53 protein-coding genes and 1 riboswitch (2 of these 54 cut by a window edge) are annotated in these 57,671 nt (G+C 33.9%); of the genes, 33 read left to right on the plus strand and 20 right to left on the minus strand.

Going from position 1 to position 57,671, the window contains the following annotated elements; all coding sequences use genetic code 11:
- Window positions 1-890 carry the 5' portion of a homoserine dehydrogenase family protein gene (locus KWG70_RS16040; protein WP_230937055.1) on the minus strand. 193 nt of this gene lie to the left of the window's left edge, so the window shows 890 of its 1,083 coding nt (coding positions 1-890); its start codon is at window positions 888-890; its stop codon lies beyond the left edge, outside the window.
- Window positions 877-2,052 carry a trans-sulfuration enzyme family protein gene (locus KWG70_RS16045; protein ID WP_230937056.1) on the minus strand — a complete coding sequence of 392 codons (1,176 nt, stop codon included), beginning with the start codon at window positions 2,050-2,052 and terminating at the stop codon, window positions 877-879. The genes KWG70_RS16040 and KWG70_RS16045 overlap by 14 nt, the downstream gene beginning before the upstream one ends.
- 121 nt (window positions 2,053-2,173) lie before the next feature.
- Window positions 2,174-2,295, minus strand: a riboswitch (SAM riboswitch).
- 256 nt (window positions 2,296-2,551) lie between these two features.
- On the opposite strand from KWG70_RS16045, the gene metK reads away from it, so the two are divergent.
- The 3 genes from metK (at window position 2,552) to KWG70_RS16060 (ending at window position 7,674) form a co-directional block, all read left to right on the plus strand.
- Window positions 2,552-3,805, plus strand: a complete 1,254-nt coding sequence (gene metK, locus KWG70_RS16050; protein WP_230937057.1) for a methionine adenosyltransferase — start codon at window positions 2,552-2,554, stop codon at window positions 3,803-3,805.
- A 182-nt stretch (window positions 3,806-3,987) separates the two neighbouring features.
- A complete protein-coding gene (locus KWG70_RS16055; protein ID WP_230937058.1) occupies window positions 3,988-5,802 on the plus strand; it encodes a carboxypeptidase-like regulatory domain-containing protein in 1,815 nt (604 codons plus the stop codon).
- Window positions 5,803-5,859: 57 nt separating this feature from the next.
- Complete coding sequence (locus KWG70_RS16060; protein WP_230937059.1) at window positions 5,860-7,674, plus strand: Ig-like domain-containing protein; 1,815 nt, start codon at window positions 5,860-5,862, stop codon at window positions 7,672-7,674.
- Window positions 7,675-7,749: 75 nt separating this feature from the next.
- Here KWG70_RS16060 and KWG70_RS16065 read toward each other — a convergent pair whose 3' ends face one another.
- The 5 genes from KWG70_RS16065 to KWG70_RS16085 form a co-directional block, all read right to left on the minus strand.
- Window positions 7,750-8,595: a GLPGLI family protein gene (locus KWG70_RS16065; RefSeq protein WP_230937060.1), complete on the minus strand. Its 846-nt coding sequence runs from the start codon at window positions 8,593-8,595 to the stop codon at window positions 7,750-7,752.
- Window positions 8,596-8,818: 223 nt separating this feature from the next.
- Entirely contained in the window at window positions 8,819-11,569 is a 2,751-nt protein-coding gene (locus KWG70_RS16070; protein WP_230937061.1) for a carboxypeptidase regulatory-like domain-containing protein, read from the minus strand.
- 67 nt (window positions 11,570-11,636) lie between these two features.
- On the minus strand, window positions 11,637-12,539 hold the full coding sequence (locus KWG70_RS16075) for a GLPGLI family protein (RefSeq protein ID WP_230937062.1): 903 nt from the start codon (window positions 12,537-12,539) through the stop codon (window positions 11,637-11,639).
- A gap of 168 nt (window positions 12,540-12,707) precedes the next feature.
- Window positions 12,708-13,559 carry a GLPGLI family protein gene (locus KWG70_RS16080; protein WP_230937063.1) on the minus strand — a complete coding sequence of 284 codons (852 nt, stop codon included), beginning with the start codon at window positions 13,557-13,559 and terminating at the stop codon, window positions 12,708-12,710.
- 9 nt (window positions 13,560-13,568) lie between these two features.
- Window positions 13,569-13,934, minus strand: a complete 366-nt coding sequence (locus KWG70_RS16085) for a hypothetical protein (protein WP_230937064.1) — start codon at window positions 13,932-13,934, stop codon at window positions 13,569-13,571.
- 123 nt (window positions 13,935-14,057) lie between these two features.
- Here KWG70_RS16085 and KWG70_RS16090 point away from each other — a divergent pair, with 123 nt between their 5' ends.
- From KWG70_RS16090 to KWG70_RS16120, 7 genes are all read left to right on the plus strand, one after another.
- Window positions 14,058-15,596 carry a sensor histidine kinase gene (locus KWG70_RS16090; protein WP_230937065.1) on the plus strand — a complete coding sequence of 513 codons (1,539 nt, stop codon included), beginning with the start codon at window positions 14,058-14,060 and terminating at the stop codon, window positions 15,594-15,596.
- Window positions 15,589-16,266 carry a response regulator transcription factor gene (locus KWG70_RS16095; RefSeq protein ID WP_230937066.1) on the plus strand — a complete coding sequence of 226 codons (678 nt, stop codon included), beginning with the start codon at window positions 15,589-15,591 and terminating at the stop codon, window positions 16,264-16,266. Before KWG70_RS16090 ends, KWG70_RS16095 begins: the two co-directional genes overlap by 8 nt.
- A gap of 86 nt (window positions 16,267-16,352) precedes the next feature.
- Entirely contained in the window at window positions 16,353-17,135 is a 783-nt protein-coding gene (locus tag KWG70_RS16100) for a hypothetical protein (protein WP_230937067.1), read from the plus strand.
- Between the two features lie 2 nt (window positions 17,136-17,137).
- Complete coding sequence (locus tag KWG70_RS16105; RefSeq protein ID WP_230937068.1) at window positions 17,138-17,752, plus strand: deoxynucleoside kinase; 615 nt, start codon at window positions 17,138-17,140, stop codon at window positions 17,750-17,752.
- A 160-nt stretch (window positions 17,753-17,912) separates the two neighbouring features.
- Window positions 17,913-19,529 (plus strand): glutamate synthase-related protein, encoded by a 1,617-nt coding sequence (locus KWG70_RS16110; RefSeq protein WP_230937069.1) that lies wholly within the window; start codon window positions 17,913-17,915, stop codon window positions 19,527-19,529.
- A gap of 3 nt (window positions 19,530-19,532) precedes the next feature.
- The gene (locus tag KWG70_RS16115; RefSeq protein WP_230937070.1) at window positions 19,533-20,279 is read left to right on the plus strand and encodes a hypothetical protein; all 747 of its coding nucleotides are present in this window, start codon (window positions 19,533-19,535) and stop codon (window positions 20,277-20,279) included.
- On the plus strand, window positions 20,279-21,517 hold the full coding sequence (locus KWG70_RS16120) for a cation:proton antiporter (RefSeq protein ID WP_230937071.1): 1,239 nt from the start codon (window positions 20,279-20,281) through the stop codon (window positions 21,515-21,517). Before KWG70_RS16115 ends, KWG70_RS16120 begins: the two co-directional genes overlap by 1 nt.
- Window positions 21,518-21,563: 46 nt before the next feature.
- Here the strand turns inward: KWG70_RS16120 and KWG70_RS16125 are convergent, their stop codons facing one another.
- The 4 genes from KWG70_RS16125 to KWG70_RS16140 form a co-directional block, all read right to left on the minus strand.
- Window positions 21,564-22,559, minus strand: coding sequence for an App1 family protein (locus tag KWG70_RS16125; protein WP_230937072.1), 996 nt, complete (start codon window positions 22,557-22,559; stop codon window positions 21,564-21,566).
- Window positions 22,560-22,613: 54 nt separating this feature from the next.
- Window positions 22,614-23,132 carry a hypothetical protein gene (locus KWG70_RS16130; RefSeq protein ID WP_230937073.1) on the minus strand — a complete coding sequence of 173 codons (519 nt, stop codon included), beginning with the start codon at window positions 23,130-23,132 and terminating at the stop codon, window positions 22,614-22,616.
- 122 nt (window positions 23,133-23,254) lie between these two features.
- Window positions 23,255-25,666 (minus strand): sodium-translocating pyrophosphatase, encoded by a 2,412-nt coding sequence (locus KWG70_RS16135; RefSeq protein WP_230937074.1) that lies wholly within the window; start codon window positions 25,664-25,666, stop codon window positions 23,255-23,257.
- Between the two features lie 116 nt (window positions 25,667-25,782).
- On the minus strand, window positions 25,783-26,310 hold the full coding sequence (locus tag KWG70_RS16140) for an inorganic diphosphatase (protein ID WP_230937075.1): 528 nt from the start codon (window positions 26,308-26,310) through the stop codon (window positions 25,783-25,785).
- Between the two features lie 206 nt (window positions 26,311-26,516).
- On the opposite strand from KWG70_RS16140, the gene KWG70_RS17905 reads away from it, so the two are divergent.
- From KWG70_RS17905 to KWG70_RS16185, 10 genes are all read left to right on the plus strand, one after another.
- Window positions 26,517-26,642 (plus strand): hypothetical protein, encoded by a 126-nt coding sequence (locus KWG70_RS17905; protein WP_262910644.1) that lies wholly within the window; start codon window positions 26,517-26,519, stop codon window positions 26,640-26,642.
- Window positions 26,643-26,722: 80 nt separating this feature from the next.
- Window positions 26,723-27,199, plus strand: coding sequence for a hypothetical protein (locus KWG70_RS16145; RefSeq protein WP_230937076.1), 477 nt, complete (start codon window positions 26,723-26,725; stop codon window positions 27,197-27,199).
- Between the two features lie 10 nt (window positions 27,200-27,209).
- Entirely contained in the window at window positions 27,210-27,407 is a 198-nt protein-coding gene (locus KWG70_RS16150) for a hypothetical protein (RefSeq protein WP_230937077.1), read from the plus strand.
- Between the two features lie 78 nt (window positions 27,408-27,485).
- Window positions 27,486-28,334, plus strand: a complete 849-nt coding sequence (locus tag KWG70_RS16155) for an FkbM family methyltransferase (RefSeq protein ID WP_230937078.1) — start codon at window positions 27,486-27,488, stop codon at window positions 28,332-28,334.
- Complete coding sequence (locus tag KWG70_RS16160; RefSeq protein ID WP_230937079.1) at window positions 28,331-28,666, plus strand: hypothetical protein; 336 nt, start codon at window positions 28,331-28,333, stop codon at window positions 28,664-28,666. The genes KWG70_RS16155 and KWG70_RS16160 overlap by 4 nt, the downstream gene beginning before the upstream one ends.
- Before the next feature lie 26 nt (window positions 28,667-28,692).
- Window positions 28,693-29,478 (plus strand): GNAT family N-acetyltransferase, encoded by a 786-nt coding sequence (locus tag KWG70_RS16165; protein ID WP_230937080.1) that lies wholly within the window; start codon window positions 28,693-28,695, stop codon window positions 29,476-29,478.
- The gene (locus KWG70_RS16170) at window positions 29,479-30,051 is read left to right on the plus strand and encodes a Crp/Fnr family transcriptional regulator (RefSeq protein WP_230937081.1); all 573 of its coding nucleotides are present in this window, start codon (window positions 29,479-29,481) and stop codon (window positions 30,049-30,051) included.
- Between the two features lie 76 nt (window positions 30,052-30,127).
- The gene (locus KWG70_RS16175) at window positions 30,128-30,580 is read left to right on the plus strand and encodes a carboxymuconolactone decarboxylase family protein (RefSeq protein ID WP_230937082.1); all 453 of its coding nucleotides are present in this window, start codon (window positions 30,128-30,130) and stop codon (window positions 30,578-30,580) included.
- Between the two features lie 38 nt (window positions 30,581-30,618).
- Window positions 30,619-31,023 (plus strand): DoxX family protein, encoded by a 405-nt coding sequence (locus KWG70_RS16180; RefSeq protein WP_230937083.1) that lies wholly within the window; start codon window positions 30,619-30,621, stop codon window positions 31,021-31,023.
- A gap of 142 nt (window positions 31,024-31,165) precedes the next feature.
- Window positions 31,166-31,981: a cyclase family protein gene (locus tag KWG70_RS16185; protein ID WP_230937084.1), complete on the plus strand. Its 816-nt coding sequence runs from the start codon at window positions 31,166-31,168 to the stop codon at window positions 31,979-31,981.
- A 28-nt stretch (window positions 31,982-32,009) separates the two neighbouring features.
- On the opposite strand, the gene KWG70_RS16190 is transcribed toward KWG70_RS16185, so the two are convergent.
- Both KWG70_RS16190 and KWG70_RS16195 read right to left on the minus strand, forming a co-directional pair.
- Window positions 32,010-34,520, minus strand: coding sequence for a DUF5686 and carboxypeptidase-like regulatory domain-containing protein (locus KWG70_RS16190; protein ID WP_230937085.1), 2,511 nt, complete (start codon window positions 34,518-34,520; stop codon window positions 32,010-32,012).
- A 156-nt stretch (window positions 34,521-34,676) separates the two neighbouring features.
- Window positions 34,677-35,654 (minus strand): pyruvate dehydrogenase complex E1 component subunit beta, encoded by a 978-nt coding sequence (locus KWG70_RS16195; protein ID WP_230937086.1) that lies wholly within the window; start codon window positions 35,652-35,654, stop codon window positions 34,677-34,679.
- A gap of 329 nt (window positions 35,655-35,983) precedes the next feature.
- Here KWG70_RS16195 and KWG70_RS16200 point away from each other — a divergent pair, with 329 nt between their 5' ends.
- The 7 genes from KWG70_RS16200 to KWG70_RS16230 all read left to right on the plus strand — a co-directional run bounded on the left by KWG70_RS16200 (window position 35,984) and on the right by KWG70_RS16230 (window position 42,538).
- Window positions 35,984-36,718 (plus strand): hypothetical protein, encoded by a 735-nt coding sequence (locus KWG70_RS16200; RefSeq protein WP_230937087.1) that lies wholly within the window; start codon window positions 35,984-35,986, stop codon window positions 36,716-36,718.
- Window positions 36,719-36,745: 27 nt separating this feature from the next.
- Window positions 36,746-37,492 (plus strand): electron transfer flavoprotein subunit beta/FixA family protein, encoded by a 747-nt coding sequence (locus KWG70_RS16205; RefSeq protein WP_230937088.1) that lies wholly within the window; start codon window positions 36,746-36,748, stop codon window positions 37,490-37,492.
- Window positions 37,493-37,513: 21 nt separating this feature from the next.
- Window positions 37,514-38,476: an electron transfer flavoprotein subunit alpha/FixB family protein gene (locus tag KWG70_RS16210; RefSeq protein WP_230937089.1), complete on the plus strand. Its 963-nt coding sequence runs from the start codon at window positions 37,514-37,516 to the stop codon at window positions 38,474-38,476.
- Window positions 38,477-38,591: 115 nt separating this feature from the next.
- Window positions 38,592-39,200, plus strand: coding sequence for a bifunctional nuclease family protein (locus KWG70_RS16215; protein WP_230937090.1), 609 nt, complete (start codon window positions 38,592-38,594; stop codon window positions 39,198-39,200).
- A gap of 10 nt (window positions 39,201-39,210) precedes the next feature.
- Window positions 39,211-40,956, plus strand: coding sequence for a NupC/NupG family nucleoside CNT transporter (locus KWG70_RS16220; RefSeq protein WP_230937091.1), 1,746 nt, complete (start codon window positions 39,211-39,213; stop codon window positions 40,954-40,956).
- A 179-nt stretch (window positions 40,957-41,135) separates the two neighbouring features.
- Window positions 41,136-41,960, plus strand: coding sequence for a thymidylate synthase (locus KWG70_RS16225; RefSeq protein ID WP_230937092.1), 825 nt, complete (start codon window positions 41,136-41,138; stop codon window positions 41,958-41,960).
- A gap of 38 nt (window positions 41,961-41,998) precedes the next feature.
- Entirely contained in the window at window positions 41,999-42,538 is a 540-nt protein-coding gene (locus tag KWG70_RS16230; RefSeq protein WP_230937093.1) for an energy transducer TonB, read from the plus strand.
- 52 nt (window positions 42,539-42,590) lie between these two features.
- Here KWG70_RS16230 and KWG70_RS16235 read toward each other — a convergent pair whose 3' ends face one another.
- Window positions 42,591-42,887 carry an isoamylase early set domain-containing protein gene (locus KWG70_RS16235; RefSeq protein ID WP_230937094.1) on the minus strand — a complete coding sequence of 99 codons (297 nt, stop codon included), beginning with the start codon at window positions 42,885-42,887 and terminating at the stop codon, window positions 42,591-42,593.
- 300 nt (window positions 42,888-43,187) lie between these two features.
- Between KWG70_RS16235 and KWG70_RS16240 the strand changes: the two genes are divergently transcribed.
- Window positions 43,188-44,117: a dihydrofolate reductase gene (locus KWG70_RS16240; protein WP_230937095.1), complete on the plus strand. Its 930-nt coding sequence runs from the start codon at window positions 43,188-43,190 to the stop codon at window positions 44,115-44,117.
- Here the strand turns inward: KWG70_RS16240 and KWG70_RS16245 are convergent.
- The 3 genes from KWG70_RS16245 to KWG70_RS16255 all read right to left on the minus strand — a co-directional run bounded on the left by KWG70_RS16245 (window position 44,114) and on the right by KWG70_RS16255 (window position 47,060).
- Window positions 44,114-45,202, minus strand: coding sequence for a sensor histidine kinase (locus tag KWG70_RS16245; protein ID WP_230937096.1), 1,089 nt, complete (start codon window positions 45,200-45,202; stop codon window positions 44,114-44,116). The genes KWG70_RS16240 and KWG70_RS16245 overlap by 4 nt on opposite strands.
- Window positions 45,195-46,073 carry a sensor histidine kinase gene (locus tag KWG70_RS16250; protein ID WP_230937097.1) on the minus strand — a complete coding sequence of 293 codons (879 nt, stop codon included), beginning with the start codon at window positions 46,071-46,073 and terminating at the stop codon, window positions 45,195-45,197. The genes KWG70_RS16245 and KWG70_RS16250 overlap by 8 nt, the downstream gene beginning before the upstream one ends.
- 213 nt (window positions 46,074-46,286) lie before the next feature.
- Window positions 46,287-47,060 carry a LytR/AlgR family response regulator transcription factor gene (locus KWG70_RS16255; RefSeq protein WP_230937098.1) on the minus strand — a complete coding sequence of 258 codons (774 nt, stop codon included), beginning with the start codon at window positions 47,058-47,060 and terminating at the stop codon, window positions 46,287-46,289.
- Window positions 47,061-47,362: 302 nt separating this feature from the next.
- Between KWG70_RS16255 and KWG70_RS16260 the strand changes: the two genes are divergently transcribed.
- The 5 genes from KWG70_RS16260 to KWG70_RS16280 all read left to right on the plus strand — a co-directional run bounded on the left by KWG70_RS16260 (window position 47,363) and on the right by KWG70_RS16280 (window position 54,378).
- Window positions 47,363-50,191, plus strand: a complete 2,829-nt coding sequence (locus tag KWG70_RS16260) for a T9SS type A sorting domain-containing protein (RefSeq protein ID WP_230937099.1) — start codon at window positions 47,363-47,365, stop codon at window positions 50,189-50,191.
- Window positions 50,192-50,199: 8 nt separating this feature from the next.
- Complete coding sequence (locus KWG70_RS16265) at window positions 50,200-51,444, plus strand: T9SS type A sorting domain-containing protein (RefSeq protein ID WP_230937100.1); 1,245 nt, start codon at window positions 50,200-50,202, stop codon at window positions 51,442-51,444.
- Window positions 51,445-51,798: 354 nt separating this feature from the next.
- Window positions 51,799-52,701 carry an alpha/beta fold hydrolase gene (locus tag KWG70_RS16270; RefSeq protein ID WP_230937101.1) on the plus strand — a complete coding sequence of 301 codons (903 nt, stop codon included), beginning with the start codon at window positions 51,799-51,801 and terminating at the stop codon, window positions 52,699-52,701.
- Between the two features lie 6 nt (window positions 52,702-52,707).
- Window positions 52,708-54,129 carry an SUMF1/EgtB/PvdO family nonheme iron enzyme gene (locus tag KWG70_RS16275; protein WP_230937102.1) on the plus strand — a complete coding sequence of 474 codons (1,422 nt, stop codon included), beginning with the start codon at window positions 52,708-52,710 and terminating at the stop codon, window positions 54,127-54,129.
- A 93-nt stretch (window positions 54,130-54,222) separates the two neighbouring features.
- Entirely contained in the window at window positions 54,223-54,378 is a 156-nt protein-coding gene (locus KWG70_RS16280; protein ID WP_230937103.1) for a hypothetical protein, read from the plus strand.
- Between the two features lie 70 nt (window positions 54,379-54,448).
- Here the strand turns inward: KWG70_RS16280 and KWG70_RS16285 are convergent, their stop codons facing one another.
- The 3 genes in view from KWG70_RS16285 to KWG70_RS16295 are tightly spaced (at most 18 nt apart) and all read right to left on the minus strand, a layout consistent with a single transcriptional unit that may run on beyond the window.
- Window positions 54,449-55,423 carry a hypothetical protein gene (locus KWG70_RS16285; protein WP_230937104.1) on the minus strand — a complete coding sequence of 325 codons (975 nt, stop codon included), beginning with the start codon at window positions 55,421-55,423 and terminating at the stop codon, window positions 54,449-54,451.
- Window positions 55,424-55,433: 10 nt separating this feature from the next.
- Window positions 55,434-56,276 carry a hypothetical protein gene (locus tag KWG70_RS16290; protein ID WP_230937105.1) on the minus strand — a complete coding sequence of 281 codons (843 nt, stop codon included), beginning with the start codon at window positions 56,274-56,276 and terminating at the stop codon, window positions 55,434-55,436.
- Window positions 56,277-56,294: 18 nt separating this feature from the next.
- Window positions 56,295-57,671 carry the 3' portion of a RagB/SusD family nutrient uptake outer membrane protein gene (locus KWG70_RS16295; RefSeq protein ID WP_230937106.1) on the minus strand. Its footprint extends 99 nt past the window's final position, so 1,377 of the gene's 1,476 nt are visible here — the last part of the coding sequence; its start codon lies off the right edge, out of view; it ends in the stop codon at window positions 56,295-56,297.

Genomic DNA, 57,671 nt, shown 5'->3' on the forward strand with positions numbered 1-57,671 from the left:
AATCGTTTTTCAGCGACATTCAATTCACCTACGTATCTCAACACTTGGTTTTTGGACAAGGTGTCCTTACGTTCTAAAAAAGGTTGATCTAACTCTTTAATTCTAGTTTTAAATTGATGTAAGCTCGCCTTTCCATTAAGGTTTTTAGGGACTAAAGACTGAATCTTTACATTCTGAAACTCTACATTTAAATCTAATTCTCTAGCTAAAATTAAGAGTTTTCTGGCCACATCATTTCCCGAAAGATCTTCACGAACATCGGGTTCTGTTAATCCTAAATGTGAGGCTCTGGTTAACACCTTTGAGAATGTTTCATTTTCCGAAGAAAACGTATTAAAGACATAACTCAATGAACCCGAAAACACACCTCTTACTTTTTCAACCTCTTCGCCAGAATCATAAAGATTTCTAATCGTCTCTATGACTGGTAGTCCGGCACCAACATTAGTTTCATATAAAAATGACTTATTATGTTTCTTTAGTGCTAAGCGCAATCCATCATAAAATTCATAATGTAGCGTATTTGCTAACTTATTAGCCGATACAATATGACATCCATTTTCGATTAATGAGATATAATTCTTAACCAGATCTGCACTAGCTGTTGCATCAACAGCAATTACGTTTTCATACTGTTGTTCCTTCACGAATGCAATGATATCTGATACATCAAATGGGACAGAAAATTTTTCAAAATTGGTTTCCCAAGTATCTGTGTCTCTCTTATCATTAAAAAAAACAAGCTTAGAATTCGTCACTACTGGAATTTCAATATTTAGATTCAATTGTGATTTCAGGCGTTCTTTAGAAGCGTTGATTTGACTGATGAGTGTACTACCAACATTTCCAATCCCAAAAATCACAAGATGTATGGTTTTACGACTTGACATAATTCTGAGTTTTAGATGTATGTTTCGCCGTAAATGCCTGATTGAGGTCATTAATTAAATCTTGAGCATCTTCAATTCCACAAGACAATCGAATCAAAGAATCTTTTATTCCAGATTGTAATCGTTTTTCTCTAGGTATTGAGGCATGCGTCATTTGAGGTGGATGGCATAGCAAGCTTTTCACACCACCAAGACTTTCTGCTAGTTTAAAGTAACTGGTATTGGTAACAAAACGATTGGCTGCCTCTTGTGTATCCTCTTTTAATGTAAAAGATACAATTCCTCCAAATAATCCGTTTTGTTGACGCTTAGCGATATCATGATTTTTATGTGTGACCAATCCTGGGAAGAACACCTCATCTACGGCATGGTGATTTACCAAAAAAGCAGCTACAGCGAAGGCGTTTTCGCATTGTTTTTGATAACGTAATTCTAAGGTTTCAATACCTCGAATGGTTAAAAAGCAATCCCAAGGTCCTAAAATCCCACCAGAAGCATTTTGAATAAACTTTAATCGTTCAGATAGTGCCTCTGTTTTAGTAACTACCAGACCAGCTACCAAATCGGAATGACCACCAATATACTTTGTCCCACTGTGAATAATAAGATCTGCTCCAAGCGCAATAGGCTGCTGTGCAATAGGACTTGCAAATGTATTGTCTACAACTAATAAAGCACCTACACTTTTTGCAATAATACTTATCGTTTGAATGTCTGAGACTTTTAACGTTGGATTGGTCGGTGACTCTATCCAGACCAGTTTTGTTTTGCTGCTAATCACGTTAGCGACATTAGCTGCATCTGTAGTATCAACGTAATGTACCGTAACACCAAGTTTTTCATAAACATGCGTAAATAAGCGATAGGCTCCACCATAAATATCATCTACCGCAATAATCTCGTCACCTGCAGATAATAATTTTAAAACAGCATCAATAGCGGCTAAACCAGTGGCAAAAGCAAATGCCGAATTGCCGCCTTCAAGTTTGGCAACCACATCTTCTAAAACATGTCGTGTTGGATTGTTACTTCTTGCATAATCATAACCTTTATTTACACCAGGCGCATCCTGAATAAAAGTTGAGGTTTGGTACACAGGTACCGAAATTGCTCCAGTGAGTGGATCACTTGGAATGGAATGAATAATTTTTGTTGCACTCATTTTTCTAATTTTTTTTGAGTTAATAAATAAATTAATTCAAAAGTCAAATGCGCTTTAAAAAAGCGTACCTAATAGAAAAATGTTATAAGAAATAACGTAAGTACAGATGAGTAATTACGCTGAGTTATCTATCTAAATCGTGATAAATGAATCACGCTTCAAGTAGAATTTAGCACCTTCTTAATTGCTTAAGGGTTGCTAAGGCTTCTTCGGGTCTATTCCCTCCGCCTTTCTTGATAACATTTCAGTAAGTTATTGAACTTTGTGAATACAAATATTGCAATAGAAAAATTAAAAAACCAAATATTTCAGAAAAAAAATAAAATAAATATACTTTCCCCTTTATTTTTTTACTTTTGCCAAATAATAATTTAAGAGGAAAAATTTGTTCTGATTGCAACCTCATTAAAAAATGCTAAAGCAGTTAGTTTACAACTTCTCTAGCGACCAAGCAATCTCAATTCATTTTTCAGAAAACAATATAATTTAAAAGAGATTTATGGGATATTTATTTACTTCGGAAAGCGTCTCTGAAGGACATCCAGATAAAGTAGCAGATCAAATTAGTGATGCTTTAATAGATAATTTTTTAGCTTTTGACAAAGAATCAAAGGTAGCGTGCGAAACTTTAGTCACTACTGGGCAAGTTGTGCTTGCAGGTGAAGTGAAGTCGAATACTTACCTCGATGTACAAAAAATAGCTAGAGATACCATCAATAAAATTGGATACACTAAAAGTGAGTATATGTTTGATGGCAATTCTTGTGGTGTGTTTTCTGCAATCCATGAGCAATCTGAAGATATTAATCGTGGTGTAGATAGAGAAAGCAAAGAAGAACAAGGTGCGGGAGATCAAGGAATGATGTTTGGGTATGCTACGCGTGAGACCGAAAACTTCATGCCTTTAGCTCTAGATCTTTCACATAGAATTTTAAAAGAACTTGCCGATTTACGTCGTGAAAACAAAGACATTACTTATTTAAGACCAGATTCTAAAAGTCAGGTAACAATTGAATATAGTGATGATAATGTACCACAGCGAATTGATGCTATTGTCGTGTCTACACAACATGATGATTTTGGTAATGATGAAGAGATGCTGGCAAAGATTAGAAAAGATATTGTAGAAATATTGATTCCTCGAGTGGTGGCAAAACTACCAGAACCTATTCAAGTCCTGTTTAATGATGATATTACGTATCACATTAATCCAACTGGAAAATTTGTAATTGGTGGACCTCATGGTGACACAGGATTAACCGGACGTAAAATTATCGTTGACACTTATGGCGGAAAAGGCGCTCATGGTGGAGGTGCATTCTCTGGAAAAGATCCAAGTAAAGTAGATCGAAGTGCGGCTTATGCAACAAGACATATTGCAAAAAATATGGTAGCTGCTGGTATTTGTGATGAAATTTTAGTGCAGGTGAGTTATGCCATTGGTGTTGTAGAACCAACATCTATTTTTGTAGATACTTATGGGACTTGTCCATTTAATATCACAGATGGAGAGATCGCCGAAAAAATTGCTGAAGTTTTTGATATGCGCCCAGCTGCTATTGAAGAACGCTTAAAATTACGTCAACCTATGTATAGTGAAACCGCTGCATATGGTCACATGGGACGCGATGCTGAAATCGTAAGTAAAACATTTAATCAACCTAATGGAAATCCGGTGACGATGGATGTCGAGTTATTCACTTGGGAAAAATTAGATTACGTTGATAAAGTAAAAGCTGCTTTTGGATTATAACAAACCAAAACAACAATAAGCATAAATCCTCACAACCTTAGTTATGAGGATTTTTTGTTTTTATCATAGATTCATCTTTTTAAATAGCGTTATAAATACAATTGACTTCGCAAATTAATTGTAAGGCAGTACGCAACCTTTTCTAAAAGTTAACATCTTAGTAGAAACTATATCAATCTGCTATGAAAATTATTAAGACATGCTTTGCAATGCTATTCATTCTATTTTTTACTTCGTGTGAATTAGATGATGGCATAAACACTTCACAAAATCAAAACCCAAATTCGACCACATTTTCTGAGAATTTTGGTAATGAAATCTCAAGAGACTTTCTGGGTACCATTGTAGACCTCAATGGTAGTCCGATCGAAAATGCAATGGTTAGCATAGGTAGTTCTTCTACAACGACCGACAGTCAGGGTATTTTCATTATTAATGACGCTACAGTGAACCAACGTTTTGGCTATATTAAAGCTGAAAAAATGGGTTATATTCATGCGTCGAGAGCTGTAGTACCAACCGAAGGCACTAACAAAATACGCATTATGATGTTACCTGAAACTGTTGTTGGCACTACATCTAGTGGCACTCAAGAAACAATTAGTTTATCAAATGGTGCTTCAGTTGCTTTAGATGGTGATTATATAAAACCAGATGGTACTGTTTACGATGGAAATGTTAATATAATTATGCATCATCTCGATCCAGCAGATGACAATATGGAAGACCAGATGCCAGGCATGCTGTATGCTTCAAATGCACAAAATGAAGAGCGTATGCTACAGACATTTGGTATGTTAGCAATTGAGTTACGTGGTGAAAATGGTGAAGATTTAAATCTTGCAGAGAACTCTTCGGCGGAAATTAAAGTTCCACTAGATGAGAGCTTGGTAGCCAATGCTCCTAATACTATTCCATTATGGTATTTTGATGAAACCAATGGCTATTGGATTGAGGAAGGCGAAGCAACTTTGGTAGATAATCAATATGTTGGAACCGTAACTCATTTTTCATTTTGGAATTGTGATATTCCTGCCGAGGCCGTAAACTTGTGTATCACTGTTGTTGACGCTGATGGTAATGACTTAAATGGCGTCTCATTAGACATTACAAGTCTAGGGTTTGGTACAACAAACGGTATAACCAACCATAAGGGAGAAGTTTGCGGATTAGTCCCAGCTAATGAAATACTTGACGTCAATGCGAATCTAGGTGTCTGCACTCAAAGTATCAATAGCATTGGGCCATTTTTAGAAGATGCTTCCGTAACCATTGTCATAAATGAAAATCCAGACTTTGCCACAGAAACAGTTATTGGTAATTTTAATGGTTGTGACGAGCAGTCTATTGCAAACGGATATGTTTTAATAGGGACAGGAGGAAATTCATTTTACGAGACTATTATTGATGGCTATATAGAAACTACTGTAGTTAGGTGCACCAATGAAGAAAACTTTACCATCCAATTTTTTGATTCAGATAATGGACAAGAATCTGGTGTTACCATAATTCCTTATACATCACCAGTTACTGATATTGGAAATTTGAGTGTATGCGAATATATAGAATATACTATTGATGGCACAGAGCATTTTACATTTAATAATATCCAAATAGCAGAACTAGAATATAATTTAGACGATCAAAGTTTTCCGATTGAAACCTATTTAATTCAAATTGAAACTGCCTACGGAAATTTCCCTGAAGAGGATTGTTTCAGGTTAATTGGCATCTTAACACAAGATTTTAACACATTAGTAGGCTCTTATGATTATTGGTATTTTCAAGACCCTAATGACAACATGGGTATCACATTTAATGGCGATGACTGTGGTCATGCTATGACTCTCGATAACACAGCATTGTTCAATATAAATAGTATAGGAGAAGTTGGTGAATATATAGATATCACTTTCGAATTAGACTATTTCGATTTCAACGGTCAACCACACACTATGGAAGGTTCTATTCATGTGCTTAGAGATCCAAATTTATAAAATACTAGGAATTTTTAAGCATCAACTGTTATAATAACAATAACAAAACTTAACTCTATGAAATTATTACAAATGCCCCATAAATCTTTTTTTCTTATTGTCGTGTGTGTGTTTTTATGTTTGTCTTGTACAGATGACGACAACACAGGTTCAAATCCTCAAAATCAAGGTCCAGATCCAACCACATTCTCAGAAAATTTCGGTGATGAAATCTCAAGAGACTTTTTAGGAACTATAGTTGACATCAATGGCAACCCTATTGAAAGTGTTATGATTAGTATTGGTAGCTCAACAGCTATGACTGATAGTAATGGTGTTTTCATTATTAACAATGCTACAGTCAACCAGCGTTTTGGTTATATTAAAGCTGAAAAAGCTGGCTATATTCATGCGTCGAGAGCTGTGGTTCCTAGTCAAGGCACCAACAAAATACGTATCATGATGTTACCCGAAACAGTTGTTGGAACAACAACTAGTGGTACTCAAGAAACTATTAACTTACCTAATGGCGCTTCGGTGGCTTTAGAAGGTGATTATGTAAAGCCTGATGGTTCTGCTTATGATGGAAGTGTCAACGTCATTATGCATCTACTGGATCCAGTAGATGAAACTATGACTGATCAAATGCCTGGTATGCTATATGCTGCCAACGCTCAAAATGAAGAGCGAATGCTACAAACTTTTGGAATGTTAGCAGTGGAATTACGTGGTGAAAATGGTGAAGATCTTAATCTTACGGAAGGGTCTACAGCAGAAATAAAAGTACCACTGGATCCTAGCTTAATGACAAATGCACCTAGTTCTATTCCGCTTTGGTATTTTGATGAAGTCAATGGGTATTGGATTGAGGAAGGTCAAGCAACCTTAGTTGGAAATATGTACGTTGGAACCGTATCACATTTTTCTTTTTGGAATTGCGATATCCCAGCCGAATATGTTGATTTTTGTGTCACTGTTTTTGATAGTGAGTCAAACCCTATAGCAAATACTCAAGTGACTTTGACAAGTTCAAATTATGGAACAACTTCTGGTTATACCAATGAAAATGGTGAAACTTGCGGAGTAATACCAAGTGGTGAAACGTTAGAAGTTAAGGTTTACAGCTATGACATATGTGGTGAAAGCCCAATATATTCTGAGACTATTGGTCCTTTTGTAATAGACTCTGCTATAAGCATAACGATACCTGATGGTCCTGAAACTATTTCTGAAACAGTAACTGGTATGTTTAATGATTGTAATGGAAACCCAGTTACAGATGGCTACGTACAAATGAATTATGGTGGTCAAACTTTCACAGATGTTGTTGAAGACGGAAATTTTGAATTCAATCTTATTAGATGTGACACAAATGATACATTTAGTATTAAAGGAAGTGACTATGTAAATTTACAAGTTACCGATAGTATTAATTATACATTTACAACACCAATAACTGATATAGGAACCATATCGGCTTGTAATACAGTTACCGAATTTGTTCAATACACCATTGATGATAATGAAACTGAAGTTTTTATAGATGGCTTTGAAGTATTATTTGCCGAATACAATGCTAATTATGACGCACCTACACTTGCTATCTATGGAAGTGGTGAAAATTGTTTCTATTTACTAGGTGTACTTAATGGTGATCCTTATATCGGTACATATGATTATTATGACTGGAACGGTATAATTGGAGGAGATACAGGCTTCAATATTTCTGAATGTAATGACATATCATCCAATAATAATGCTATTATTTTCAATTTCACTACATTAGGTGATACGAACGAGTACATTGATATTAATTTTAGCGGTAGTTATGAAGATTCTTTAGGTGTCCCGCATACCATAAATGGTATTATTCATGTCTTAAGAGATAATTAAAAACGTCTATTTTACATATAAAAAAGCCATCTCTATTGAGATGGCTTTTTTATATTAGTCATTCATATAGGTCAATTATCCGCGGCTACGTCCCATACGATTATCTCTAAACTCTTTCATTTTAGCAACAATCGTTTCTTGGTATTCCATTTTCGTGGTTTCTTTGCCTTTATCTGGAGCTTCAATTTCTATTTTCTCTTCTGGATTAATCACTAATTTAGAACATAGCATTGTTGTGTCTCCTGCGCTCACTTCTAAAATTAATCCTGGAAGTCCCCAATATTCTGATGGACCATGACCTACTGGGATTTGAGGTGAGTACCATGCTTCGACTTCTGTCATTGGAATCTCATTTTCTTTATTTTCTTCATCTGTTCCATCTGCTGTTTCTGCATTTGCATTATTTCTTCTCAATTTATCCCATGAGAATGCATACCATGTTAGTTCGTCTGTGGGAATGGACGCTGTTGCTTTAAAGCACGTATAATTTCCTATTTGTTTTGTTTCAGTACCCATAACCCATTCTATCTTTTGTAATTTATCTTTAACCAAAAAGCGTTTCCCGTAAAATTCTTGGTCTTGAATCTGAGTATTGGTTTTTACATTTTTATACTGATCTCCTGCTGCAAAGTTTTTGCCCCAAGAATCTGTTGCACCAGACATAGCATCTAGCTTATCGCCTTCTTTAAATATAGACTCTTCTTTGTTAAACGTAAGCGTGTATGTTTTTTCAAGTCTGTTTTTTAGACGTGCCATGACTTGCTTTTTCTGAGCTTCACTTAGTCGCTTTCCCCAATTCCCTAAATCCATAGTTGATTTAGAAATGTATGTTGCTTGTCCTTGAAAATCTTGAGCATTAAGGTTTAATGTCATGAGTAAACCAAATACTAGAATACTTAGTTTTGTGGTTAGTGTTTTCATAATTATGTTTGATTAGTCTTGTGTGTCTAACAAATATAAAAAATAGTTAAACAAAACTAACGTCTTTATCATAACATTAACACTAAAGAGTTTTGTTAAATTAAAAAGCCCTCTATAAATAGAAGGCTTTAATATGCGTTAAGGATTGAGGCTTTGTTGAAGCTCCTCGATGAGAGCGACTGCCGAAAGCCTGACTTTTGCCCAAGCAAAAGTAACGCCCAATTTATAAAGTATAAATCACTCTAAAGGTTACAAATCTTGGCTGAATAAAGGTTTCTGAATTAAATACAGAAATATTCCCAGCACTATTATTTACTCTTGAGTCGATATCTAATAAGTTAGAAGCTTTTATTTCATATTCCCATTTAGCATCTCTATCTTTTCTATACGCTAAACTCGCATCCCAAGTTTGAAATGATTGCGAAGGTCTCACACCATCATCTTGATTGGTGTAGGTGAAATCTGTTCTAAAGGTTACAGAATTCCAGATGTAAGCATCAACTTCAATAGATGGCGAATTCGTTACAAATCGTGTAGATGTTGTTCCTTGATCGTTATCACTAACAGCGTATGTATATCTTAAACGCACATTGGGCGCTTCCCTAAAATTAGTACGTAACTCTGGTGAATATGATTGAGTAAAACTTTCACTTACCGTACGTATATCTTGAACAAATTGGTTACGCTTTGAGTATGAAAAACGTACACCTAATCGCGCTCTAATCTTTTTAAATGTACGCTCTACTCGACCAAATAGACTAGCAGATTCGTCGGCAAAACTAGAATTGAAAAATGAACTCGTTCTAATCACATTATCAAAATTAGTTGAACTTCTTATCTGATCAATATTCTTGCTGTAATTAGCAAATGCAAATACATTGGTATAGTTGAATAAGTTAAAACTAAAGTATCTTAAATTTAAATTATGAGATAAAGAGTTTTGCAATTCTGGATTACCATAATTAATACTATTGAAGCTATTTAAAACTAGACCTTCGGCCAAACTAGTTACATCTGTAAAAGAGTTACTCATATTATAACGGAAGGTTAAGGTTTCACTCTTTTTAAACTGTATGAGTGTTTCAAATTCTGGTAACACTCTAAAGAAATTATCTTTATACTCTGTACCAAACTGTGTATTTTTATTACCGTAGGCATGTAGTGAGAATCCTGGCGTAATGGTGAATTTTCCTGTTTTCACTCGGTATCTAAATCCTAAATACACATCACTAAAGTTGTATTCGGTATCATTTTCATTTCTCAATAAATTCCCGTCTTCATCTGTTAATGAAGCTACAGGGTCAAAGAATGAACCATCATCTAAAAACTGAAAAATATTAGAGTTGAACTTTTGGTTACTTAAAATGGTTCCTAAAGTCAAATTAATATTACTCTTGTTATTCAAAATATAATAGTAATCTACTTTAGCATCTAATTGATTGGATTTGATGCGCCTGTTTTGATTAAGGTTATATCCAAATTGATCTCGATCAAACCCTAAGCCTAGAGCGGTATTATCAAAAGCATCTTGATCTTGAGGAGGATCGTCATTATTTGTTGGATCATTAACTAATAGCGCATTATAAAACGGATCTTCATCACTTATTAAATGCTGTGCTTCTAAGGCGAAAATATTTTTCTCGTCTAGTGTATAGTAATAGTTAAGGTTTTGATTAATACTAAACGGTGTCACTTCTTCAAACTGATCTGTATTGCCAATCACTGAAGAAAATTGATTTTGACGTTCAGTATCTTTAGACAATCGTCCTAGAAGATCATAATCTAATTGATTATTAAAATTAGGCTTGTAAGATGCACTTAACTTAGCAAGTGCTTGATTAGAAGCCTCGCGTCCTGTTTCTATAGTTTCTTCATCAGGAATTCCTAAATCTGAATCAATATAGCGAACAAAGCTCTCTTCACGTGTTCTTAAACGGCTACTATTGTAGATTACAAATCCGCTAAGATCTAAGGCTTTATTTGGAGAGTAACTAAAGTTACCTGCACCGAGTTTAGTATCTATGGCTTGAGCATTACCTAAATTGGTCAAGCCTCCCAATCCATTATTTCCAAGATTAATATTTGTTCCGCTACTTTGACTCGGACGTCTAAAACCGCCACCAAAGTTTCGAATATCTCTATTCGTTAAAGCCACTTCTCCTATATTATTCATATCACCAATAACATTGATGCTGTACTTTGGACTGTAATAAAAGAGTTTTGGTTGTACAAGAAATAAGTCTTTATCAGGAGCCTTACCTGCGCCTGCCGTAACATCTCCAAACCAGAAGTTTTCCTTTCCTTCTTTTAGTTTGATATTAATGGCAACATTATCTTGATTGTTCTGTACACCTCTTAACTGACCAACTTCGGAATAGTTACGTAATACTTGAATTTTATCCACGGCATTTGACGGAATGTTTTTTGTTGCCAATTTAGAATCGCCATCAAAAAAATCTTTTCCGTTCACCATTAATTTATTGACCACTTTACCTTCAACTTCAATTTGACCATCATCATTAATCTCTACACCAGGTAATTTTTTGAGAACATCTTCAAGTTTACGCTCAGAGCCATCTTTAAAGGAGTCGGCATTATAAACCAACGTATCACCTTTAATAGTTACAGGCATTTCGTATGTTAACTCTACAGCATCAAGTGCATTGTCATTTTGAAGTGTATAATTTTTTGTGATGTTAGTTTCTTTGGTAGTAATCTCTTCAGATAAGGTTTTCATACCAATGTAACTCACTTGAACAGTATACGTGGTGTTTTTGTCAAGATCTAGCTTAAAACGTCCTTTATCATTTGTAATTGCATATGATGCCATGGCTTTTGTTTCCTTATTAATGGCAATAACATTGGCAAGTTCTAAAGGTGCTCCGATACTGTCTTTGACAACACCTTGTACTGTAATTTGAGCACTAGTAATGCTCGTCACGAGCAGTAACGCAAGTATGAATATATTTCTCATTTGATTGGATTTTGTTTCTATATGTTTTCCAAAATGGAGAACTGAAACCTTATTTTTTGATTACTTATTAATTTCTACGACCTCTATTTCTACCACCATACATCTGGCGCATTTCTTCAATCTTGTCTTTCATTATTTTATTGTATTCTTCACGAGTCACAACATCTCCTTTTTCAGGTTTTTCGATGAGTTCTTTTTCTTTAGGATTCATAACTATTTTAGTACATAGCATAACTGTTCTATCTGCATTAACCTCAAGTATCAAACCTGGCAATCCATGATATTCTCCTGGACCTGAACTTACAGGAATTTGAGGCGTGTACCAAGCCGTAACAACTACAAATTTTGGCACTTCGAGTTCATCAAAAGGATCATCAGAATCTGTTTTAGTTGTATCAGCAGTTTCTTTACCTTCTTTCTTCTCATTATCTTTCTTCTGATCTCCTCCTCTATTTCGTCGACGCATACTCATAAAATCCATCTCATCAACAGGCTTTGTTGTTGTGGCTTTAAAGCATGTATACTGACCTATTTGCTTTGTTTCATTTTCAAGTTTCCATTCTAATTTTGGTAGCGAATCTCTTACTAAAAATGATTTACCAAAGAATTCCTGTTCTTGAAGAATGACATCTTCTTTTATGTTTTTGTACTGAGGACCTCCAGTAAAACTACTCATCATACCTCTCCATCGACCTCCTCCTGATCCTGGAGCATCAAGTTTTTCTTCTTCCTTATAAGTTGATTCGCTTCGATTGAAATTAAGCACATATGTTTTTTCCAACATACTTTTCATTCGCTCTGCAACCATCTTTTTTTGCTGTTCACTCATTTGACCGCCACCCCAATTACTCATGTCAACTGTGGTTTTGGTTTGATAGATAGCTTGACCTTGGAAGTCTTGCGCGTTTACATTTAGTGCTGGTATTAGTAGTAATAGTACAATACTGAGCTTTGAAATTAGTCTTTTCATAATAGAGTTATAATTACTCTTGTTTAACAAAACTAAACAAGAATTAAACAAAACGTTGCTATTTATAATAACATTAACGTTCAAAAATACTTTAATTAAAGTATTAAGACTCTAAAAAACACTAAATGTTAAATCGTAAAAGGTTAAACTTTTCTTAAAGTTATTTTATTAGCCTCCTATTCTAATTTCAATATTTTCACCATCTCGACCTCTTCTATTTGATCTAAAACGTTCTTCCATTTCTTTCATCTTCTTTTCCATGATCTTATCATAAGCTTCTTGCGTCATTTCATCACCTTTTTTTGGTTCAACAATTTCAGATGCATTTTTAGGGTTGAGAACAATCTTACTACAGATGACTGTTTCAGTACCATCATTGACTTCAAGGATTAAACCAGGCAATCCGTGATAATTTCCTGGACCTGCACTTACAGGGATTTGTGGTGTATACCAAGCCGTTATAGTAATTTCTTTCATTTTAGGAGGTGCATTTTCATCTCTACTTAAATCTTTATCACCATTAAAACTAATCCCGCTTTCAACATCTTCAACCTCTCTGGTCATAGTTGCTTTAAAACACGTATAGTCTCCAATATTTTTAGTTTCAGACCCTAATGTCCATTTAATGTCTTCTAACTTATCCTTTATCAAAAACAATTTGCTAAACGATTCATTTTGATTAGTGAAACGCTTTTCTTTGATATTCTTATAAAGTATATCTGCACCTCCTGTTTCTACCATAACAATCTGCATTCCTTGAGGCTGTGGTGCGCCTAAAGATTCTTCTTCTTTATATAATGATTCCTCTTTATTAAAAGACAAAATATAAGTTCTTTCAAACTGCTTTTTAAGCATTTCCATCATTTGGTCTGCCATACCAGAAGACACTTGCGTACTATCTAATTTGATATCAATTTTACGTTTAGACTTATAAGTAGCCTGACCTTGAAATTCTTGAGCCTTTGCTTTTGCCGAGAACAAAAGTGCTGTTACGATTATGAGTTTAATAATTACTTTCATGGTTTTGTTTTATTTGTTGTTATAATATTCAATTGCAGCTTTTCTCATTTTTTTTACGCGTTTTAAAAAACCGTCAATGTCTTTTCTACTGCCATTAATTGTATAAGACATTTTACTTTTTTGACCATTTGACATTTGTTTCCCGTTACAGGTAATTTCAAATGTGATACCCTCATCACTGTCTATATCTTCGAGAAGCTCTTTAATATCTTTCATAGTAAATGTAGACTCAATCTCTTTAGCCGAGTCTACATTAACCGAAATACTTAAGTCGGTAACCGTATCATTCGTAGTTACTTTTCCGTTTAATATAGGTGTTTGGCTATAGCTAATTGTTGTAATAAAAAGCGTTAAAATGGTAAATAGGTGTTTCATGTTTTTTGATTTAATGATTAATACTTCACAAATGTAACAGACGCGCTAATGCTTTTTAGTTAACCAGTGTTAACGTGTGTTAACCGATTAGTATTTAACCCTTTTAACATTTACTTTTGACATATGAATGATTCAAAATACAGGTACATTCTTTATATTATTGTCATTGTTATTATAGCTACCATAGGCATTCAAACCTATTGGAATTACAAAAACTACTTGACAAATAAACAACAGCTTATCAATGATGTACAAGCTAGTCTTGATGATGCGGTAGATAATTATTACACTGCATTAGCAACACGAACTACATTAGGTGTTTCTTTAGAAGGGGAGCATCAAAAAAATGCATTTAGAGAAAATGGTGAGCTTGAAAAATTCTTGCAACAAATTGATGGTGCCCACAAAGAATTTAGAAATCTTGATTCAATCGATTTTCAATCTACCGAAGGGTTTACAGTAGTTAGAGGGTTTAAAGCAGACTCTATGATGGCAGCAGATAAGAAAGATAATCAACCGTTGTCAAATGAAGAGTTTAAAAAGCGCATAGACAGCTTTAGATTAGAAAATGATAGTATAAGCTTTAATCTTTCTAGTCTTGAAATGCTAACGACAAAAGTTGTAATCTCTATTAATAATGATACATTAGATGTAGAAGAAGTTGATAGCTTACTTAAAATTGATCTAGCGCGAAAGAATATAGATATCAACTATAAACTCAACTATCTTGAAAAGTCTAAAGAGTTAGACAGTTGCTGGATCGAACGACCTAAAATTTATCAAGATGCCTCTAATGACAAATTATTTTTAAGCTCGATATCAAAATCATCTTTTATACCCCTTGACAGTGTTTTATCGATTCAATACGAAAATACCACTTGGGCAGTTTTAAAACGGATTATTTGGAGTATCATTATCTCGTCCCTATTAGTATTTGCCGTTGTAGGTTGCCTATTTTATCTATTAAAGATTATAAAACACCAAAAACAGTTAGCTGAAGTTAAAAATGATCTCATAAGTAATATCACACATGAATTCAAAACACCTATTGCTACCATTGGAGTTGCATTAGAGAGCATTCAAAACTTTAACGTGATAGATGACAAAAATAAAACCAAGACTTATTTAGATATGTCTAATACACAATTATCTAAATTAAACACTATGGTTGAAAAGTTATTAGAAACCGCCACTCTAGACAGTGAGAATTTAGAACTCAACAGAGACAATTATAACATTTCTGAGGTCTTGTCGACTATCGTAGAAAAACACAAACTTCAAAATTCAAACACATCGATAACATATAATATTATCGATAACATTTTTGCCAATGTGGACATCTTTCATTTTGAAAATGCCATAAATAATATCATTGACAACGCTTTTAAATATGGTGGCAATACCATTTTTGTTGATTTAAAACACACCTCATCTCAAATTGAGATCTCCATATCTGACAATGGTAATACGTTGACAAAAGCAAATAAAGATCGAATTTTTGAAAAATTCTATCGTATCCCAAGAGGAAACACACATGATGTTAAAGGCTTTGGCATTGGTTTGTATTATTCAAAAAAGATCATTGAGAAACATGGTGGCTCCTTAGATCTTGAACTTAACAATCAACTTACCACTTTTAAAATTTTGTTGCCCTATGCATAGAACAACTATTTTATTAGCTGAAGACGAACCAGCTTTAGGACAGATTATCAAAGAAAGTTTGGAGACCAGAGACTTCCAAGTGCTGCTATGTAATGACGGAGAAAAAGCCTTAAAAACCTATCAAAATGACATTCCCGAACTGTTAGTTCTTGATGTTATGATGCCTAAAAAAGATGGATTTACTCTTGCTAAGGAAATTAGAGCCATTGATGATAGTATTCCCATCATATTTTTAACAGCCAAATCACAAACCCAAGATGTTGTTGAGGGTTTTACCATTGGAGGAAATGATTATCTTAAAAAGCCTTTTAGTATGGAGGAGCTTATTGTAAGAATCAATAACTTACTTCAAAGAACTAAAGTTCAAAAAGCCTCTGAAGTTTTAAAAATAGGGAATTACACTTTTGATTTTCCAAAGCAACAATTACATTATAACGATATTTCAGAACAGCTGACTCATCGCGAATCTCATCTTCTATTTCACTTGATAAAAAATAAAAATGAGGTTCTAGACCGCTCAATCATACTCAATAAATTATGGGGAAATGACGACTTTTTTTCTGCCAGAAGCATGGATGTGTTTATCACAAAACTTCGTAAAAAGCTGCAAAAAGATGAGCAAATTCAAATCATTAATGTACGTGGATTTGGATATAAGCTCGTTTGCTAGAAAATAGATATCTTAATTCATCGTTTAAAAATTGAATCCTGTAAATAATGGTTCAATTTTTGTATTTTCGATACTATAAACGAGACATGGCTTTTATTAGATATATTTTCTTTCTGTTCACAACTGCAATAGTAGCACAAACACAAATAGATTTGACGCTTGTTGATTCTACAGCTATAAAAGCAAATCAAATTGTTGCTGTCGATAATTTCGAGACTATCTATTATACTACAAATACTATTTTACACAAAAAGCCAAAAGATAAACCTTCTATTAATTATAGTAATGTTCAATTAGGAATCCCTACAACAGTAAATGCATTTAATCCTTTAAAAATAAATATGTTTTATCAGGATTTTAATACTGTGGTTATTTTAGACAATCGCTTAGCTGAAATTTTTAAAGTTGATTTCAACACAATCCCAGTTTATAAAAATGTGTCTCATGTATCCACAGGCTACGATAATACGTTATGGATTTTCAATCAGGATATCCAACAACTGCAATTATACGATTATAAAAATGACAATGTAAGAGTGACGACCATACCTGTTCAATCTAATGTTTTAGACCTTAAAAGTGATTACAATTACTGTTGGATGTTAACCGAAAACTTTTTATATCAATACACATACTTTGGGAGTTTAATTTCAAAAATTGAAAACAAAGGTTATACCTCGTTAGCCATACATAATGAAAATATTATTCTAAAAACCGATAGTTCACTAGTTTATAAGTCAAAAAAGAGTAACGACCTCATTCCTTTAAAAACACCGAAATTGTTAATAAATCAGTTTTTACTAACCAATGAAACCTTGTATATTTACGATCTTGAAAAACTTCATAAATACCAACTAAAAATCAAATAGATATGCACGTTGCAGTTGCGGGAAATATTGGTGCTGGTAAAACCACACTTACTAAGTTACTAGCGAAACACTATAAATGGGAACCTCAATTAGAAGATGTAGTTGACAATCCATATCTCGATGATTTTTATAACCAGATGGAACGTTGGAGTTTTAACTTACAAGTCTATTTTTTAAATAGCAGATTTCGTCAAGTTGCTCAAATTCGCAAAAGTGGTAAAGACATTATTCAGGATAGAACTATTTATGAAGATGCACATATTTTTGCACCCAACCTTCATGCCATGGGATTAATGACCAATCGAGATTTTGAAAATTACCGTTCGCTTTTTGATCTTATGGAAGGTTTTGTAGAAGGACCAGATTTATTGATTTACTTGAGGAGCACCATTCCAAATTTGGTGTCTCAAATTCACAAAAGAGGACGCGATTATGAGAACTCGATTAGTATCGATTATCTAAGTCGTCTAAACGAACGCTATGAAGCATGGATTCATGGTTACAACAAAGGAAACTTATTAATTATTGATGTCGATAATTTAGATTTTGTAGCTAATCCTGAAGACCTTGGAGGTATTATCAATAAAATTGACGCACAAATTAACGGGTTGTTTTAAAAGCATCTCGCCTATTCACTTTTTTAAACTAAAGAGTATTGTTTATTTTACAATAGTCGTTACACCTATACAATTACCATACAACGTTGCCATAATTGTAATTAGCACTCTATTTTTTCGTCCAAAGGTTGTAACTTAGAACATCTAAACAATCAACCTCATGACAATTCACAAGATTGAAATCGCTAAGATTTCTCAGCTTCAGGAAAAACAACCAACTTATGCTTTAGTAAAAAATACCGATCTAGTTATTATAAAACATGAAAAGGGCATTTCTGTGCTTTACGGTCGTTGTCATCATCGTGGCGCCTTATTAGCAGATGGTTATATTGAAGGTCACAACTTAATTTGTGGTGTTCATCATTGGGATTATAGGTATGATACTGGCGTTAGCGAATACAATAATGACGAACAACTACACAAATTTCAAGAGTATATAGAAGGAGATTCGCTAATGATTGATGAAAATGAAATTACCGAATTTGAAACCAATCATCCGCAGCCATTCAATCGTGACGACTATTTAGGCACTTACGCAGACACACATCCTGAAGATACAGAACCTTATACAGGATATATTAAAGAGCTTGCAAAAAACGGATTAAAAAATATTGGACATCATGGGTTTTCGGCCTCTATGGGAGTTGACAGAAATACACTGCCAAAATGGAATGACATTCAGTTTCTTCCAGCACAATTAGCCTCACGCCCATTATTAGATGAAGAAGATGTTGTTACCAAAGTCGTTATAGGACCAAATGCTAAAAAACCTTTAGTACTAGACATCCCGCTATTTGTTAGTGATATGAGTTTTGGAGCATTGTCACGAGAAGCCAAGATAGCTTTGAGCAAAGGTGCAGAAATGGCTGGAACAGGAATCTGTTCTGGAGAAGGTGGTATGTTACCAGAGGAGCAACAAAGCAACTCAAAATATTTTTATGAATTGGCCTCTGCTCAATTTGGATTTTCATGGGACAAATTAGATCATGTACAAGCCTTTCATTTTAAAGGTGGACAAGGCGCAAAAACAGGAACGGGTGGTCATTTACCAGGAAATAAAGTAAGTAAAGAAATTGCCGAAGTTAGAGATCTAGAAGAAGGGCAAACTGCAATTTCTCCAGCAGCTAATCCTAATTTTCACTCTGCTCAAGATTTTAAAAATTTTGGAGACCAAGTAAGAGAACGAACAGGTGGTATTCCTATCGGATTTAAAATTGCAGCTAGTCACATCGAAAAAGACATACAATTTGCACTCGATGCAGGAGTAGATTACATTATATTGGATGGACGAGGTGGCGGTACAGGTTCTGCTCCTACTATTTTAAGAGATCATATTAATGTTCCTACTATTCCTGCACTAGCTAGAGCAAGAACATATTTAGATCAAGTTGGCGCAAAGGATATCACCTTAGTCATTACTGGTGGTTTACGTGTTGCAGAGGATTTTGCAAAAGCCATGATGTTAGGAGCCGATGCTATTGCAGTGTCTAATTCGGCATTACAAGCTATAGGCTGTTTAGGCATGAGAGCTTGTGGTACAAATAATTGTCCTGTTGGCATTGCTACTCAAAAGGAATCGCTAAGAAGTCGCCTAATCATTCAATCTTCAGCAAAACAACTTTACAACTACTTTGATGCCACTAATCATCTTATTAAAGTTGTGGCAAGAGCTTGTGGTTATGATGACATTTCAAAATTTAATGCAAATGATCTTTCAACGTTTGATTTAGATATGCACAAGCTTACTGGTATTAATTACGCTGGAGTAAAATTTTAAATTATGATATCAACGATACATTTAGCGGCACAATATTTAGCTACTGCAGCCATAAGTTTTATTACAAAAAAAGATGATGATAGTCATACCAATTTAGGCTGGAAAAACCACACTCTTGAAACACATGAGTTTCCTAATGGTGATAAACTAGGCCTTAGCTATGAGAGTTTTTCCTTGGAATGGATTCATAGTAATGGAAATAAAGAACATTTCCTTTTAAATAAAACCACTCATAAAGACATTATAAATTGGATAATGCAGACCAGTAAAAATAATGGCTTAGATATGCCTTATCAATATGAGTTACATTACGAACTTCCATATGATCAAGTTTCTGATGGAACCAGTTTTGAAATCACCAATTCTGAAGATTTACAGGTATTAATCCAGCAAAGAAATCTAGCACAAAATGTCATTAGTACTATTTTAAAATCTAATGATTTTGAAAGCCCAATACGAATATGGCCTCATCATTTTGATACAGGTGCTTTTGTAAATGTTTCTGACCAACTCTCGATTGGTTTGGGAATGGCTATGCCAGATACACTTATTGATAGTTTTTATTTTTATGTTAGTGGGTATAATGGCCATCAGCCTATTGATATAGCATTGACGAACTCTTCACATAAAGGATCTTACTACAGCAATGGCTGGCAAGGTTTTGCTATGTCTATAAATGAGCTTGATGAACATTCAGCAATTGAATTTTGTCAAGTTGCTATCAACACTTACAAAAATACAATCAAATAATGTTCGAAATATTTGTTGGTATCATCGCTCTTGCTGCTTTTTTAAGCTATTTGAATGCTAAGTTTTTAAAGCTTCCCGAAACTATTGGTGTTATGATTCTTTCTATAGCTGTATCACTTCTGTTTGCCGCAAGCTACTTTATTGACCAAACCTATTTTGATCAAGTCACAGATTTTGCAAAAAGCATTGATTTTAAGACTATTTTGTTTGATTTTCTTCTTGGCATTTTGCTCTTCGCAGGTGCTATACATGTCAATTTAAAAGGGCTTTTAAAAGAAAAGTTGACCGTTTTTATCTATGCTACTTTTGGAGTTCTGACATCCACATTTATTATTGGGACGATATTTTTTTATATCGCTTCACTAATAGGACTAGATATTAGTTATCTATATAGTTTAGTTTTTGGGGCATTAATTTCACCCACAGATCCTGTAGCTGTATTAGCCCTATTGAAAAAAGCTGGAACTCCAAAACATATGGAAATTAAAATTGTAGGAGAATCATTGTTTAATGATGGTGTAGGTATAGTAGTATTTCTAACTATACTTGCTTTAGCTACTATGATGCACGAATTCGAATTTTCTCATATCATATCCGAATTTGGTAAAGAAGCAGGAGGTGGATTTTTGATGGGATTCCTCTTAGGGCATTTAGGAAAAAGATGCATCGTTAGTGTTAACAAACAATCGGTAATTGCCGTACATATTTCTTTAGCGATTGTTATGGGTGGTTATGTATTATCAAATATGCTTCATATCTCTGGAGCAATAGCTATGGTTGTGGCTGGTCTTATTATCGGTAATAGTCTGCATTCAAAAAATATTTCTGAAGACTTAAAAAATCATATGAATATCTTTTGGAAAGTTTTAGATGAAATCTTCAATGCTGTTTTATTTGTACTCATTGGGATTGTAATGATTACGTTAGACTTCAATATTTATCATTTATTATTAGGGCTTATAGCTGTGGTTATTGTTCTTTTATCTAGATATATCTCCATTATTTTGTCAAATTTCCTGTTAAAAAGAGAACATAGAGCAAATAAAAGCGATGTATTAATATTAACTTGGGCAGGCCTACGTGGTGGAATTTCAATTGCATTAGCACTTTCTCTTCCAGAAGGTGAAGTAAAAGACATTATTTTATATGCTACATATGTAGTCGTTGTTTTCTCAATTATAGGACAAGGATTAACCATAGAAAAACTAGTCTCTAAGTTATCAAAACCTAACAAATGAAAACTTTGTACTTCTTAGAAATTTGTTCTAAGAGCATTAAGAAGAGTTACTTTATAAACCCATTCTGTTTGGCATGTTCAATGGCTTGGGCACTGCTTTCTACTAAAAGCACAGGTGTTTGCGTATAGTTCTCGAAAAGACTTTTTACACGTAACATTTTCTTTTTGTGTTTTACACTTCTCAAATAAATAGCTGCCACCTGACTTGGGTAAGTTTTAGCAATTTCAATATAGATATCTGCATCGTGTTCTCCACTATCACCAATTAATATGAATTTTAATTTAGGGTAAGCTTTTAGAATATTAATGATCTCTATTTGCTTTTGAGGTTGATCTCCAGACTTCTTTTTAAAAATATCCTTAAAACTTCTTAGTAAGATCGGACCTTTAGGAAAGGTATGTTGCTTTAAGAAAAAATCAAGATAGCGATATAAATTCCACGGACTATGACTCACATAAAAAATTGGATTAGCATCGTTACCAGAAGTACCTCTATGTAGCTTATGATAAAAATCTGCAGCACCTTCTAAAGGAATTCGGCTTGCGGCATTTTTAAAGATGCTATTGAGTAATACTTTCCATTTCAATGTAGAGACTACGCCTGTGTGAATAATCGTATCGTCAATATCACTAATCACACCAAAATTTGCTTGAGATGACGGAATTAATAATTTACCTGGAAAGCGATTTGAATTTTGTATACTACGTTTAATATTAGCATCATCATAGGCAACTTCAAAGTGAAGCCAGCCTTCTTCATTAGTTAAGGATACTAAACCCTCAACATTCTCATCAATTTTGAAATAACCATGATCGTCTGTAACTGTTTTTAAAACGGTTCCATTTGGCAATGTTATTCTTAGTTCGGTGTGTTTAATTTCATCGGTTTCAAAACGTTTCCATGAATTGATAAATAAACCAAATAGTCCTTTTTGTTCCAAATTAATTGTTTCATCTTCTAAAGCACGACCACGCATATAAAAATGAGTATCTGTACCATAACTTTGAAACGTAATAATTTGTAAAGGGTCTTTTTTAAACACTAATCAAAACATTAGAGGTTCAAGATACTAAAATCATAAAAAACTTGGGTAGTTTTAATAGGTGTTATTAAGAATAGTTTTGATAAACAACTCAATATCAGACTTAATTACTAATAATTGATCCATAAGCATCTCATGTTCTGCTTTTAAGGTCTTTGAAACGGTTTTCAATTGCTCGTTGCCATCTATATCTGAAGTAATCTTAAAAAGTGCGAGATCATGCTCTAATTGCCCTTTTTTATGATCTAATGCATAGATCTTGGATATGAGGTCGTTAAATGTTTCTTTAAATACTAAGAATTGTGGTGATTGTTGTGGTAACTCTTGTTCTAGCGATTCCAACAATCTTATAAAGTTCATATTAACACTAGAATGTGCACAACCCAATCGCAATTTTCTATGCTTTACATCACAAAGGCTAACACGATCAAAAAAGATATCTTTATCGGTTTGTCTATAGATTGGCTTTTTATGGCTATCAAAGGCTACACGTTCATGATGCATGTTGCATTTAACAACTTGAAATGCTTGAATCTTTTCTAACAGGTTTGATATGTTTTCAACATGACTCATTTACAGCATAAAAATAAACGAATCGAAAGACATACAGTTAGGTAAAAACACCTGATTATTGAGCAATAAAAAAACCACGATAAACGTGGTTTTTTTATAATTATGTGGAATGAAATTATTCTTTAATAACCTCCATTTTTTTTAATCACTTTTTTAGCATCGCCTTCTACAGTTTCAACTGATTTTTCAAATGCATCAAGTTTTGCTTCAACTTCAGCTTCAGTACCAGAGAATGTTTCCTCTTTTGTTACCTCTTCTCCGTTTTCAACTGTAGTGTATGTAATTGTAGCTTCAGCTAAATCATGCGATACATCCATAGTTCTTTCTACTTCAATTTCAGCATTGGCCAATCCTTCTTCAGAAGTATGTCCGCCTAAAATTGGTGCAATAACTAATCCAATTAAACATGTTAATTTGATTAAGATATTCATTGATGGTCCAGACGTGTCTTTAAAAGGATCTCCAACTGTATCTCCAGTTACAGCTGCCTTGTGTGCATCTGAACCTTTATAAGTCATTTCACCATTAATCTCAACACCAGCTTCAAAAGACTTTTTAGCATTATCCCAAGCACCTCCGGCATTATTTTGGAAGATTGCCCATAATACACCTGAAACAGTAACACCAGCCATATAACCACCTAGCATTTCGGCGATAGCTTGATGATCCATACCAAATAACATTGGAATAAACGCAATAGCTAAAGGAAATCCGATAGTCAATAAACCTGGTAACATCATTTCTTTTAAAGATGCCTGTGTAGAAATCGCCACACACTTATCGTATTCTGGTTTCCCAGTACCTTCCATAATCCCAGGAATATCTCTAAACTGACGACGTACTTCTTGTACCATTTCCATGGCAGCTTTTCCTACGGCATTCATTGCTAAAGCAGAAAATACTACAGGAACCATACCTCCAACGAATAGCATCGCTAGAACCGGTGCTTTAAAGATGTTAATTCCGTCAATACCAGTAAACGTTACATAAGCAGCAAATAAAGCTAATGACGTCAATGCTGCAGAAGCAATAGCAAATCCTTTTCCTGTTGCAGCAGTTGTATTACCAACTGAATCTAAAATATCTGTACGTTCTCTAACGATTGGTTCTTGTTCACTCATTTCGGCAATCCCACCAGCGTTGTCAGAAATTGGTCCGAAAGCATCAATCGCTAACTGCATAGCTGTTGTTGCCATCATTGCAGAAGCTGCTAAAGCCACACCATAAAATCCTGCAAATGCATATGAAGCCCAAATCGCTCCAGCAAATAATAATACTGAAGGGAATGTAGAAATCATACCTGTTGCTAAACCAGCAATAATGTTAGTTCCAGCTCCAGTACTTGACTGTTGTACAATTTTTAAGATTGGTTTTTTACCAAGACCTGTATAGAACTCGGTAACCGATGAAATCACAGCGCCTACAAACAATCCAACTAAAGTTGCATAGAATACACGCATGTTAGAAATCTCTTGTAAACCTTCTCCAAAGAATTCCATTTTCATTGTTTCAGGAAGCATGTAGTAACACAATCCGAAACAAGATACAGCTACTAAGATAATAGACGTCCAGTTACCAACATTTAAAGCACCCATTACTTGAGCTTCTTTGGCATCGTTACTTTTAATTTTCACTAGCATCGTGCCAATGATAGAAATAATGATTCCTGCTCCAGCAATAGCCATTGGTAATAAGATTGGTCCAATACCTCCAAAACCGTCAGTAATAGATCCACCCATATCTTTAATCACGTAGTTACCCAATACCATTGCTGCTAATACTGTAGCAACATAAGAACCAAACAAATCGGCTCCCATACCAGCAACATCACCTACATTATCACCTACATTATCTGCAATAGTTGCAGGGTTACGTGGATCATCTTCAGGAATACCTGCTTCAACTTTACCAACAAGATCGGCTCCTACATCGGCAGCCTTTGTATAGATACCTCCACCTACACGCGCAAATAAAGCAATAGATTCGGCACCAAGAGAGAAACCAGCCAATGTTTCTAAAACGATGGTCATGTCTGTTGTATTCGTCCATTCACCTCCCATAAAAAAGTTAAAGAACACAATAAAGAAGGCTGTTAAACCTAATACTGCTAAACCGGCAACACCAAGTCCCATTACAGTACCACCTCCAAAAGAGATTTTAAGTGCATTTGGTAAACTTGTACGAGCTGCTTGAGTAGTTCTTACATTGGTTTTAGTTGCGATTTTCATTCCGATATTTCCTGCAAACGCAGAAAATACAGCACCAAAAACAAAGGCGATTATAATCAACCAGTGCGTTGTTGGTACAACAAACGATACGACAGCCAATAAAGCTGCTACGATTATCACAAAAACGGCAAGTAATCTATATTCAGCATTTAAGAAAGCAAGTGCTCCTTCGTAGATATGATCTGAAATTTCCTTCATTTTACCATCTCCAGCGTCTTGTTTCATAACCCAAGATTGTTTTACAATCATGTAAATTAATCCTAAAAGCGCCAAAGCTATTGGCATGTAAATCATCAGTGATTCCATATTTTAATTTTGTTTAGATTTGTTAATTAGCTGGGCAAAAGTAGTGAAAACCATTAAAACTAAAAAACCCTTTGCGTTTATTACAAAGGGTTAACTACTCAAATCTAAAATATTAACTAAATGGTAAAGTCACCATTAGTTTTATGCTCGCTATTTTCGTATCTATCTATACACTTATTTAAAATATCATAAGCTTCATCTGCATTACCCCAACCACCTACATCTACTTTCTTCTTTTCTAAATCTTTATACACCTGAAAAAAGTGTGTTATCTCTTTTTTTCTATGTGGATTTAAATCGGTGATATCCTCATAACTATTCCAGATAGGATCAGTAACTGGTACGCAAATCAACTTTTCATCTGGACCTTTTTCATCTGCCATGTGGAATACACCAATTGGTTTTACTTCCATCACACACATCGGAAATGTAGGCTCAGTTCCCATGACCAATACATCTAATGGGTCGCCATCTAAAGCTAGTGTTTCTGGGATAAACCCATAATCACCTGGATACATCATTGATGAAAACAACATACGATCAAAACGTATCTTATTTAATTCAAAATCATATTCGTATTTGTTACGACTCCCTTTTGGGATCTCTATCAATACATCAAAGGTCAATTTTCCAGTTGCTGTCATTACTTATCACTATTTATTCCTACGGAAATAGGTGTGTTATTCTTTTTTCGGGGTGCAAAGATAGTCTAATGTTTCAGTTTGGCAATTAAAAAGTGAAGGAGATTTTGAAAATTTATGACACAACCTAAAGCTTTTGTTCAACCTAAGAAAGTTATAAGATATGTCTTATATTGAAAAAGATTAATTACACTAAAATCTCTAGCATTTTGAAAAAACTAATTAAAGGTATTAACTGGAAATATGCTTTTGGCGAATTACTATTAATTTTCTTGGGTATTACTATTGCCATTTGGTTTAATAATTGGAATGAAACCAAAAATCAAATAAAATAGAAGTTAAATCAATTAAAGAAATTAAAAGTGCAATACATCAAGATCTAATAGATATCGATGAGAACATACATGGGTTCAGTATGCGAGTAAAACTGTATAATCAGATTATTGACTATATAGAAAAAGACTTACCAATGGATGATAGTTTAAATATCAAATTACCATACTTACTTGGCGTCACTACTTTTTTATCAAATGAAGGACCTTATGAAACATTAAAATCAAGAGGACTTGAAACCATAAACAATGACAGTTTAAGATTAAAGATCGCCCTCTATTATGATTTCGAATATGAAAAAATAAAGACAAATGAAAAACAACATTATGAGCACTATGTCAATAACTTAAAGCCCTTAATGATTGAGCACTTCGATTTATCTAACTATAAATTAAAACCTATTAACTATGATTCATTGTTTGATGACTTCAGATTTAAACAAACAATTAATTGGGCGTTAAGAACAGATCAATACATGTTAGAACTCTATAGAAACTTACATAAAAATGGAGAAACGCTCATAAAGGAATTGAATGATGAAATTTCTCTAATTCACTAAAATAGAATCAATGGATCAAAAAAAATTGAGAACAGCAAATACAAACATTACACTAGCTTATATTATTTTAGCCATTGGTGTTGTATTTATCATTTTTGCATTGCTCTCTGGAGGTATTTCTTTTGTTGGTATTATTGGTGCTTTTATTGGTTATAGGTTTTTGATAAAATCTAAAGATTACAAAAAGCAACTAGAGGAAGGCACCTAAAAATTGTACTTCAACCACAATGTTTCTCTATCTCAAATAATTATTGTTAATTGTAAGTCAACCAATTGACCAATCTAAATGCTTAGACATATCAAAACCGTTTTGTCGATTCTAAAAGAACGTGACAATCCGTTAAAAATTATTTGGGCTTATATCCTTTTACGAACGGGTTTAAACAAATATGTTCACATCAAACAACGCGGTTACAAAATTCATCTGTCCCAATCTAATTTAGCAATTACCTTATTTGGAAATAAAGATTACGGACAAGAAGATGAAGGATTTCTTCGTAAAACACTCAAACCCGGTAATACGTATGTTGACGTTGGTGCCAATATTGGTACATTGGTGCTTACTGGAGCTATTTCTGTAGGAACTGAAGGTCATGTGATTGGTATTGAAGCGCATCCAAAAACGTTTGGAGTCCTACAATCTAATATCAGACTAAATGGATTTGAATCTATTGAACTTATCAATTCTGCCGTTGGAAATGAAAAAGGTAAATTACACTTTAGTGATGCTAAATCTGATGATTCTAATAAAATACTTTTAGATTCCAACCAAGGGGTTGAAGTAGATGTGAACCTATTAGATGAATTACTCAAAGACACGAACGACATCGATGTTTTAAAAATTGATGTTGAAGGTTTTGAAAAACAAGTTTTTGAAGGCGCCGCAGCAGTTTTAAATAAGACCAAACTTATCTATTTTGAGTCTTTTGAGAACAACTATGCTACTTACAATTATAATACGGGTGATATTATTAACCTGTTAACTAGCTCAGGTTTTCAGATATTTAAAGTCATTAATAATACACATCTACAACCATTAGATAATAACTATAGATCTCTAAAATGTGAAAACTTGGTCGCCACTAAAGAGCCCACATGTTTAGAAGGTGAATATAATTTTGAAATTATTAAATGAATACCCAAACACAAGTAACAATTCTCGATTGGTGGGAATCAAAACGTTTATGGTTTAATATTTTGGTAGGTATATCAGGTATTTTAGGTATCCTTTCTGGTATATTTGAATTTTTATTAGTTGACTTACTCGGTGTTTTAGCTTGGGGTATTTTGGCCAATATTTTATTTTCTACAGGTATCGTTATAGAGCTTCTGGATGACTTTTATTTAAAGGGTAAACTAAAATTATATCGCTTTAGATGGGCTTTTTTAGTTTCGGGAACACTTCTATATTGCGCTTGGACATTTTTGTATGCCATATGGTACTTCTCTCCATTTCTAGACTTTTAAATAACCTATCAACAAACTATTACAAAATGAATTTTATTAAAACGGACGATGCCACATTAATTACTCCATTAAGACAAGAGCTATACAACACATTTACTACCGCTTTAGATAGTATGTGGGAGTCACTCTATATCGCTTCTTCAACAGCATACCTCATCAAAAACAACAATGAAATTATTGGTTACTGTTGTATAGATAATGATGATAGTTTGACACAAATATACCTTAGTAAACCACACTTAGGTTTAATGCAAAATGCTATTAAACTTTTAATAGATACACACCTTATCACTTCTGCTAAACTAAGTTCTATTGAACCTGTAAGTTTTAATACCTGTATATTATATTCAATATCTATGGAAAACAATACATTTTGTTTTCAGTATGATAGTGACCAAAAAAAATTAAAAGCACCTGTAGAATTAATCTTAGCAACTAATGAAGATATAGATACTATAAAGTCATTTTACAAGGCGCAAGTTGGTTTTGAAGACACCTTTGGTTATACTAAAAATTTGGTTCAGCGAAATGAATTGTACATTTTAAAAGACCAAACAAATTTTATCGGAACAGGAGAATGTCGCTTAAGTGATTCTCAGCCCAAATTTGCTGATGTTGGTGTTGCAGTTCATACTAATTTTAGAGGAAAAGGGTATGCAACACAAATTCTAAATACACTTGCTCAAATAGCACTTAGTAAAAATCGAAGACCTATTTGTTCAACAACCATTGACAACATCGCTTCAAAAAAAGCCATAGAAAAAGCAGGATTCCATTATGCACATAGCATTATAGATATTAGCTTTGTATAAATGAAAGAACAAATCAAAACATATTTCAATAGATATGTAGAATTTGATGATGCCGAAATTGATGCGATCTATGAAAAACTTGAAGAAAAAATCTTTAAAAAGAAAACATTTCTTTTAGAAGAGAACACCATCTGCAGACACAACTATTTTATCTTAAAAGGTGTTGTTCGTTTGTTTTATATCGATGCTAAAGGTCATGAAAAGATTACCCAGTTTGCCATAGACAATTGGTGGATTACCCATATGGAAAGCTTCATTAATCAAATACCTTCATCTCAATATTTACAGGCTGTAGAAGACACTACTGTTTTATGTTTATCTAAGTACAATTTGGAATTACTCTACAAAGAATATCCAAAATTAGAGCGTATGTTCAGACTTGTTACCGAAAACATGCTCATTGCAAACCTTAGAAAAAGTGACATCTATTTACAAATGAAAAGTAAAGAGCGTTATACTTTTTTTGTTGAAAAATTACCAGATTTCGCACAGCGCGTTCCTCAGTACATGATTGCTTCTTATCTTGAAATCACACCCGAATATTTAAGTGAATTGCGACGACAACGCAACTAAAGATCATTCTTAAGATATCTTAATTTTTACCTGACAAGTAACTCATAATTTTACACCATAATCAAAAACGAATAGTATGGCACGAATTACTTATCAGGATATTCCAAACGGAATGTTCGAACACTTAAGAACAATTGAAGATTTTATAACTGGTTCTTCTTTAAACCAACAATTAATTGAAATTATACGCCTGAGAACTTCTCAAAAAAATGGTTGCGCTTATTGCGTCGATATGCATCACAAAGAATTAAAACACCTGGGTGAAACCGATTTACGCTTATCGTCTCTATGTGTATGGGAAGACACGCCGTATTTTACTGAAGAAGAACGAGCAGTTCTTTATTTTACAGACGCGCTTACCAAATTAAATCGTAAACCCATTCCTGATACGATTTACAATGAATTATTAAGTTTTTATACTAAAGAAGAGATTTGTTATATCACTTTAACTATTTCTCAAAGTAATACATGGAACCGATTAATGAAAACATTTGAGTTTACACCTGGAAACTACAAAGCAGACGAATAAAAACTATGCAAACAAGAAGTAAAACAATTAAATTTTTTTTGAGACTCGCACTTTCTATTGGATTTTTATCAGCTGTTGCCGATCGATTTGGTTTTTGGAAAACAGAACTTTCTGCTTGGGGAAGCTGGACCAACTTCTTAGAGTATACACAACTTATAAATCCGTGGATTCCAGATACCCTTATAGCTTTAATTGGTAGTATTGCAACTATTGCCGAAATAGTATTTGCAATATGCCTTATACTAGGATTTAAAACCGAACTAGTTGCAAAATTAAGCGGTATCCTTTTATTGATTTTTGCTGTTTCAATTACACTATCAACAGGTGTAAAAGGCGCTCTAGACTATTCAGTATTTACTGCTTCGGCAGCAGCTTTTGCTTTGAGTTTATTTAAAGAAAAGCATTTAGAGCTCGATACGATATTTATAAAAAAAGAAGACTAACCAATTTGGGTTTTACATAACTAATAATAAGCATCTAAACTTAGTATAACGCCTATTATTTAGTTTCTATTTACTACATTAGAGACGCAATCAAGCCATTAATCAAGTTTCAGAAAAATTAATGGTTTAAAGTTATCGTCTTATGAAAGCTTCCATTTTACATCTATTATTGTGTTTAACCTTAGTTGGTTGTAACACCAAAAATGAACAGTCTCTTGAAACAGTATCAGAATCTGCGAGCAAAAGCATTATAGACTTATCTCACAGCTATTCTGATAAAACCGTCTATTGGGTAACTGCTAAAGAGTTTAAATTAGATACTGTATTTAAAGGACAAACAGAAAAAGGCTATTATTATGCTGCCAATAATTTTAGTACTGCAGAGCATGGTGGTACACATATTGATGCACCAATTCATTTTGCAAAAAATGCTCAAACTGTAGATGAAATTCCTCTAGAAAAATTAATTGGTAATGCCATTAAAATTGATATCACACAAAAGAGTAGCAATAATCCCGATTACCTTGTTAATATAGAAGACTTTACCAATTGGGAAAAAACGCATGGACATACAATTCCAGACAAAAGCATTGTTTTAATTGAAACAGGTTTTTCAAAATATTATCCAGACAAAGTAAAATATCTTGGCACAGATGAACGTGGAGATCATGCCGTAAAGCTTTTACATTTTCCAGGTCTTTCACCTGAAGCTGCAACCTGGTTAGTAGAGAACAGAAACATCAACGCTATAGGCATTGATACACCAAGTATTGATTATGGTCAATCTGAATATTTCCAAAGCCACGTCATTCTATTAAAGCAAAATATTCCAGCGTTTGAGAACCTTACCAATTTGGATAAATTACCGTCAAATGAATTTGAAATTATTGCCTTACCAATGAAAATAGAAGGTGGCAGTGGTGCACCTTTAAGAATAGTAGCGCTTGTAAGTGAATAGAAAAGCTAAGATTTAGACTAGATTTCTTTTAAAAACTAAACCCGAAGCTTCCAGTCACACCAAAGGATCTTGCATCAGGATTAGAGAGGTAATTCCCTCTAAAATTAAAATCAATCCTTAAAATTTTGAAGATGTTACCAACGCCAAAACTATATTCATAATAGATATCTTCACTTGGTGCAACTAAAGGTGTTTCTACTGGATTTCCTGTAGTATTCAATGCTATATTCTTATCAGACAAATCTCCCCAAACACCTCTAAGACCAACAATAGCTCTTAGGTTGTATTTCTTTAGAAATGGGATTCGAGAAAATATACGTCCGTTAAAATTATGCTCTAAATGCACCGAAGTATAAGTATCTGTAACGAATTCATAAAAATCTAACTGCGGAAATGTATTATAGATTGAAAAATATGACTGATTTCCAGGAACGACACTCAATAAACCCAATGGAACTTCTCCGAAAGTTTTACCAGCTTCAACAGTTGTGGTTAATCTTCCAAAACCACCAACTTGCCAAGGCTGAATATAAGACAACTGAACTTTTGTATAGTCAAAATCACTATTAAACCAACTTTTATCACCTCTAGTGATTTGTGCAAATAAGGTAGCAAAACCATCATTAGCATTTCGACGTTCAACACCATATCCTGTCATTTTACGATTAGGAAAGTACGATAACGATAAAGCTGTTTCAAATTGTTTTACTTCCGATGAGATTCCAGTTGGAGACTCTGGATCATTATAATCTAAACTAAACGTTGGTGATGCAGACTCTAATGTTCTGTAAGTACCACTTGTTCGTATTACAAAGTTCTTGCTTGGTTCAATCTCTAAGGCCAATGTGGTCAAATTAACATTGGTCAACTTATCATTAACACTCGTTCCAACAACCGCTGAGGACGCCAGACTACGTCCTAAAACATCTGTTGATGATGTTAAATTAGCACCAATTTGCTCCACATCACGTCTATTTCCACCTGAAATGATTAATCGGTTTTTTTTATCGATAAGCCATTTCCCCGAAATGCCATACTTAAATTTGTCATCTCTAAATCCGTAAGCTAGAAATCCTTCTACTCGCCATAGATCATTAGGTCCAAAGTAAGTTCGCCCTCCACCTCGAATACGCATACCTTCTACTTCATTAAATCCGAATACTGAAAATACGGGTCCAATATCTAGATTAAGACTCGGTACTTCAATATATCCAGAAGCCAGAATACTTCCCAGATTATAAAGACGTTTAAATTTCTTGACTGTTTTAAGCGTATCTAACATCTTATAGACACCTTTTTCATCTTTATTTAAAGATTCCATTCGGTTTTTTTCCCAAAATTCGTCATCTCGATTATAGGCATCCTCGTTATAATTGTAGACCTCCTCATCGTAGAATTTTTCAGGTTGAACCTCATCAAAAACATAGTTATCATATAAAGTGGTTCGTTTTCCGTAAACACCACGAGATTTTTCCTTTTTACTCAAGGCGAAATCTGATAACATATAATCACGTTTTATCAAGAACAGTGTATCGTTCAGTACTTCAAATTCCTGTTCGATATAAATCTCTTTAACCCAGTTTATGTTAGCACTTTTAGAAGCCTGTAAATTAATATCCTTAATAGCATAAGTCGAATCGTTTACCCAAAAATCACCTTTAAAAGTCAATTCATTTTTACGTCTCGGATAATAGATAATATTGTAACACCATTTATTATCGATAAAGGCGCTATCGGATAATACGTAGTTATAGGTTTGAATTCCAGTACGAGACAACGGACTCACAAAACTTTTATCAAAAAACTTGAGATAGTTATCATAGATATTGAAATCGGCATAGAGGTCATCTACAAAATCAATAATCACTTGATTGTTACTAAACCCAGAATTTTTATTCCCTTTTAGCTCTTCTTTTTCCTTGTCAAGAAGATTATCACCATACACTTTACTCACAGCCTCATTGATAAACATAGGCAAATAGGTCTTCCCAGTAACACTAGATGTATCCACCTTATCAAAAACAAACTCCATACCTCTAAACAAACGACTTTTAATTAAAGCGCTGTCTATAGTATTGATATCAAATTCAACTTTTTCGTATTTGTCGTATTGGTATTGCTTGAATTGGCGTAACCCATTTTGACGTTTGCGTTCCCATATTTTTTTTAAAATCCTAATGGCGGGATTTTCAGAAGCTTTCTTAGATTGTTTACCTGTAACAATAACGACTTCATTGAGTGCTGCCGCTTCTTCTTTTAATATGAACTTTAAATCGTAATTAACTTTCTGTTCTAGTGTAAATTCTTTGAGTTCATAACCTAAAAAAGACACAATAACAGTTTGCCATGTGTTTTCAGATTCTAAATAAAAACGACCATCTTCATTGGTTATGGTGCCTTCAGTAGACCCTTTGAATAGTACATTAGCGAAGGCTATAGGTTCATTGTTCTCATCGTACACATAACCGCTCACTTTAGTTTGAGCGAATGCCATGGATATTCCGAAGAATAAAAATAAAATAAGGAGCTTTTGTTTCATTTATATTAATATTTGCAATACACTAGATCTAAGAATTAATTCTCTTTGATTGTAAGAGCTATTGCAACCTAAATGCGAATATAGGCTTTCATAATAAAAAACTTCATCAACAATCGTGCTAATGAAGTTCTTTTAACGCAAATAATTGCGATTTATTTATTTGTACATCACTTTTTTTACTGCTTTAATTACATCTTCGCTATTAGGCAACCATTCCTCCAATAGCACTGGAGAATAAGGTGCTGGTGTATCTGCAGTATTTATTTTAACAATTGGAGCATCTAAATAATCAAATGCTTCAGATTGTACTAAGTATGTGATTTCGGTAGCAACATTTCCAAAAGGCCATGCCTCTTCGAGAACAACTAATCGATTTGTTTTTTTAACCGACTCTAGAACTGCATTTCTATCCATTGGACGTACAGTACGTAAATCGATGATCTCACATGAGATTCCTTCCTTTTCTAGTTCGTCGGCAGCTTTGTAGGCTTCTTTTATGATTTTACCAAACGATACTATGGTTACATCAGTACCTTCGCGCTTAATTTCGGCAACACCTAATGGAATTGTGTATTCGCCTTCTGGCACTTCTCCTTTATCACCATACATTTGCTCACTTTCCATAAAAATTACGGGATCATCATCACGAATAGCCGATTTCAATAGGCCCTTAGCATCATAAGGATTAGAAGGCACTACGACTTTCAAACCAGGTGTATTAGCAAACCAGCTTTCAAATGCTTGTGAATGTGTTGCAGCTAACTGACCTGCAGAAGCGGTAGGTCCACGAAATACAATCGGACACTTGAATTGTCCGCCAGACATTTGTCTAATCTTAGCCGCATTATTTATTATTTGATCAATACCAACCAAAGAGAAATTAAAGGTCATGTATTCTACGATAGGACGATTTCCTGTCATTGTAGATCCAATAGCAATACCAGCAAAGCCAAGCTCAGCAATTGGAGTATCAATGACACGTTTAGATCCGAATTCATCTAACATTCCTTTTGAAGCCTTATAAGCCCCATTATATTCCGCGACTTCCTCACCCATTAAATAAATGCTTTCATCTCTGCGCATTTCTTCGCTCATGGCTTCGGCAATCGCTTCTCTAAATTGAATTGTCTTCATCTATAAGTTTTTTTAAACGAATAGCAAAAATAATAATTATTGCTTATAAAATAACATAAAATTGAGGATGAAAATAGAAACAAATACAATCAAGCGAGCATTTTTTATCTTTTTATATATTTTCCTTTATAAAACGTACAATTACTAAGAAATTCAAGTCCTAAAAAATTGAATTATTCACACTTTATAAAGGCATTTCTGAGAATTTGACAATGAAACACATGGGAATTAATTTTTTTATAAAATTTATTATGCACGCATAGTAAAATTCAAATTATTATAATTATCTTCGTAACCTCTAAAAAATAACATTGCAAATAAACTTCAATATGAAAAAAACTTTATTAGTGCTTTGTGTGACCTTATGTATGGTTGCCAAAGGTTTTACTCAAGACAAAAAAGTAGCTGTAGTTAGCTTTTATACAGATAAAATAATTGGTTTTAGTGAGCTAGATGCAGGAGGAGAAGAACTTTTGGCGCGTGTATTAAAATTAAGAGATAATCCAGATTTTGATTTAACACCTATTTTAGAAAAATTTCATACAGAATTCTTTAACACGTATTCAAAAAAATTTCCATTTGAGTTACTTCCAGAAGACGAAGTAACAAAAAACCAAGAATATATCGATTTCAAACCAAAGTATGAAAAAGATGAAGAAGAACTAAAGCGCTACGTCATTTATGATGGCTACAAGTACATTTATGATGGTTTTGCTGGTAAAGACAATGAAGTTGCCACAGCTAAAATGTTTAGTGACAAAGCTAACGGAGTGATGTTTGTTGAAGTACATTTTGATCTTACCAAAGGTTTTGGAATTGGAGGTACTGCAACTGTAAAAATGAGAGCCAATGCCAGAATTACAATGTATGACAAATCAGGAAAAAAAGTCTTTGTAATAAATGAAGGTGCTAATTCTAAAAAAACATCTGTAATGGTTAAAGGAATTCCTGTAATGAGTACTAAAAAGATCTTACCTATGTGTGAAAGTGCATTAGAGCGATTAATGAAAGACTTAAATAAGCGACTTCCAAAAATTATCAAAAAAGCGAAAAAATTAAAATAAATATACACTCAAAATAAATAATTCGATATGAAAATATTAGTATGTATTAGTCACGTTCCTGATACAACTTCAAAGATTAATTTCACCGAAGGAGATACGAAATTTGACACTAATGGTGTTCAGTTTGTGATCAATCCAAACGATGAGTTTGGTTTAACACGTGCGATGTGGTTTAAGGAAAAACAAGGTGCCAACGTAACTGTGGTTAATGTTGGTGGTCCAGAAACAGAACCAACACTTCGCAAGGCTTTAGCTATAGGAGCTGATGCTGCTATACGTGTAAACACTCAAGCTAAAGATGGTGTTCAAGTGGCAAAAGAATTGGCAAATGTCGTTAACGAAGGTGGTTATGATTTAGTCATTGCTGGACGTGAGTCTATTGATTATAATGGAGGAATGGTTCCAGGTATGCTAGCAGCTTTAACGAATGCTAACTTTGTAACCAACTGTATTAGTTTAGAAGTTGATGGTACCAATGCTACTGCAATGCGTGAAATTGATGGTGGAAAAGAAACTGTAGCGACAAGTTTACCTTTAATTATTGGTGGTCAAAAAGGATTAGTGGAAGAAAGTGATCTTCGAATTCCAAATATGAGAGGAATCATGATGGCACGTCAAAAACCATTATCGGTTGTAGAACCAACAAATGCTGCTGCAGAAACAAACTCTGTTAAGTTTGAAAAACCAGCTCCAAAAGGCGCTGTAACTTTAGTAGATGCAGATAATATTGATCAATTAGTTAGTTTACTTCACAACGAAGCGAAAGTAATTTAATCAACCCTTAAAAGAAAACACATGTCAGTTTTAGTATATACAGAATCAGAACAAGGAAAATTTAAAAAAGTAGCTTTTGAAGTTGCTTCTTATGCCAAAGCCGTTGCAGATCAAATGGGAACAACCGTTACAGCTGTAACTGTTAATGCAGGAGACTCTTCAGAATTAGGAAGCTATGGTGTAGATAAGGTACTTAACATTAATAATGGTGATTTAGACAAATTCAATGCCGCTGCTTATGCAAGTGCTATTGAGCAAGCTGCTAAACAGGAAGGCTCTAAAGTTGTAGTGCTTAGTTCGAGTGCCGATAGTAAATATTTGGCGCCATTAGTAGCTATTGGGTTAGATGCAGGTTATGCCTCTAATGTTGTTGAAGCGCCTTCAAGTACAGCGCCTTTTACAGTAAAGCGTACAGCATTTACTAACAAAGCTTTCAATGTCACGTCTATTGATACAGACGTTAAAGTTGTTGGTGTATCAAAAAATGCTTTCGGATTAGTAGAATCTAGCGGAAATGCAGCCTCTGAGGACTTCGCTCCTGCTATTTCTGCATCGGGAGTTACTGTACAATCTGTAGATAAAGCAACAGATAAAGTCACTATAGCAGATGCTGAAATCGTTGTTTCTGGTGGTCGTGGATTAAAAGGTCCTGAAAACTGGGGAATGGTAGAAGAATTAGCAGATGTTTTAGGTGCAGCAACAGCATGTTCAAAACCAGTATCCGACCTTGGATGGAGACCTCATAGTGAGCACGTTGGTCAAACAGGGAAGCCAGTAGCATCAAATTTATACATTGCGATTGGTATTTCAGGAGCTATCCAGCATTTAGCAGGAATTAACTCTTCAAAAGTAAAAGTAGTTATCAATACAGATCCAGAAGCGCCTTTCTTTAAAGCTGCAGATTATGGTGTTGTAGGTGATGCCTTTGAAGTTGTACCAACACTCATCGAAAAATTAAAAGCTTTTAAAGCTCAAAACGCATAATTTTTTATAAATTGTAGTTTGAAAAGGGCTGTTTTGATTTGGTTCTTTATATATAAATCTGCATTTTGCAGTTTGTAAAGTCCTAATTAAAACAGTTCTTTGCGTTTTAGAAATTATGAGTTTAGTTAGATTAAACATAAAAGGAATTTCATACAGCCAAACCCAAAATGGGGCGTACGCTTTAATTCTTAATGAAGTTGATGGTGATCGTAAATTACCCATCGTTATTGGTGCTTTTGAAGCCCAATCGATAGCTATTGCTCTTGAAAAAGAGATAAGACCTCCGAGACCTTTAACGCATGACCTATTTAAAAATTTTGCCGATCGTTTTGATATCGTAGTAAAGCAAGTTATCATTCATAAATTAGTTGACGGTGTCTTCTACTCTAGTTTGATTTGTGAACGTGATAAGATTGAAGAAATTATTGATGCTAGAACCAGTGATGCTATTGCACTAGCGTTGCGTTTTAAGGCTCCAATTTTTACCTATAAAAACATTTTAGATAAAGCTGGAATTTATCTAAAAGTGAATCCTAAAAAAGAAAGCGAAGACCAAGATTCCATTCTTGTAGACGACATGGTCGTTGAAGAAATTGAAGCTAGTATTCAAGAAAACTATAAGGATAAAACAATTCAAGAATTACATACACTTCTAGACGAGGCTGTCAATAATGAAGATTATGAAAAAGCAGCCAAAATACGAGACGAAATCTCTAAACGTTAATCCCTTTCACATGAGACATTTTTTACTAGCTATTGCAGCTATTTTTTTTGGAATTACAACAACTTTTAGCCAAGACCTAGAAAAGAAATGGCAGTTTGATGCGATTGAAAATGAAAGTGGATTATCATTATTTGAAGTTTCAGATACCGATAACCTACATTTAGAAGCTGGAGAGTTTAGTTACAATTTAAATTCAAAGAACGACCTGAAAGCATCAGGAGACTATATCTATCAAAATAACCTTTTGGTATTTTACTACTCCAAACCAAATGATACTATAAGGCGTTATAAGATTTCCGAGCTTACCGATTCTACTTTAGTGTTTTCTGAAAAGGAGACCACCTATAAATTTAGAGTAGCAAAAACTGAAGACATCGTTCAGCAGGCCGATAATGAAGCCACTGAGACAACACCATTAGTAACAGATAATACCACAGATATTATCCCGAGCCAAGGCTTCTCAATGAATAGTTTGTGGCGTGGCGCCTTAGGGATGATAACACTCATATTTATTGCATTTTTATTTAGTAGTAACCGAAAGGCCATCAACTGGAAAACAGTTGGATTAGGGTTAGCATTTCAACTTATCATTGCCGTTGGAGTTTTAAAAGTTGGGTTCGTAAAAGCTATTTTTGAATTTATTGGAGGACTTTTCGTTCAAGTATTAGAATTCACTAGAGCGGGTAGTAAATTCCTATTCGAAGGTTTAGTGGTAGATATGGACACTTTTGGATTTATCTTTGCCTTTCAAGTATTACCAACAATTATTTTCTTCTCTGCACTAACTTCTGTGTTGTTTTATTTAGGAATAATTCAAAAATTAGTAAAAGGGCTAGGTTGGTTATTATCAAAAGTACTGAAGATTTCAGGTGCTGAAAGCTTAAGCGTGGCTGGGAATATCTTTCTAGGTCAAACCGAAGCCCCTCTTTTAATAAAAGCCTACCTTGAAAAGATGAATAAATCGGAAATTCTCTTAGTCATGATTGGCGGGATGGCTACTGTTGCAGGCGCTGTTCTAGCAGCGTATATAGGATTCTTAGGTGGAGATGACCCAGCATTAAGGCTGTTTTATGCAAAGCACTTATTAGCAGCATCCGTTATGGCCGCTCCCGGAGCTATTGTTATTTCTAAGATTTTATTTCCGCAAACAGAAAAAATCGATACAGATGTTCACGTATCTCAAGAAAAAATAGGTTCCAATATTTTAGAAGCTATCGCAAATGGAACGACCGAGGGCCTAAAACTTGCCGTTAATGTTGGTGCCATGTTACTTGTATTTGTAGCTTTTATTGCCATGATAAATTATGGCTTTGATAAAATAGGTTATTTTACGGGACTCAATGAATGGATTGTAGATAATACAGGATATAATGGTTTATCTCTCGAGTTTATTCTTGGCTATATCTTTGCACCTTTAATGTGGCTTATTGGAGTTGCTACCGAAGATATGGCGCTTATGGGACAATTACTAGGCATCAAATTAGCAGCTAGTGAATTTATAGGTTATATTCAACTGGCCGATTTAAAAGATGTAGCTAGTGCGACGCACTTAAAATATCAGAAGTCAATTATCATGGCAACCTACATGCTTTGTGGTTTTGCAAACTTTGCGTCTATCGGAATTCAAATTGGAGGTATTGGGTCTCTAGCACCTGGGCAAAGAAAGCAATTGTCTAAATTTGGAATGAAGGCATTAATTGGTGGAACATTAGCGTCATTGATTTCTGCAACCATAGCTGGAATGATTATCGGCTAGTAACAAATCACTGCTGATAGCTTATCTAACTTAACTGTATAAAAGCCAATTAAGCTTTAGTTAATAACTTTTAATATTATAAAGGGTTGAAGCCATTGAGATTCAACCCTTATTTTTATTTTTATTTGCTGAAAAATGAAGTTCAATTAAATGAGATTTCCGTTTTGCGGAAAATGAATATGAAACAATACCACGACTTAGTAAAACACGTTTTAAACGAAGGAAACGAAAAAAGTGATCGTACAGGAACAGGAACAAAAAGTGTTTTTGGTTACCAAATGCGATTTGATTTAAGTGAAGGGTTTCCTATGGTAACCACAAAAAAATTACATTTAAAATCGATTATTTATGAATTGCTATGGTTCTTAAAAGGCGATACAAATATTAACTACCTTACAGAAAATGGAGTTCGCATCTGGAATGACTGGGCCGATGAGAATGGCGACTTAGGACCTGTCTATGGTCATCAATGGCGTAATTGGAATAATGATGAAATCGATCAAATAAAGGATGTAATTCACAGTTTGAAACACAATCCAGACAGTCGCCGAATGATTGTCTCTGCTTGGAATCCTTCAGTATTACCAGATACATCAAAATCTTTTAGTGAAAATGTTGCCAATGGTAAAGCTGCTTTACCACCATGTCATGCCTTTTTTCAGTTCTATGTTGCTAATGGTAAATTGTCTTGTCAACTCTACCAACGTAGTGCAGATATCTTTTTAGGTGTTCCATTCAATATTGCATCGTATGCTTTATTTACGATGATGATGGCACAGGTATGTGGTTATGAAGCTGGTGAATTTATTCACACCTTTGGAGATGCTCACATTTACAGCAATCATTATGAACAATTAGAATTACAATTATCCAGAGACATTAGACCATTGCCTAAAATGACATTGAATCCTGAGCTCAAAGATATCTTCGATTTTAAATTTGAAGACTTTACGTTGGAAGACTACAATCCGCACCCACATATCAAAGGCGTTGTTGCTGTTTAAACATTATACTATTTGCCCAAAACTCTAAACTAAAATTCATGAAATATATTTTCACACTACTATTCGTGCTCTCTAGCACACTTATTTTTGCTCAAGAAGAAAAACCAACCGAAGAAGAAACGATTATTGTTACAGAAACAGATGAAGGCTCTGAGGAAGTCGCTTTTCAAGTTATTGAGCACGTTCCTGTATACTATGGCTGCAATGAAAAGCTTTCTAATTTCGAACTTAAGAATTGCATGAATAGAAAAGTAATCAAACATGTGTCCTCTAACTTTAATGCTGGTATTGCTAACAATTTAGGGTTACCTGATGGTAAAGTTAGAATTAATGTCATATTTAAAATTAATAAAGAAGGGAAAGTGATTGATATTAAAGCTAGAGCTCCTCATCCGGCTTTAGAAAAAGAAGCTGAAAGAGTTATTAGTTTACTTCCAGATATGGATAAACCAGGTATTCAAAAAGGCAAACCTGTTATTGTTCCTTATTCATTACCTATTGTGCTCCAAATTGATAACAGTTCTAAAAAACTTACAAAAAAGGAACGACGACGATTGAGAAGAAGTCAGAGAAATTAATAAAAAAAGCGTCTTGATAAATCAGGACGCTTTTTTTAATGTGTTAAATAACTTATACGTTTAGAACACCATTTTCTGCTGCTGCATAGTCATTCCATGCATAAGCGTCGGCTTGGTCATCGTTGATGTAAGTACCATCAACCACATATCTAAACTCATAAGAGTTATCTTTTTCTAGATCTACAGTCCCTTTAAAAGTACCGTTCTTTAATTTTTTTAGCTGAACAGTATTTTGGTTCCACTCATTAAATGATCCAACAACTGCCACTTGATTTGCATCTTCCGCAGGTACCGAAAATGTTACCTTGCACACTGGTTTACTTTTTAAGTATTGCTTTTTAATTGCCATAATAATACGAATTGATTTCTGGTTCAAATGTATAAAAGAAAGTTTCGCATTCAAATCCATAAGCCTCTTGAAATAAAAGATTTATCATTTTCATAAATTACAACGTATAAAAATTTAAAATACTGAAAAAAGGCTTCACTAAATTATGAGATTCGCAATAAAAAAATACAGCTTTAACACTTGATTATCATTAAGTTAAGCACTACATCGTTTGCGTTATTTATGATTTTCCGAAGAAAAAAATAATTACAACGTTTGCGTTAAAAAGATTAACTTTACAAATAGAAATATTTTTGATTTATGTTCGGAAAAAAGAAACCCATTCCTCAAATAGATAAAGAACAATTAGCATTAATTAAATATGCCGAAAAACGTATTAGGCAAAAAAAGCGTGTTTATTTTCATTTTGTGGTCTTTTTAATAGGTGCCGTTTTTTTAATTATAGCAAATACGGTTTTAGGTATTGGTAAAGATTTCACCATAGCTGGACTCAACTGGTTTGTGATTGCTATTGTTATATGGCTGTCCTTATTTGTTTACCATTTTGTAACAGTATTCATTACACATAGTTTTATGGGTAAAGATTGGGAAGACCAGCAGAGAGACGCTCTTGTAGCCAAGCAACAACAACGTATTGAAAAACTCAAACAGAAATTTTTAAAAGAAGAGACAGAAATTGCAAAATCACAGGCTTATAATGAAGCCCTAGAAAACAAAGGTACTGAGCAAAAAAAAAAATCTGAATTAACTATTATAGTAGCTGCAGGAGAGAATAATGCCATAGGTAAAGACAACGATTTGATATGGCATTTAAGTGACGATCTTAAGCGTTTCAAATCATTGACCAACGGCCATCACATCATTATGGGAAGAAAAACCTTTGAGAGTTTCCCAAAGCCACTTCCTAATCGTACTCATATTGTTATTACGCGACAAGATAATTACAAAGTCCCAGATGGTGTTATAGTAGTTAATAATATGAGTGACGCTCTTGATGCTGCCAGAAACGATAAACAACCATTTATTATTGGTGGAGGAGAAATTTATAAACAATCGATGGCTCTAGCAGATAAGATTGAAATTACTCGGGTACATCATAGTTTTGAAAATGCGGATACTTTTTTTCCAGAAATAGACACTTCTATTTGGAAAGAGACACATAGCAAGTTTCATAAAAAAGATGAGAAACACCAATACGCATTTACGTTTTTAACATATACAAAATCCTAAACTTCAAGAGGTAGCATTATTGATGTTTTTACGCCTTGATTGTCTTTGATATTTTCAACTTTAAAAGAAAAGTCGCCTTTATATAACGTTTCCAATCTATCTTGTATGTTCTTAATTCCTACACCTTTTATCATGACATCATTAAAAGGTTGTTGAAGTGGTTGCCCATCATTTTCAACCTCGATATGCAGGTATTGGTCGTCTTTAAAGATTCTTAATATAACGTTTAACTCGGTTGAATTGTATGAGTAACCGTGTTTAATAGAATTTTCAATTATTGGCTGTAATAACATAACTGGAACAAGATGTTCGTCTAGTTGATTGTCAATAACTTCTTCAAAGCTTAGATGATCAGAAAATCGAATTGAAATGATATCAATATACTTTTTCAACATATCCAATTCCTGTTTTAGCGGAATTAGATTTTTGTTTTCTAAATCTAAAATATCTCGAAATAAATCACCAAAATCAGTAATCATATCTTGGGATTTCTCTTTATCTATATCTATTAAAGAAGAAATACTATTTAGTGTATTAAAGACAAAGTGAGGATGTAATTTAGATTTAAGCACACTCATCTTACTCGTAATGAGTTTTGATTGAAGATTGGTTCTATCTGCCTCAATCTTCTTAATTTTTTCTAGATAATAGTAGCCATATATAATTCCCAACATCGAAAAATAGACCATGAAGTTTATATCTAAAAACCTCATATAATGATCAATCGTGACGTTATCTACAATAAGATCTATATCTCCTGAAAACAAAAATAGAATGAACGACGACATTATAAATATAACAAAGCCAATGCTTAAAGAGCATATAAAATGAATGATTAGAATGGTAACTGTTGACATATTTCGTTCAAACATTTTTTTCGCAAGTATACTAATCGCTATCATAAACATACAAACGACTAACCAATCTAAAAACACGTTATACAACCAAATACGCTTCCAATCTACGCCATATTCTCCTATAACATTCCAATAACTATTTTTGATTCCGTTAATTAGAGCCACGATAGTATAATATAATACCATTGCTCCTATAAGTTTATAATCAAGTAATTTATTCTTAGCCATATATTCTAGGAATCAATAATGTTGTGATGATTATGTTATTTTCTTTCAACATAGAAAATTCAAAATTGTTATTGTATAAAGCCGATAACCTATCTTTAATATTCTCTAAAACAGGATTACTATTAGAGGTATCTAAATTAGCGCCTTCTTTTAATGTTCCATTAATCTGAATATGCATCCTTATACGTTTATTGTCTACCTCACTAACGTCAAGTGTTAGTTCCAATTTGTCTTCAGGGTTAAATCTGTAAAAACTCAAATCATACTCAACTAAAGGTTGTAGCATAAGACTTGGAACCAATACATCCATGATTTCATGATCTAGCTTAATTCTAAACTTAACGTCTTCAGAGTATCGCAATTTGGCTATACTTATAAACTTATTTAAGAACTCCCATTCTTTTCTTAATGGAATTAGATTCTCATCCTTACTCTCAATAATCTCCCTGAAGAGTTCTCCAAAATCTGCAATTAAATTCTGAGATTTTTCTTCATTCGTCTCTATCAAGTTCGAAATACTATCTAAGGTATTGAAGATAAAAATGGGTTGTAATTGGGCCTTTAGCACATTAAGTCTAGAATTCATTAGGTCAATTTGAATCTGAGATTCTTGAGCTTTAATGATCTTTATTTTCTTTAAATAAAAATAACCATGAATAATACCTAGTAAGGTGAAGTAAATAAGAAAAATTTCTTCGATTTCACTCATGTACTTTTTAAAAGAAACATTAGCTAAGGCGTTCTCCAAGTTAAAATGACCAAACGTATATATGTATGTTGAACCTAATGAAAAAACAAAATAAAACAAGACTACAGATAGTACTAAATGAATAATTATTCTATAAAACCAATTCATTTTTATGTCTATCATCCATTTTACTAGATTACTAATAAAAAACATAAATATGAGTACAAAAAGCCACTTAAGAAATACGGTATATACAAATAAGTCGTACCAGCCAAGATTCTCATAATACCCCTGAACTTTAAAATAAATCAACCTACACGTATGTAACAGCATGGTTACTGTAAAAAATACAGTTAGGTATTTGAACAGTTTTATATCTATATATTTTTTAATCACCTAAATACCTAAATTATCTAGAAATATCTTCCTGTATGTTTTACTTACTCGAAACAATCTATCATCTTTCATTTTCACATCGATTTCACCAAAACTTGAATGAATAACATTCTCTATATTCATTACATTAATAACTGTAGATCTATGTATTCTAATTAAATCTTTATGCTTTGTATTATTAGTAATATCACTTAAAGATGATCTCACAACATAGGATTTTTTATCGGTAAAAATATCAACGTAGCTACCTGAGGCCAGAATATACTTAATATCAGATATGTTCAAAAAAGATACCTTTTGCCCTACTTTCACAGGCATTTTATCTTTAAAAAAGGTGGTATCCTCCTGCTCTTTTTGCGCTTTGATATAGTCTAATAGATCTTCTAATTGATCATTCATCTTAGACGCTGTTTTCCTTTCAAAATAGTGAAGTATTCGATTCACAGATTGCTTAAATCGTTCCTTTTTAAAAGGCTTCAATAAATAATCAAAAGCAAAGTAATCAAAAGCTTTAATGGCATACATATCGTATGCAGTAACGAAGATTACCAACGGTTCATGCCGAATTTGTTTTAAAACATCAAATCCAGTCATATCCTTCATTTGGATATCCAGAAAAATTAAATGCGGTTTAACAGTGTCTATAGCTATTATAGCTTCTTTCCCTGTTTTGCATTCATCAATTAGGCGAAGTTCTGCTACTTCATTTACAAGCTTGGACAATCGCTTTCTTGCTAAAAGTTCGTCATCTATAACCAGGCAATTTAATTGCATTATCTCTTGAGTTTATCCATTTATATTCTGTAACACAAAGTATAAATTTAATATAACAATCTGTTCATTCTTTATAATTTGGTTACGTTCATCTTGAAATTTTAGTTGTTGAACACATATTAAGTACCACTCATGACAAAAACCTACGTTTTAATATCATTCTTTAAACGCTCAAATACGAACTCCTTAAAATATTTAAACACAAAATGACAGTTATTCATCACCATATGATAATTGTTCAAAACATTTGGTAACCTCTTAGCTTCAAAATCTTATAACTTAACTTAAAAAATTGTTAAGCTATGAAACAACTGCTACTCCTTTTATTTACGTTCAGTATGACGTTATGTTTTTCTCAAAAAAAAAGCATAAAACAAAACTGGGACGCTTTCGAAAAAAAATATGGTAAAACCATTGTACAATGGAAAGATAAATCTGAATCTCCTCATAGAGTCATTTGCCAACCCATAAAACTATCAGAGCATATTTATGATGCACAACAACTGGAAGCTCTGTTAAGAGAGTTTATAAGTTCTAATCAATCTATATTTAATATTGAAGACAAAAACTACAGACGCGTTAAAATCCAAAAAGCAAAACATTTATGGTATGCCCATTTTGCTCAAACCTATGAAGGTAAGGTTGTTTTAAATTCAGAATTGATATTTAGAGTACACACCAATGGTAACTTAGTATTGTTTGGAATGGAAGTCTATGACATTCCGGCTATTGAAAGTAATAATCAGTCAACTTCTACTATAGAACAATCCATTGTTAATACTTATCCCAATGAAAAGATAAAAATTGAATTTCTTGGAGGCTTAAAAATACTACCTATTCGCGAAGGAAACACTATTACATTTAAATCTGCATATGAACTCTTTATCACTAATTTGAATGATATTTCAGAAGTACTATACGTAGACGCTAACACGACTGAAATTCTAGAAAAGCATTCAAAAATACATAATCATAGTTATGATATACAAGGGAGTGTAGACGGTCAAATACTTCCTATAACTCCTACAGATTTACCACAATCTATAGGGTTTCCAAATCTTCATGTCACTATTGGAGGAACGCAAATTAGTACCGATGAAAATGGTAATTTTGATCATACAATTGCTGGAAGTTCAGCAATACTAAATGCAGAATTAAAGGGTGATTTTGTTTCAGTAAGCAACTTCGGTTCTCCCGATGCTTCAATAACACAAACTGTGGGGCAAAATGACGTTCTAAATATTGTTTGGAATAATACCAACTCTACATTAGAAGAGCGAAACGTGTATTATCATATCAATAGAATTCATCAAAACAACAAACAAGTAGATCCTGGTTTCAATGCTCTAGATTACCCCTTGCAATGTATTGTAAATGATACAAATGCAAATGCATTGTGTAATGCCTTTTGGAATGGTGTCAACTTACATTTTGGTATTCAAGCGAGTAACTGCTCCATAAATTCGGCGCATAGTCCTTCTACCATTTATCATGAATATGGTCATGCTACAAATGATAGAATGTACAATCAAGCTGGTGTTTCTGGAGGTATGAAAAACCCAATTTTGCAAGAAGCATTTGCAGATATTTACTCTACATTATTTTTAAATGACAGTCGATTAGCACTTGGTTGGTTTGGATCAGGAACATTTACCAGAAACCTTAATAATAGTAATAGATATCCAGCAAATATTGTTGGTCAACAACATACTGATGGTTTGATTCTTGGAGGTGCTTTTTGGGATTTGGGTTTATTAACTTCGCCGCAAACTGCTTATGAACTAGCTCATTATGCCAAATATGGAACTCCTGATGATTCTGATATTGCAGTGGCATATGCCGAAGTATATTTTGAAACTTTGGTTGCCGATGACGACGATGGTAACTTAATGAATGGCACACCTAATGGGATGGCCATCGAAAATGCTTTTTGTCAACATGGCATTGGCTTTAATCTTTTTGCGTCACAGAAAATTTCACATTTAGCTCATGAAAACACATTAAACACCTCAGACGATTACAGAATAGAAATTAGCTTAGATCCCACTCCATTTACGAGTCAATTAAATATATCATTAACATACTCTACTAATGGTTTTAACTCAACTAATACAGTGTCATTTTCTCAAGTTAACGACACAACTTTTGAAGCCTTTATTCCTAGCCAATCAGCTGGTACATTAGTAAATTATTATTTTTCTATACCAAATGTTAGTTGTGCATTTAATATACTTTTTCATCCATCTAACGACTTTTTAACCGAAAATTATTCATTTTATGTTGGTAATTACTTAGCAGATTTCGAGGATGATTTTGAATTTAATCAAGGATGGCAAATTGGTTCGTCTTCAGATAATGCAACATCTGGGTTGTGGCAAAGGGGAACTCCTCAGCAAACAATAGATGGTGCTGGTTTTATTGTACAACCCGGATCTGATCATTCGCCTAGTGGCTCAACTTGTTTAGTTACTGGTGCAACACAAGGTGTTTTTTGGTACTCAAATGATGTTGATACAGGAAAAACAACTATCACTTCTCCGGTGTTTAATAACCTAGATGACACTTCCATTATCCAGTTCTACAAATGGTTTATTCATGGCGCAGGATTTGTGTTTCCAGTGCAAGGTGAATGGGCTATGGAAATTTCTAATAATGGTACAAATTGGGTGACAGTTGAAAGCACCAACTATGGTGATCATCGTTATTGGATAAATACGAAACACAAAATAAGCGATTATGTTTCAGTGACAAACACTATTCAAGTGCGGTTTGTTGTTTCCGATTTTGGATCGGGTTCTATTGTTGAAGCTCTAGTTGACGATTTTCAAATTTTGACTTTATCAGCTTTAAGTATTGATGAAATCGATGAAAATTTAGATGTGAGCATTCATCCTAATCCAGCAAAGGATGTGGTTAACTTTCAATTTCAACCTTCAATGACCTCAATAATCAATATTGAAATATTTGATGTTTTAGGACGAAAAGTTGAAGACATAAAAGCCAATCCAAACAATTCTAATCACACTATTACATGGAACATAGCGCCTAACTTCTCATCGGGCATCTACTTTGCCAAGATTAATACAACACTTGCAAATAAGAAAGCAACTAAAAAAATTATTATAAAATAAACATCATTATGAAAAAGAAAATATTCCTTATAATCACGCTACTTGCATCTCTTGTGAGTTTTTCACAAGAGATTTCGACCAATAGTCTAACCTCAAATTTTAATGGTAGTGGAGGTTTATCTTTAGATAGCGAAGGCAATTTATACATAGGAGATTTTGGTGATTTCCTTTCTGCAGGTGACAATGATGGCCTGCCAAATAATGTTTGGAAATTAGACACCAATTTAAACTTAACCGTATTCTCTCCAGGGTTTGTTGGAGCTTCAGGAAATGCATTTGATAGCGAAGGCACATTATATCAATCGGATATAGGTAATAGCAGTATATACAAAATCGTAAACGGCGTTCGAACTTTTGTCACCTCAACAGGAATATCGGCTCCAGTCGGATTAGTATTTGACAGTCAAGGTAATCTATTTGTTTGCAATTGTGGAGCCAATAGCATCCAAAAAATCACTTTTACCTTAGGAGTTGTTACATCATCATCAACTTTTGCCTCAGGTGCTCCAACGTTTTTTTGTCCTAACGGTCTCACAATCGATGAAAATGACAATTTATATGTATCTAATTTTTCTAACGGAAACATTGTAAAAATAACGCCTGCTGGAATCCCATCGATATTAATTACCACACCTGGAGGCACTACGTCTGGCCCTAGCAATGGGCATCTCGATTATCATCAAGCTACGAATACTCTATTTATTGCTAGCCATGGTTCTAATAGAATATATAGCTTAGAATTAGATCAGGCACTTCCTACGCTTAATACAATTGCGGGAAGTGGTGTAAGGGGTAATACAGATAATGAAAACGCTTTATTAGCAACGTTTTCTAGACCAAATGGTGTTGCCGTAACTCAAACAGGTGATTCTATATACATCAACAGTGCAATCCCAGTCACAAATTTCCCAAGTAATCCTCTAAATCCTCAAGTCATAAGGCTGATTAAAGGTGTACAATCTGGCAACTTATCAGTTGAGTCGGTAAACCCTTCATCAAACTTCAAAACCTACCCTAACCCTGTGAAAGACACGTTTACATTAGAATCTGAAACACCAGTTTATTACAAGGATTTGAATATCAAATTATTTGATCTAAAAGGAAAATTAATTAAAGAGATTAATGCTATAAAGCCAACTAATGGCAAGTTAAAAATTGAAATTGATCTCTCAAGTTTAGCTGCTGGGACTTATCTATACACTATTTACAATAATTCTGACGCCATAAAAAATGGCAAACTAATTAAAGAATAATAAACGATCATGAAAAACAAATCCCATCGCAATACAACTCAGCGATATTGTATGTTCTTAGTCCTTGGTCTTCTATACATAGGCGCTCCAAGCATTTTGAATTATATCACAAAAATAAATATAGATATTATAGATTTCTGTAAAGGCTTAGGCATTCCATTTTTAGTAGTAAGTATGTACTTCTTTACCAGAAAAAGGTTTACTGATTTAAAGAAATAAACTTTGATATTAATCATAAAATAGTTCTAAATAGTTCATAAATAGTGAGATATTTTCTATTTTTCTGATAGAAGATGAATCATGATGCACTTATCTGAACTATAGATTAAATTTTTGAACGTATAATACACTATAATGAGACGAATTATTCTTTTATTGATACTGCTCTCATTCATGGAATCGTTTACTCAAAACGAACAATTGATAACGTTAGAAAACTCTAAAATTAGTTTTACTGTTTTTGGCGAAGGAACACCACTTTTAATAATTAACGGAGGTCCAGGAATGAACAGTCAAGGGTTTTCAGATTTGGCTAAAGAATTGGGAAAAACACATAAAGTCATCACCTATGATCAAAGAGGAACTGGGAAATCCAAAATTGATATTATTAGCTCAAAAACGATGACCCTCGATTTAATGTTAGAAGATATCGAAACTATTAGAAAACACATTAATGTTAAAGAGTGGGTTATTCTTGGCCATTCTTTCGGTGGTATGCTTGCCTCCTATTATGCAACTAAATTTCCAAAAAGAATAAAAGCACTCATCTTATCTTCTTCCGGAGGGCTAGATGTTAAATCACTATCTTCAATACAGATTACTTCAAAATTAACACAAAAACAACGTGACTCATTGTCTTATTGGACCAACAAAATAAGACGTGGTGACACCTCCTACCATGCAAAATTTCAGAGAGGAAAACACTTAGCGCCTGCCTATTTAAGAGATCGATCTCATATTAAAAGAATCGCGCATAGGTTAACACAAGTTAACTTTGAGATCAATCAATTGATATTTCAGAATATGAATGCCATAGATTTAGATTGTAGTAATCACTTAAAATCCTTTCAAAAACCAGTACTCATAATTCAAGGAAAGCAAGATATAATTCCGATAGAGATTTCACAAAAAACACATCGCACTTTTCCTAATTCAAAATTAAAAATTATAGCCAACTCTGGACATTATGGGTGGTTAGATCAACCCAAGATATATTATAAAAGCATTTCTGATTTTCTAAAATCAATAAACATATAACGAGTCATGAAAACACCTATATTCATTTTCACAGCCTTCCTTGTATCTATCAATGTACATGCAACTGATCTTAAGATTTCCAAACCGATACTTTATACCGATGATGGGCAATCATATGCTGTTCTCAACCTAAGTTGGGATAATGCATGGCATAACCAAATTAACAATGATGCGGTTTGGATATTTTTTAAATTTTTAAAAGGAACTAGAGGTTATAATCATGTAAAAGTGAACACCAATAATCATTTGGTTGTTTCTAATCATACAGATACTAAATTAGAACTCGGTATTGAGGTACCTAATGATCGTTTAGGCTTATATATATTCCCTAAAGAAAATTTTAGAGGACATGTAAATGTAACCCTCAAAATTTTTCTAGATACAGAAAGCCTTAAGGATATTAATACAAGAACATCAAATTTTACTGCATATGCCATTGAAATGGTAAAAATACCGAATGGTGCTTTTGTACTTGGAGATAGTGATCCGTCTGCACTCAAATTTGGATCAGTATATAAGTCGGATTCCAATGGTAATTATGATGGTCTATTTAAAGTTACAGATGAAAAGCAATCTATTACTATAGCTCCAACCAAAGGCAATCTCTATTATCAAGCACCTGAAGGATATGAAGGTGATCAAAATGGAGTAATTCCACCTGCTTTCCCTAAAGGTGTTCAAGGATTCTATATTATGAAGTACGAACCCACGGAGGGTCAATATGTGGATTTTCTAAACTCCCTTAACGAGTACCAAAGTCAGAATAGAGCTAATTTTGGAGGAAAAAGCTATTATAGTGAAAGGGGTTCAATAACCATTAAAAATGGAAAGTATATGACCGATAACAACTACAAACCCTGTAATCACATGAGTTGGGATGACGCCATGGCATTTGCAGATTGGTCCTGCTTGAGGCCTATGACCGAGTTAGAATTTACTAAGGCTTCAAGAGGCCCAGTTCAAAACCCTTTAGGTATAGATTTTCCTTGGGGCTCAAATTCAAAAGATCAGTTACAAAGAATGGTAGCCGATAGTGGTAACCTAGAAATGCTTAACGGCATGAGCGAAGCCGAACTAACAACTAAAAACAAAGCATTATTCGGTGCTTCATACTATTGGGTAATGGATTTATCTGGTAGTCTATGGGAACGTGTGGTAACAATTGGTGATGACAAAGGAAGGTCATTTATAGGCACTCATGGAGATGGGAACCTTTCCAATTATGGGTTTGCAACCAATGAAGATTGGCCAAAGGGCATAGAAGAAACTGGAGGTTATGGTTTTAGAGGTGGTGGCTTTTATGGCTACGGAAGAGATTATCACGACTTCAACCCTTACAGTCCTATATCTTACAGACCTTATGGTGGATGGTCTGGTGGCAACAGAACTAATGCCTATGGAGCAAGATTTGTACGTACTTCAAATTAGTAACTGATAAATACGCATAGTATCTTTAAAGTAGATTAGGTCATAAAACATAAAAAACCTTAAAGTCAACAATTCTAATCTGAAATTTTAATTATGAAAACTCCTCTAGTGTTAGACCTTTACACCAGTGAAGAACTTGATCTGTTCCCTACTAACAGAAGCAGGGCTCAAGCTGAATATTTCGCTTCAAGGTTTTATATCTTAAAGAAACTGTTATTGATTCATATGCTAAATGAGAATGTCATTTAAAATGACCAAATCCCAAAAAAGCGAGATGCTCCAAAGAACATCTCGCACCTTATGTCTTAACTAAAATCTATTAAACTTTAGTCAGGACTACTACTAAGGGTATATCACCTACTCCACAGCCTCCTGATCCTCCTTGAAAATCAAGCATATTAAGTGTTAAGGCTTCAGAATCATCACAGGGTTGTGCTATAATATTACTCGAATCACCACCAAGCAATAAAAGCGATGCACAACCAATATTGGTTGATAAACCATCGTCAATTATAACTTGACCATTGGTAAAAGAAAAAGTAACCGTCATTAAATTTGTTGGACCTCCAGGCAAGTAAGCCACCTGAAATTGTCTGCTCAATGCACCATTAGCTCCTTCGCTAATAGTTACCGTTTGATCTGCAAAAACAGGACCACCAAAAAGACTATCGCCAGATGTTACAGTTAAATTATAATCACCAACAAAGTTACCTGATGATGCATTCAGAGAGGGACATATTTGAATTCTATAAGCTATCGGTCTGCTAGATCCATCTACACCAGCTGCAACTTTCCCATTGCTAGTTGATGTCAATACAACATCAAAAATCATGGCTTCAGTAATATTAACAGCTTGAGCTATATCAAATTGAATCTTAGGAAACGCTTCTATTGTCAAAGGGTCTTTAGCTCCTCCATTAGCCACATCTAAATTTCCTGATTCTAGATCTGCAAAGAAAAAATGAGTTGAACTTCCAGCAGGATTAACTAAAACACCATTATTTGAAAACACGGTATTTGGATCTGGTCCTGTTACTGACACTAAATCATAATTTATTCTCAACTCATCAGTTGAAACAGGTACATTAACAAATACAGGAACTTCAAATAAGTTATCAGTATTGTAAGAATCTATAGCAATATTTCGTGAAAAGCCATCAGTTACAAATTGCACCCAACCTGTTGTTGGATCATCATTAAATTTTCCTTCATTTTCTCCTTCACTATCATCACAACTATAAACAGTCAATAACAACGTAAGTGAGAAAAATGTTATTTTAAAAAGATTTTTCATAGTGCTTGTTTTATAGTTTTGTTAATGTGAAACTTTGTACTGACATAGGTCCACATGATTCAAATGGATCTTGTAAATAATTTATAGTGTGTGTAACATCACTCGTTAACGAATAAGTACCGTTATTGGCATTACCTGCACTTGTAAGAATATAGAATGGTGGATTTCCAGCTGTACATGACACTGAGATATCGACATCCTGACTTAAATTAAAAAGATTACAAGCTAAGTTAACAGTGACATTAAGCACTGTATCTACTCCTGTTCCAGGTAAAAATGTAGTTGAAAATACACGCTCTGTTGGTGTAGCTCCAACGCTAACAGTAACATTACCACTTAAGAAATTACCACTACCATCATCTGCCAATGCATAATCACCTACCAGATAAGTATCTGGTACAGGACATACTTCAAATACATTAACTACAATTCTATTAAGGTCCATATCTACATTATCAGGCAAACCTGTTAAAGAAAAAACGATTTGCTTTACCGTAGCATCTACCAAGCCATTGTCTTCTCCGTTAATAGTTAAAACGCCTTGATAAGAATTAGCAGGAATTGTAACAGAACCTGGCAAGGTGTATGTTGCAGGGTCTGCGTTACTTTCCATTTCTAAATTAATATTAAACGTTCTATCTGTAGTTGATACAGTACTAGAGTTTAGAGTAAGATCAACACTACCTGTATCATCTATAGTAATAGGCAAGCTAACCGTAGTATTAGCGAAAGACAAAAATGTTCTATTCTCTGATTCTACACCATTAGAAAGGATAGGATCAATATTTTCATCACAAGACGTCATACAGAGCAAGAAACCAAGTACGAACGTTATTTTATATATATGTTTCATATTTATTTATTGATTAAGTTAGTATCCTGGATTTTGTGTAATTGCATTATTACCATCGAGTTCGGCTTGAGGAATAGCTAGAGTGAATCTAAAATCATTCACAGCTAAATCACAAGGCGCATCAAACGTACCGCAATCAGCAGGTAATCTGCTTACTCCTAACCCTATATCAGAACCAATACGCTTAATATCTAAGAAACGTTTTCCTTCAAAGCAAAATTCTTTACGTCTCTCTTTTAATATGTCTGTTAAAGCCACATTTAATGAGCCATAATTAGGCGCTGGTGATGCTGAACCAGTTCTAGCATCTCTTAAGTCTTGAACCGTTTGAGCTGCCTGTGGAAGCATTCCATTTCTCGCTTGCATTTCTGCTTTAAGTAATTGTATTTCTGAAGCTCTAATAAGCTTGATATCATTAACTTGTAAACCACCAGCTCCTCCTGGATACTTGTTGATTAACAACTCATTTGTAGGGTCATTTAGTCCAACTATAGTACTAGCAGGTGCCAAATTAACGCTACGTCTTATATCATTTGGAAGTTCAGATAATTCATTCAATAACTGATTAGATATTTCTAAAAAGCCATCTGCAGGCATTACTTGATTAAAATAGAATAAGCCTCCAACACCATTATCTCCATTAACTCTTGCGAGTTTGAAAATGACTTCGGTATTATCTGCATCTAAATACATCGTCGCATATTGAACCTGATTAGCCAATGGATAATCGTTCAATAATTGATTAGCCATAGTCATCGTTTGAGCATCAAAGCTTCCTTCATCAACTGCAAGTTTGACTTGCATCGCCTTGATAAAATCTCTGCTAATAAAAATTGGTGTATTAGCAGTAGCATTACTAGGGTCTAACAAAGTATTTGCTTCTTCTAGATCCGCTTTAATAAATGCAATTGTTTCTGCCACAGTGTTTCTTTCAAAAGTATCTGAAGTTAATGGCACAAAATCAACATTTATTATTGCTAATGAATTTGGATCTTGGTAATCTACAGTAAAGTATTCAAATAAATCAAAGTGAGCTAAGGCACGTAACCCTAGTAACTGACCTTTGATATGATTTGATTCGTTAATATCACTTTGAGTTGTAAAGGTCAAATTACCCATTGCTCTTAATACACGATTAACACGGTTAATCGTAGCATAACGATTTGACCATATAGAGTTAGAAGGTGTACCTCCAGCAAAATTAACTATATAAGAATAAGCTTGCGCTCCTTGTCCGTTACTCGCTTGACCTGCTTTTAAATTATCAGACAAAATTGCATTGGCGTATATTCCATCTCCGGTTCCATTTCCTCCAAAGTCAGGTCCATAGGCTGCATAAGCACCATTTAACCCTGTTTGCAAGTCAGCAACTGACTGAAAGGCAGCTTGTTCATT

Origin of the sequence: Psychroserpens luteolus (assembly GCF_021032705.1) — a bacterium.
In the GTDB taxonomy this organism is placed as follows: Bacteria; Bacteroidota; Bacteroidia; order Flavobacteriales; family Flavobacteriaceae; genus Psychroserpens; species Psychroserpens luteolus.

What these genes read in the sequence shown, in the direction of transcription:
- KWG70_RS16280 (WP_230937103.1), top strand. Translation starts at nt 54,223, where the DNA reads ATGAAAACTCCTCTAGTGTTAGACCTTTACACCAGTGAAGAACTTGAT.
- KWG70_RS16045 (WP_230937056.1), bottom strand. Translation starts at nt 2,052, where the DNA reads ATGAGTGCAACAAAAATTATTCATTCCATTCCAAGTGATCCACTCACT.
- KWG70_RS16235 (WP_230937094.1), bottom strand. Translation starts at nt 42,887, where the DNA reads ATGGCAATTAAAAAGCAATACTTAAAAAGTAAACCAGTGTGCAAGGTA.
- KWG70_RS16190 (WP_230937085.1), bottom strand. Translation starts at nt 34,520, where the DNA reads ATGAAACAAAAGCTCCTTATTTTATTTTTATTCTTCGGAATATCCATG.
- KWG70_RS16205 (WP_230937088.1), top strand. Translation starts at nt 36,746, where the DNA reads ATGAAAATATTAGTATGTATTAGTCACGTTCCTGATACAACTTCAAAG.
- KWG70_RS16215 (WP_230937090.1), top strand. Translation starts at nt 38,592, where the DNA reads ATGAGTTTAGTTAGATTAAACATAAAAGGAATTTCATACAGCCAAACC.
- KWG70_RS16070 (WP_230937061.1), bottom strand. Translation starts at nt 11,569, where the DNA reads ATGAGAAATATATTCATACTTGCGTTACTGCTCGTGACGAGCATTACT.
- KWG70_RS16250 (WP_230937097.1), bottom strand. Translation starts at nt 46,073, where the DNA reads ATGATAGACATAAAAATGAATTGGTTTTATAGAATAATTATTCATTTA.
- KWG70_RS16290 (WP_230937105.1), bottom strand. Translation starts at nt 56,276, where the DNA reads ATGAAACATATATATAAAATAACGTTCGTACTTGGTTTCTTGCTCTGT.
- KWG70_RS16060 (WP_230937059.1), top strand. Translation starts at nt 5,860, where the DNA reads ATGAAATTATTACAAATGCCCCATAAATCTTTTTTTCTTATTGTCGTG.
- KWG70_RS16055 (WP_230937058.1), top strand. Translation starts at nt 3,988, where the DNA reads ATGAAAATTATTAAGACATGCTTTGCAATGCTATTCATTCTATTTTTT.
- KWG70_RS16135 (WP_230937074.1), bottom strand. Translation starts at nt 25,666, where the DNA reads ATGGAATCACTGATGATTTACATGCCAATAGCTTTGGCGCTTTTAGGA.
- KWG70_RS16150 (WP_230937077.1), top strand. Translation starts at nt 27,210, where the DNA reads ATGGATCAAAAAAAATTGAGAACAGCAAATACAAACATTACACTAGCT.
- KWG70_RS16230 (WP_230937093.1), top strand. Translation starts at nt 41,999, where the DNA reads ATGAAATATATTTTCACACTACTATTCGTGCTCTCTAGCACACTTATT.
- KWG70_RS16160 (WP_230937079.1), top strand. Translation starts at nt 28,331, where the DNA reads ATGAATACCCAAACACAAGTAACAATTCTCGATTGGTGGGAATCAAAA.
- KWG70_RS16095 (WP_230937066.1), top strand. Translation starts at nt 15,589, where the DNA reads ATGCATAGAACAACTATTTTATTAGCTGAAGACGAACCAGCTTTAGGA.
- KWG70_RS16200 (WP_230937087.1), top strand. Translation starts at nt 35,984, where the DNA reads ATGAAAAAAACTTTATTAGTGCTTTGTGTGACCTTATGTATGGTTGCC.
- KWG70_RS16170 (WP_230937081.1), top strand. Translation starts at nt 29,479, where the DNA reads ATGAAAGAACAAATCAAAACATATTTCAATAGATATGTAGAATTTGAT.
- KWG70_RS16245 (WP_230937096.1), bottom strand. Translation starts at nt 45,202, where the DNA reads ATGGCTAAGAATAAATTACTTGATTATAAACTTATAGGAGCAATGGTA.
- KWG70_RS16155 (WP_230937078.1), top strand. Translation starts at nt 27,486, where the DNA reads ATGCTTAGACATATCAAAACCGTTTTGTCGATTCTAAAAGAACGTGAC.
- KWG70_RS16270 (WP_230937101.1), top strand. Translation starts at nt 51,799, where the DNA reads ATGAGACGAATTATTCTTTTATTGATACTGCTCTCATTCATGGAATCG.
- KWG70_RS16110 (WP_230937069.1), top strand. Translation starts at nt 17,913, where the DNA reads ATGACAATTCACAAGATTGAAATCGCTAAGATTTCTCAGCTTCAGGAA.
- KWG70_RS16240 (WP_230937095.1), top strand. Translation starts at nt 43,188, where the DNA reads ATGTTCGGAAAAAAGAAACCCATTCCTCAAATAGATAAAGAACAATTA.
- KWG70_RS16265 (WP_230937100.1), top strand. Translation starts at nt 50,200, where the DNA reads ATGAAAAAGAAAATATTCCTTATAATCACGCTACTTGCATCTCTTGTG.
- KWG70_RS16165 (WP_230937080.1), top strand. Translation starts at nt 28,693, where the DNA reads ATGAATTTTATTAAAACGGACGATGCCACATTAATTACTCCATTAAGA.
- KWG70_RS16175 (WP_230937082.1), top strand. Translation starts at nt 30,128, where the DNA reads ATGGCACGAATTACTTATCAGGATATTCCAAACGGAATGTTCGAACAC.
- KWG70_RS16140 (WP_230937075.1), bottom strand. Translation starts at nt 26,310, where the DNA reads ATGACAGCAACTGGAAAATTGACCTTTGATGTATTGATAGAGATCCCA.
- KWG70_RS16115 (WP_230937070.1), top strand. Translation starts at nt 19,533, where the DNA reads ATGATATCAACGATACATTTAGCGGCACAATATTTAGCTACTGCAGCC.
- KWG70_RS16090 (WP_230937065.1), top strand. Translation starts at nt 14,058, where the DNA reads ATGAATGATTCAAAATACAGGTACATTCTTTATATTATTGTCATTGTT.
- KWG70_RS16130 (WP_230937073.1), bottom strand. Translation starts at nt 23,132, where the DNA reads ATGAGTCATGTTGAAAACATATCAAACCTGTTAGAAAAGATTCAAGCA.
- metK (WP_230937057.1), top strand. Translation starts at nt 2,552, where the DNA reads ATGGGATATTTATTTACTTCGGAAAGCGTCTCTGAAGGACATCCAGAT.
- KWG70_RS16185 (WP_230937084.1), top strand. Translation starts at nt 31,166, where the DNA reads ATGAAAGCTTCCATTTTACATCTATTATTGTGTTTAACCTTAGTTGGT.
- KWG70_RS16100 (WP_230937067.1), top strand. Translation starts at nt 16,353, where the DNA reads ATGGCTTTTATTAGATATATTTTCTTTCTGTTCACAACTGCAATAGTA.
- KWG70_RS16080 (WP_230937063.1), bottom strand. Translation starts at nt 13,559, where the DNA reads ATGAAAGTAATTATTAAACTCATAATCGTAACAGCACTTTTGTTCTCG.
- KWG70_RS16255 (WP_230937098.1), bottom strand. Translation starts at nt 47,060, where the DNA reads ATGCAATTAAATTGCCTGGTTATAGATGACGAACTTTTAGCAAGAAAG.
- KWG70_RS16120 (WP_230937071.1), top strand. Translation starts at nt 20,279, where the DNA reads ATGTTCGAAATATTTGTTGGTATCATCGCTCTTGCTGCTTTTTTAAGC.
- KWG70_RS16075 (WP_230937062.1), bottom strand. Translation starts at nt 12,539, where the DNA reads ATGAAAAGACTAATTTCAAAGCTCAGTATTGTACTATTACTACTAATA.
- KWG70_RS16260 (WP_230937099.1), top strand. Translation starts at nt 47,363, where the DNA reads ATGAAACAACTGCTACTCCTTTTATTTACGTTCAGTATGACGTTATGT.
- KWG70_RS16220 (WP_230937091.1), top strand. Translation starts at nt 39,211, where the DNA reads ATGAGACATTTTTTACTAGCTATTGCAGCTATTTTTTTTGGAATTACA.
- KWG70_RS16065 (WP_230937060.1), bottom strand. Translation starts at nt 8,595, where the DNA reads ATGAAAACACTAACCACAAAACTAAGTATTCTAGTATTTGGTTTACTC.
- KWG70_RS16105 (WP_230937068.1), top strand. Translation starts at nt 17,138, where the DNA reads ATGCACGTTGCAGTTGCGGGAAATATTGGTGCTGGTAAAACCACACTT.
- KWG70_RS16210 (WP_230937089.1), top strand. Translation starts at nt 37,514, where the DNA reads ATGTCAGTTTTAGTATATACAGAATCAGAACAAGGAAAATTTAAAAAA.
- KWG70_RS16195 (WP_230937086.1), bottom strand. Translation starts at nt 35,654, where the DNA reads ATGAAGACAATTCAATTTAGAGAAGCGATTGCCGAAGCCATGAGCGAA.
- KWG70_RS16275 (WP_230937102.1), top strand. Translation starts at nt 52,708, where the DNA reads ATGAAAACACCTATATTCATTTTCACAGCCTTCCTTGTATCTATCAAT.
- KWG70_RS16225 (WP_230937092.1), top strand. Translation starts at nt 41,136, where the DNA reads ATGAAACAATACCACGACTTAGTAAAACACGTTTTAAACGAAGGAAAC.
- KWG70_RS16145 (WP_230937076.1), top strand. Translation starts at nt 26,723, where the DNA reads ATGCGAGTAAAACTGTATAATCAGATTATTGACTATATAGAAAAAGAC.
- KWG70_RS16285 (WP_230937104.1), bottom strand. Translation starts at nt 55,423, where the DNA reads ATGAAAAATCTTTTTAAAATAACATTTTTCTCACTTACGTTGTTATTG.
- KWG70_RS16085 (WP_230937064.1), bottom strand. Translation starts at nt 13,934, where the DNA reads ATGAAACACCTATTTACCATTTTAACGCTTTTTATTACAACAATTAGC.